Annotated in this window: 55 protein-coding genes and 1 tRNA gene (1 of these 56 only partly in view); 25 read left to right on the forward strand and 31 right to left on the reverse strand. The window is 42.5% G+C overall.

Features of this window, described 5'->3' with window-relative positions:
• The first annotated feature begins 70 nt into the window (after nt 1–70).
• Nucleotides 71–559 carry a DUF2062 domain-containing protein gene (locus ACOQOE_RS10560; protein WP_231867974.1) on the forward strand — a complete coding sequence of 163 codons (489 nt, stop codon included), beginning with the start codon at nt 71–73 and terminating at the stop codon, nt 557–559.
• Between the two features lie 44 nt (nt 560–603).
• On the opposite strand, the gene ACOQOE_RS10565 is transcribed toward ACOQOE_RS10560, so the two are convergent.
• On the reverse strand, nt 604–1,302 hold the full coding sequence (locus tag ACOQOE_RS10565; protein ID WP_420553950.1) for an ABC transporter ATP-binding protein: 699 nt from the start codon (nt 1,300–1,302) through the stop codon (nt 604–606).
• Nucleotides 1,295–2,539, reverse strand: coding sequence for a lipoprotein-releasing ABC transporter permease subunit (locus tag ACOQOE_RS10570; protein ID WP_067867421.1), 1,245 nt, complete (start codon nt 2,537–2,539; stop codon nt 1,295–1,297). The genes ACOQOE_RS10565 and ACOQOE_RS10570 overlap by 8 nt, the downstream gene beginning before the upstream one ends.
• A gap of 213 nt (nt 2,540–2,752) precedes the next feature.
• Here ACOQOE_RS10570 and ACOQOE_RS10575 point away from each other — a divergent pair, with 213 nt between their 5' ends.
• Genes ACOQOE_RS10575 through ACOQOE_RS10585 form a run of 3 tightly spaced genes read left to right on the forward strand, consistent with a single transcriptional unit; the run spans nt 2,753 to nt 4,502 of the window.
• Entirely contained in the window at nt 2,753–3,337 is a 585-nt protein-coding gene (locus ACOQOE_RS10575; protein WP_067867416.1) for a PilZ domain-containing protein, read from the forward strand.
• A complete protein-coding gene (locus ACOQOE_RS10580) occupies nt 3,338–4,198 on the forward strand; it encodes a hypothetical protein (protein ID WP_067867413.1) in 861 nt (286 codons plus the stop codon).
• Between the two features lies 1 nt (nt 4,199).
• Complete coding sequence (locus ACOQOE_RS10585) at nt 4,200–4,502, forward strand: hypothetical protein (RefSeq protein WP_067867410.1); 303 nt, start codon at nt 4,200–4,202, stop codon at nt 4,500–4,502.
• Nucleotides 4,503–4,687: 185 nt separating this feature from the next.
• On the opposite strand, the gene ACOQOE_RS10590 is transcribed toward ACOQOE_RS10585, so the two are convergent.
• Nucleotides 4,688–5,191, reverse strand: a complete 504-nt coding sequence (locus ACOQOE_RS10590; RefSeq protein ID WP_067867407.1) for a DUF4124 domain-containing protein — start codon at nt 5,189–5,191, stop codon at nt 4,688–4,690.
• Between the two features lie 158 nt (nt 5,192–5,349).
• Here ACOQOE_RS10590 and ACOQOE_RS10595 point away from each other — a divergent pair, with 158 nt between their 5' ends.
• On the forward strand, nt 5,350–7,221 hold the full coding sequence (locus ACOQOE_RS10595; RefSeq protein WP_420553951.1) for a substrate-binding domain-containing protein: 1,872 nt from the start codon (nt 5,350–5,352) through the stop codon (nt 7,219–7,221).
• A 26-nt stretch (nt 7,222–7,247) separates the two neighbouring features.
• On the opposite strand, the gene ACOQOE_RS10600 is transcribed toward ACOQOE_RS10595, so the two are convergent.
• From ACOQOE_RS10600 to ACOQOE_RS10690, 19 genes are all read right to left on the reverse strand, one after another.
• The gene (locus ACOQOE_RS10600) at nt 7,248–7,583 is read right to left on the reverse strand and encodes a hypothetical protein (RefSeq protein ID WP_420553952.1); all 336 of its coding nucleotides are present in this window, start codon (nt 7,581–7,583) and stop codon (nt 7,248–7,250) included.
• A 97-nt stretch (nt 7,584–7,680) separates the two neighbouring features.
• Nucleotides 7,681–8,214 carry an N-acetylmuramoyl-L-alanine amidase gene (locus tag ACOQOE_RS10605; RefSeq protein WP_067867398.1) on the reverse strand — a complete coding sequence of 178 codons (534 nt, stop codon included), beginning with the start codon at nt 8,212–8,214 and terminating at the stop codon, nt 7,681–7,683.
• A 250-nt stretch (nt 8,215–8,464) separates the two neighbouring features.
• Nucleotides 8,465–8,905, reverse strand: a complete 441-nt coding sequence (locus ACOQOE_RS10610; RefSeq protein ID WP_231867973.1) for a hypothetical protein — start codon at nt 8,903–8,905, stop codon at nt 8,465–8,467.
• 83 nt (nt 8,906–8,988) lie between these two features.
• Entirely contained in the window at nt 8,989–9,411 is a 423-nt protein-coding gene (locus ACOQOE_RS10615; RefSeq protein ID WP_067867393.1) for a nuclear transport factor 2 family protein, read from the reverse strand.
• A gap of 32 nt (nt 9,412–9,443) precedes the next feature.
• Nucleotides 9,444–10,217: an SDR family NAD(P)-dependent oxidoreductase gene (locus ACOQOE_RS10620; RefSeq protein WP_420553953.1), complete on the reverse strand. Its 774-nt coding sequence runs from the start codon at nt 10,215–10,217 to the stop codon at nt 9,444–9,446.
• A 15-nt stretch (nt 10,218–10,232) separates the two neighbouring features.
• Nucleotides 10,233–10,772 (reverse strand): DUF3833 domain-containing protein, encoded by a 540-nt coding sequence (locus tag ACOQOE_RS10625; RefSeq protein WP_067867388.1) that lies wholly within the window; start codon nt 10,770–10,772, stop codon nt 10,233–10,235.
• Nucleotides 10,773–10,804: 32 nt separating this feature from the next.
• Nucleotides 10,805–11,299 carry a hypothetical protein gene (locus ACOQOE_RS10630; protein ID WP_067867385.1) on the reverse strand — a complete coding sequence of 165 codons (495 nt, stop codon included), beginning with the start codon at nt 11,297–11,299 and terminating at the stop codon, nt 10,805–10,807.
• Complete coding sequence (locus tag ACOQOE_RS10635; protein ID WP_067867382.1) at nt 11,284–11,820, reverse strand: DUF2878 domain-containing protein; 537 nt, start codon at nt 11,818–11,820, stop codon at nt 11,284–11,286. Before ACOQOE_RS10635 ends, ACOQOE_RS10630 begins: the two co-directional genes overlap by 16 nt.
• Nucleotides 11,821–12,054: 234 nt before the next feature.
• Nucleotides 12,055–14,052: a methyl-accepting chemotaxis protein gene (locus tag ACOQOE_RS10640; RefSeq protein ID WP_082792427.1), complete on the reverse strand. Its 1,998-nt coding sequence runs from the start codon at nt 14,050–14,052 to the stop codon at nt 12,055–12,057.
• A gap of 247 nt (nt 14,053–14,299) precedes the next feature.
• A complete protein-coding gene (locus ACOQOE_RS10645) occupies nt 14,300–15,616 on the reverse strand; it encodes a DUF1329 domain-containing protein (protein ID WP_420553954.1) in 1,317 nt (438 codons plus the stop codon).
• A 30-nt stretch (nt 15,617–15,646) separates the two neighbouring features.
• Nucleotides 15,647–17,257: a DUF1302 family protein gene (locus tag ACOQOE_RS10650; RefSeq protein ID WP_067867374.1), complete on the reverse strand. Its 1,611-nt coding sequence runs from the start codon at nt 17,255–17,257 to the stop codon at nt 15,647–15,649.
• Between the two features lie 80 nt (nt 17,258–17,337).
• Nucleotides 17,338–19,728 (reverse strand): efflux RND transporter permease subunit, encoded by a 2,391-nt coding sequence (locus tag ACOQOE_RS10655; protein WP_420553955.1) that lies wholly within the window; start codon nt 19,726–19,728, stop codon nt 17,338–17,340.
• An 11-nt stretch (nt 19,729–19,739) separates the two neighbouring features.
• Nucleotides 19,740–20,762, reverse strand: a complete 1,023-nt coding sequence (locus ACOQOE_RS10660; protein WP_082792426.1) for a WD40/YVTN/BNR-like repeat-containing protein — start codon at nt 20,760–20,762, stop codon at nt 19,740–19,742.
• A 314-nt stretch (nt 20,763–21,076) separates the two neighbouring features.
• A complete protein-coding gene (locus ACOQOE_RS10665; protein WP_067867368.1) occupies nt 21,077–22,138 on the reverse strand; it encodes an NADH:ubiquinone reductase (Na(+)-transporting) subunit F in 1,062 nt (353 codons plus the stop codon).
• 24 nt (nt 22,139–22,162) lie between these two features.
• Nucleotides 22,163–22,525, reverse strand: coding sequence for a phenol hydroxylase subunit P4 (locus ACOQOE_RS10670; RefSeq protein ID WP_067867365.1), 363 nt, complete (start codon nt 22,523–22,525; stop codon nt 22,163–22,165).
• Nucleotides 22,526–22,598: 73 nt separating this feature from the next.
• Nucleotides 22,599–24,098: an aromatic/alkene/methane monooxygenase hydroxylase/oxygenase subunit alpha gene (locus tag ACOQOE_RS10675; RefSeq protein WP_067867360.1), complete on the reverse strand. Its 1,500-nt coding sequence runs from the start codon at nt 24,096–24,098 to the stop codon at nt 22,599–22,601.
• A gap of 16 nt (nt 24,099–24,114) precedes the next feature.
• Nucleotides 24,115–24,384, reverse strand: coding sequence for an MmoB/DmpM family protein (locus ACOQOE_RS10680; protein ID WP_067867357.1), 270 nt, complete (start codon nt 24,382–24,384; stop codon nt 24,115–24,117).
• 14 nt (nt 24,385–24,398) lie between these two features.
• Entirely contained in the window at nt 24,399–25,385 is a 987-nt protein-coding gene (locus ACOQOE_RS10685; RefSeq protein ID WP_420553956.1) for an aromatic/alkene monooxygenase hydroxylase subunit beta, read from the reverse strand.
• Between the two features lie 31 nt (nt 25,386–25,416).
• Nucleotides 25,417–25,722: a phenol hydroxylase subunit gene (locus tag ACOQOE_RS10690; protein ID WP_067867350.1), complete on the reverse strand. Its 306-nt coding sequence runs from the start codon at nt 25,720–25,722 to the stop codon at nt 25,417–25,419.
• Between the two features lie 501 nt (nt 25,723–26,223).
• Here ACOQOE_RS10690 and ACOQOE_RS10695 point away from each other — a divergent pair.
• The 11 genes from ACOQOE_RS10695 to ACOQOE_RS10745 all read left to right on the forward strand — a co-directional run bounded on the left by ACOQOE_RS10695 (nt 26,224) and on the right by ACOQOE_RS10745 (nt 36,399).
• Nucleotides 26,224–27,915, forward strand: coding sequence for a sigma-54-dependent Fis family transcriptional regulator (locus ACOQOE_RS10695; RefSeq protein WP_067867347.1), 1,692 nt, complete (start codon nt 26,224–26,226; stop codon nt 27,913–27,915).
• 424 nt (nt 27,916–28,339) lie between these two features.
• On the forward strand, nt 28,340–28,660 hold the full coding sequence (locus ACOQOE_RS10700) for a 2Fe-2S iron-sulfur cluster-binding protein (protein WP_067867344.1): 321 nt from the start codon (nt 28,340–28,342) through the stop codon (nt 28,658–28,660).
• A gap of 23 nt (nt 28,661–28,683) precedes the next feature.
• Nucleotides 28,684–29,607: a catechol 2,3-dioxygenase gene (locus tag ACOQOE_RS10705; protein WP_339892667.1), complete on the forward strand. Its 924-nt coding sequence runs from the start codon at nt 28,684–28,686 to the stop codon at nt 29,605–29,607.
• 93 nt (nt 29,608–29,700) lie between these two features.
• Nucleotides 29,701–31,161, forward strand: a complete 1,461-nt coding sequence (locus tag ACOQOE_RS10710; RefSeq protein ID WP_067987047.1) for a 2-hydroxymuconic semialdehyde dehydrogenase — start codon at nt 29,701–29,703, stop codon at nt 31,159–31,161.
• Between the two features lie 15 nt (nt 31,162–31,176).
• Nucleotides 31,177–32,037, forward strand: coding sequence for an alpha/beta fold hydrolase (locus ACOQOE_RS10715; RefSeq protein WP_420553957.1), 861 nt, complete (start codon nt 31,177–31,179; stop codon nt 32,035–32,037).
• Nucleotide 32,038: 1 nt separating this feature from the next.
• Complete coding sequence (gene dmpE / locus ACOQOE_RS10720; RefSeq protein ID WP_420553958.1) at nt 32,039–32,824, forward strand: 2-oxopent-4-enoate hydratase; 786 nt, start codon at nt 32,039–32,041, stop codon at nt 32,822–32,824.
• A gap of 30 nt (nt 32,825–32,854) precedes the next feature.
• A complete protein-coding gene (locus tag ACOQOE_RS10725; protein ID WP_420553959.1) occupies nt 32,855–33,766 on the forward strand; it encodes an acetaldehyde dehydrogenase (acetylating) in 912 nt (303 codons plus the stop codon).
• A 4-nt stretch (nt 33,767–33,770) separates the two neighbouring features.
• Nucleotides 33,771–34,799, forward strand: coding sequence for a 4-hydroxy-2-oxovalerate aldolase (gene dmpG / locus ACOQOE_RS10730; protein WP_303419349.1), 1,029 nt, complete (start codon nt 33,771–33,773; stop codon nt 34,797–34,799).
• A complete protein-coding gene (gene dmpH, locus ACOQOE_RS10735) occupies nt 34,799–35,590 on the forward strand; it encodes a 2-oxo-3-hexenedioate decarboxylase (protein ID WP_067867321.1) in 792 nt (263 codons plus the stop codon). Before dmpG ends, dmpH begins: the two co-directional genes overlap by 1 nt.
• Nucleotides 35,591–35,614: 24 nt before the next feature.
• On the forward strand, nt 35,615–36,199 hold the full coding sequence (locus ACOQOE_RS10740) for an antibiotic biosynthesis monooxygenase (protein ID WP_303419345.1): 585 nt from the start codon (nt 35,615–35,617) through the stop codon (nt 36,197–36,199).
• A gap of 8 nt (nt 36,200–36,207) precedes the next feature.
• Complete coding sequence (locus tag ACOQOE_RS10745) at nt 36,208–36,399, forward strand: 2-hydroxymuconate tautomerase (RefSeq protein WP_067867315.1); 192 nt, start codon at nt 36,208–36,210, stop codon at nt 36,397–36,399.
• 106 nt (nt 36,400–36,505) lie between these two features.
• Here the strand turns inward: ACOQOE_RS10745 and ACOQOE_RS10750 are convergent, their stop codons facing one another.
• Nucleotides 36,506–37,405 (reverse strand): LysR family transcriptional regulator, encoded by a 900-nt coding sequence (locus tag ACOQOE_RS10750; protein ID WP_067867312.1) that lies wholly within the window; start codon nt 37,403–37,405, stop codon nt 36,506–36,508.
• 99 nt (nt 37,406–37,504) lie between these two features.
• On the opposite strand from ACOQOE_RS10750, the gene ACOQOE_RS10755 reads away from it, so the two are divergent.
• From ACOQOE_RS10755 to ACOQOE_RS10765, 3 genes are read left to right on the forward strand one after another with little or no spacing between them, the layout of a single operon-like run.
• Nucleotides 37,505–39,187, forward strand: coding sequence for a sigma-54-dependent Fis family transcriptional regulator (locus ACOQOE_RS10755; protein WP_067867310.1), 1,683 nt, complete (start codon nt 37,505–37,507; stop codon nt 39,185–39,187).
• A gap of 4 nt (nt 39,188–39,191) precedes the next feature.
• Nucleotides 39,192–39,590: a GlcG/HbpS family heme-binding protein gene (locus ACOQOE_RS10760; RefSeq protein ID WP_067867308.1), complete on the forward strand. Its 399-nt coding sequence runs from the start codon at nt 39,192–39,194 to the stop codon at nt 39,588–39,590.
• On the forward strand, nt 39,583–40,611 hold the full coding sequence (locus ACOQOE_RS10765; RefSeq protein WP_420553960.1) for an LLM class flavin-dependent oxidoreductase: 1,029 nt from the start codon (nt 39,583–39,585) through the stop codon (nt 40,609–40,611). Before ACOQOE_RS10760 ends, ACOQOE_RS10765 begins: the two co-directional genes overlap by 8 nt.
• Before the next feature lie 83 nt (nt 40,612–40,694).
• Here ACOQOE_RS10765 and ACOQOE_RS10770 read toward each other — a convergent pair whose 3' ends face one another.
• The gene (locus tag ACOQOE_RS10770) at nt 40,695–42,443 is read right to left on the reverse strand and encodes a pyrroloquinoline quinone-dependent dehydrogenase (RefSeq protein WP_067867303.1); all 1,749 of its coding nucleotides are present in this window, start codon (nt 42,441–42,443) and stop codon (nt 40,695–40,697) included.
• A 1,001-nt stretch (nt 42,444–43,444) separates the two neighbouring features.
• Nucleotides 43,445–43,521: transfer RNA gene (locus ACOQOE_RS10775), tRNA-Met, on the reverse strand.
• A 119-nt stretch (nt 43,522–43,640) separates the two neighbouring features.
• On the opposite strand from ACOQOE_RS10775, the gene ACOQOE_RS10780 reads away from it, so the two are divergent.
• The 3 genes from ACOQOE_RS10780 (at nt 43,641) to modF (ending at nt 46,948) form a co-directional block, all read left to right on the forward strand.
• Nucleotides 43,641–43,823 (forward strand): hypothetical protein, encoded by a 183-nt coding sequence (locus tag ACOQOE_RS10780; protein WP_420553961.1) that lies wholly within the window; start codon nt 43,641–43,643, stop codon nt 43,821–43,823.
• Between the two features lie 45 nt (nt 43,824–43,868).
• On the forward strand, nt 43,869–45,344 hold the full coding sequence (gene ilvC / locus ACOQOE_RS10785; protein ID WP_067867299.1) for a ketol-acid reductoisomerase: 1,476 nt from the start codon (nt 43,869–43,871) through the stop codon (nt 45,342–45,344).
• A 152-nt stretch (nt 45,345–45,496) separates the two neighbouring features.
• Nucleotides 45,497–46,948 (forward strand): molybdate ABC transporter ATP-binding protein ModF, encoded by a 1,452-nt coding sequence (gene modF / locus ACOQOE_RS10790; protein ID WP_420555474.1) that lies wholly within the window; start codon nt 45,497–45,499, stop codon nt 46,946–46,948.
• A gap of 360 nt (nt 46,949–47,308) precedes the next feature.
• On the opposite strand, the gene ACOQOE_RS10795 is transcribed toward modF, so the two are convergent.
• Entirely contained in the window at nt 47,309–48,244 is a 936-nt protein-coding gene (locus tag ACOQOE_RS10795; RefSeq protein WP_067867295.1) for a D-hexose-6-phosphate mutarotase, read from the reverse strand.
• A 190-nt stretch (nt 48,245–48,434) separates the two neighbouring features.
• Between ACOQOE_RS10795 and ACOQOE_RS10800 the strand changes: the two genes are divergently transcribed.
• Together ACOQOE_RS10800 and ACOQOE_RS10805 are read left to right on the forward strand one after the other, a co-directional pair.
• Complete coding sequence (locus ACOQOE_RS10800) at nt 48,435–49,016, forward strand: DNA-J related domain-containing protein (RefSeq protein WP_067867293.1); 582 nt, start codon at nt 48,435–48,437, stop codon at nt 49,014–49,016.
• 111 nt (nt 49,017–49,127) lie between these two features.
• The gene (locus tag ACOQOE_RS10805; RefSeq protein ID WP_082792424.1) at nt 49,128–50,648 is read left to right on the forward strand and encodes a peptidoglycan-binding domain-containing protein; all 1,521 of its coding nucleotides are present in this window, start codon (nt 49,128–49,130) and stop codon (nt 50,646–50,648) included.
• An 80-nt stretch (nt 50,649–50,728) separates the two neighbouring features.
• Here ACOQOE_RS10805 and ACOQOE_RS10810 read toward each other — a convergent pair whose 3' ends face one another.
• Together ACOQOE_RS10810 and ACOQOE_RS10815 are read right to left on the reverse strand one after the other, a co-directional pair.
• On the reverse strand, nt 50,729–51,982 hold the full coding sequence (locus tag ACOQOE_RS10810; RefSeq protein WP_420553962.1) for a DEAD/DEAH box helicase: 1,254 nt from the start codon (nt 51,980–51,982) through the stop codon (nt 50,729–50,731).
• Nucleotides 51,983–52,009: 27 nt separating this feature from the next.
• Complete coding sequence (locus tag ACOQOE_RS10815) at nt 52,010–53,104, reverse strand: site-2 protease family protein (RefSeq protein WP_420553963.1); 1,095 nt, start codon at nt 53,102–53,104, stop codon at nt 52,010–52,012.
• Between the two features lie 107 nt (nt 53,105–53,211).
• On the opposite strand from ACOQOE_RS10815, the gene ACOQOE_RS10820 reads away from it, so the two are divergent.
• Nucleotides 53,212–53,760, forward strand: a complete 549-nt coding sequence (locus ACOQOE_RS10820; RefSeq protein WP_420553964.1) for a sugar O-acetyltransferase — start codon at nt 53,212–53,214, stop codon at nt 53,758–53,760.
• Between the two features lie 76 nt (nt 53,761–53,836).
• Here the strand turns inward: ACOQOE_RS10820 and ACOQOE_RS10825 are convergent, their stop codons facing one another.
• The 3 genes in view from ACOQOE_RS10825 to ACOQOE_RS10835 are tightly spaced (at most 2 nt apart) and all read right to left on the reverse strand, a layout consistent with a single transcriptional unit that may run on beyond the window.
• Nucleotides 53,837–54,538: a hypothetical protein gene (locus ACOQOE_RS10825; protein WP_420553965.1), complete on the reverse strand. Its 702-nt coding sequence runs from the start codon at nt 54,536–54,538 to the stop codon at nt 53,837–53,839.
• Nucleotides 54,538–55,206, reverse strand: a complete 669-nt coding sequence (locus tag ACOQOE_RS10830) for a hypothetical protein (RefSeq protein WP_420553966.1) — start codon at nt 55,204–55,206, stop codon at nt 54,538–54,540. Before ACOQOE_RS10830 ends, ACOQOE_RS10825 begins: the two co-directional genes overlap by 1 nt.
• Before the next feature lie 2 nt (nt 55,207–55,208).
• Nucleotides 55,209–57,671 carry the 3' portion of a phage tail protein gene (locus ACOQOE_RS10835; RefSeq protein ID WP_420553967.1) on the reverse strand. Its footprint extends 483 nt past the window's final position, so the window shows 2,463 of its 2,946 coding nt (coding positions 484–2,946); the start codon falls outside the window, past its right edge; it ends in the stop codon at nt 55,209–55,211.

The following is a 57,671-nucleotide window of genomic DNA, read 5'->3' on the forward strand; positions in this document are numbered from 1 at the left end:
CCCATTACGCTCGTTTGCTAGCCCATAATAAGTAAGTTAGATAATGCCACGCAAACTTATAAGAAAATACATGCCAGATGAAGCAAAATTCAAACAGCACAAATATTTGAGCTGGCTTGGGCACCACCTTCATGAACCTAACCTTTGGCACCTGAATCGCAAATCAGTGGCTAGAGCTTTCTTTGTGGGTTTATTCTGCGCATTTCTTCCAATTCCACTTCAGATGCTTGTTGCTGCAGTTATCGCCATTACTGTACGTAGTAACCTGCCTATTTCGGTTAGTTTGGTTTGGCTAACCAACCCATTCACTATTCCACCTATATTCTATTTTAACTATTTGGTCGGTAGCTTTTTGATTGGAAACCCCAGTAGCTCAATCCATTTTGAAATGAGTATAGAGTTTTGGGAGAGTGGAATATCACACATATGGTGGCCGTTACTTTTAGGCTCTGTGCTATCGGGATTGTTTTTTGGTGTTATCGGATTCTTTACCGTCCATGGCTTATGGACTTGGCATGTAAACCACAACTGGAAAAAGCGGACTAAAAGGAATAAATAAACAAAAAGAGGAAAGTATTAAGCACACTATTATTCAAGCTATGATCATCTTTCCACCAGAGCCCCATCCACCAACTCAAGTACTCGCCCTGTTCTTTTTGCCAGTTCAGGGTCATGAGTTACCAAAGCAAAAGCTATATCATAATCTTGGTTCAAACTATCAATTAACGTTTGAATACTCGCCGCGGTATTTCTATCTAAGTTACCAGTAGGTTCGTCCATTAGCACAACCGCTGGCTTACCTATAAGTGACCTTGCAATTGCAACCCGTTGGCGTTCGCCACCACTCAATTGTGATGGTTTGTGTAAAAATCGATGGGATAAGCCTACGGAATTTAAAACAGCTTCTGCTTGTTCCACAACCTCTTTCATCGGCATGTTGCGCATCAATAGAGGCATCGCAACGTTCTCCAAGGCAGAAAATTCAGCCAATAGATGATGAAACTGATAAACAAAGCCTAAGGTTTCATTACGCACTTTAGCTCGTTCAGATTCATTACCAGAATGAAGATTCCTTCCTGCTACAAGCACCTCTCCTTGAGTAGGCTCATCAAGCCCACCCAATATATTTAATAACGTACTTTTCCCTGAGCCAGATGATCCAATAATCGCTAACTGCTCACCTCGATGTAGAGAGAAGTCTAACTCAGATAAAACAGCAACTTCGTTACCTGCATCTTTATAAATTTTTGATACAGCTTTAGCTTCAAGTACAATATTTGAAGAGCGATTACCTTTACTCATAGCGCAAAGCCTCTGCTGGATGTGTTTTGGCAGCTCGCCATGCAGGATAAATCGTCGCTAAAAAACTAATAACAAGAGCGGTTACAGTAATAACGCCAACATCAGGCCACTGTAAATCTGAAGGCAGATAACTAATAAAATAAACATCCGCATTTAAAAACTGAATATTAAAGGTCTGCTCAACCCAAGCAATGAGGTCTGAGATAGTCAGCGCCAAAGTAACACCAAGCAACGTACCTAATAGTGTCCCTAAAATACCGATAACTGTACCTTGAACCATGAAAATTCGCATGATTCGTCCCGGTGTAGCCCCTAAGGTTCTTAATATAGCGACATCGGCTTTCTTGTCGGTAACGACCATCACCAGTGTTGAAACGATGTTAAAAGCCGCCACTAAAACGATCAAAAATAGAAGCAGTCCAATCATACGTTTTTCAAGCTGAATCGCTTGAAATAGATTACCATGGGTTCGCGTCCAATCACTTGAGCTATAATAACCCGGTAGCCCAGCAGCAATCTCTTTGACCTTACCTGGAGCAGAAAAAAGGTTATCAAATTTAAGACGAATACCATCAACCCCTTCGCCTAAACGTTTAATTTTCGCGGCATCATCAAGATTAATATAAGCAAGGTTTGCATCAAGCTCTGCACCAACGGAAAAAATACCCACGACAGTAAAACGCTTTAAACGAGGAACAACACCCGCGACACTAACAGACGCTTCTGGAAGGACTAATGTTACTTTATCCCCTACTCTGGCCCCCAAATAACGAGCAAGAAGATCACCTAAAACAATCCCAAACCGTTGTTGATTCAATGCCTCTAAAGAACCCGAAGTAATGTGATCACCAAGAATAGAAACCTTTTGCTCGATTGATGGATCGATACCATTAACCAACGCTCCGCGTACAACACCACTATTAGTTAGCATACCTTGCGCTTGGATAAAGGGCGCAGCGGCAACAACATCAGGATGACGGGAAAGTTGTTCAACCAACACTGGCCAGTTTTCGAGCGGTTTGCCGTAAGCACTAATTGAACCATGCGGCACCATACCGAGAATTCTCTGTTTCAGCTCACGGTCAAAACCGTTCATAACAGAAAGAACAACGATCAGCGCAGCAACTCCGAGCATTAAACCAAGCATCGAAGCCAATGAGATGAAAGAGATAAAGTGATTGCTTCGCTTAGCTGCGGTATAGCGCAATCCAATAAATAGGGATAATGGTTTAAACATGGCGCGATTAAACCATAGAAAGGTCACTGTGTAAAAAGTTTACACTGTTAATTTATAATGACACGAAACATAGCTAACCTACTGTTTAATAGGTACAAACCAACTTAAAACCTCAATAAAATCATGCTAATAAAAAGTCCTTATAGTGGTGCTTTTCTATGCATTTGTACTTATACTCGTTAATAAACCACTTACACCGATGAGGGCTCATCAATGCAGGAACAAGACCGCCGCCAGTATTTCCGAATAGACCAACGTGTTTCACTGGAGCTAAAGGTCATTGCTGAATCAGAGATTGAACATCACCCTAGCCCTACCCAATTTGGTGTTTCTCCAAACTTTTTGCTTTTAAGTGAACTTCAAGAAATAGATTCACAAAGCCACCATTTGCTCCGAAAAATCTCGGAAAAAGATAGTAACGTAGCCTCTTTCCTACAGATCATACACGATAAAATAGAGCGTATTGCGCAAGCCATCGCTTCAAATGAAATGATCATCGCCAACTCAGAGGTTCAAGAAGTAAACCTCTCTGAAGGAGGTATTCAATTTAAAAGCAACGAGGCTTTCGACATAGGCACATTTGTATCGGTCAAATTGGTTTTCCCTGAATCCTGTTTAGGCTTACTTTTGTATGCTCAATGCTGCCGCAGTCAAGCCTTAGATGATGGCGGGTTTATGATAGGTATAGAATTTATAAAAATGCCTGAAAGCTGCCGGATGGTTTTGGCTCGTCAAATTTTTGAGAGCCAAGCAAGATTAAGACAACAAGGGTCGGAATCACCCGCTGAAGATAATTAAATGACCAAGCGTTGCGAAACAGAAATCTTAGTCAGGGATTTTGATCATCTCAATCAACGTTTAAAGCAGTTTCGCTCACTGCTACTTCACTATAATGACGAAAATAAAACACAGCATTGGATACTATCTAACCATCAACCGAAGACATCCCTGCTCAATGTTGCTAACACCCTCACTAATATTTGGCACCTACATGAAGGGGATGGACGAAAAACCGATAACCTATATGGTATAATTGGTGTTCCACTTGAGCTTATCCCGATTATTCATCAACTCAATCACGCCAAGACCAACTTCCAACATTCGGTGAAAATATTTAGAGAACAAGTAGGCGACCCTTTATCTCTGTTAAAAAAACGTTCCGAGCAACTAAATATTGAGCTTAAGAGTCAAGGCTTAGCACGTTTACACTTAAAACAGTGCTATCGCCTTTTTCCTGTATTAGATAGCACTCCCGCAAAGGTTTTATTTAGTTGGTATACCAGCGGCAGAAGTATCAAAAAAGTCTCAGTTGCTAGCGCTGAAAAAAAACTCCTTAAAATGGATACCTCTCAATTACACATACAACTGCAGCTCGAAGCTCTGGCTAAAATACCCCAAACAGAACATTTAGCTCAATTACAGCCACAAGTACCATTGATGCGTGCTAATATCTTATGGAAAGAGAATGAGCAATTATTACGCAAAGCAAGAAATGCTCCTCTGCCTATTTTCTTTCCCTTAGGTGATAAAGAAAATTTTCCGGAATATAATATACCTAGTTTAACCCCACCCGAAACGCGAAAACGTCAGCAACGTAGCGATCTGATTATTGACCCAGAGCCCTACTTGCCAAGCTTACGCATACACCGTTATAGATGATATGACTGAAAAAAACTCAAAGAAATATTTACATCACCTTGCTGTAGGAACCGGATTTGTAGGGCTTATTTTATGGTTTTACATTGGCAGAGAGCTTGGTTTTTTGGACTGGATTACTCAGCAAATGCCCGATAAATATGCAGGATCAGGACTTATGCTAGGTATTATGATCCTGATGACACCAGGCTTCTTTCTATGGTCCAGATTTAATCGTTGGGCAGAAAAAAAACTCAATGTGAGCGGCATATACTATGAAGATGAATATTATAAAAACGAGGATAAATTAAAGCAGAAAAAGAAGTAATGCCATAAAGGTCACTTGCTAAAGTCAAGATTAGCACCCGATCCCTATAAATCATCAACCCCAGAAAATGACACTCTTTTCACTCTAGCTATAATCAATGAAAAGTATTCACCAAAACCTACTTAAACAATAGCGAATTCATCTATTCAGCTGTTACTCCTGCAAGGCTGCGGGGAGTATGAAATCTACTCACTTGTCGTCTGATTTACAGCTTTAGACGCATTGTATGTCTTTAACTTTTGACTGATCGTTTTAGTAGAGGTCTGTTGCTCAGAGCCTTCTTTAATCTCCTTAATTCTCTTGGCCTTACCGCCATTATTATAACCTTCTAGCTGCTGAGCTCGGCTCTGTAAACTAGATTTGTCTGTCTTACCTTGGGTTGTCTTATCTACATCATCCGCAACAGGTGTTTTGGTTTCATCAACACTTTTATTCTCTACTTTATTTTCCGTTGGCTTAGCAGGGTCTGTTGACTGTGGCCGCGTAAAAGGCTGCATAGTATTAAGCTGAGTCCCATTCAATTTACCAAAATTGACCTCACCTCGGACAGTTTCTCTCTCATCCCCTTGAGGTGGCTTATTACTAAAGTGCTTAACACCGTTTTCATCAACCCAACTATACATCTCATCAGCAATAGAACAGAGGGATAAGCTCATCATAAAGCTACACAGTAAAATCCGTTTTTTCATTTTAACCTCTTCCGATTTATATCTAGCGACAAAGTTTTTACATATGCAAAAAGCCAATTAGCGCTAAATTATTTTTGTCATATTCCGGCAATGTTCCGTTATTAGAATCAGCCGCCTTACCCCCACCTAAAACCCTGTCCATCGATGAGAATAGTGCTGTGAAAACAACGGTTTTTGACCTAATTTGGAAACTCAAACGTGAACTTGAGCGCCAAGGCCATGAGAAAATAGATTTACATCGTTTCACCCATGATCAAGAGTATCGACGCTCCATTTTACTCAATGTTGATATTACAGAGCTTCCAATTAGCAAACCGCTACAACAAATTTACACTGATCTTTTAACCACTGATGAATTAGAGCTCATCAAAGAAGTTGAGTTTCCACAGGAGGAGCCTGTTACTCCATCTAGCAACACATCAGAAACTAGCATAGAAGTACTTAATCATAATAACAAACCTATCTACATTATTTCTGGCGTTATTATCATTCTCTTATTTAGCCTTAGTTTTATGCTGTTTGACAAAACAACTGAGGTGCAATCTTTTGCTCATAACTCCCAAGAAAAGTCCCAAGCACCAGTGATCAAAAAAACAGTTACGATAGAACCCGCTAAAGCTATAAGGGACGCAGCAGCTCCCCTGATAGTAGATCAGCAAGACGCCTCCTCAATCATTAAAAACTATAAAAATAAGATTCAACCATCGCAACCCACAATTAAGAGCCAAGAAAACAATATCGCTTTCCGTATTCAAGGCTCAAACACTATTGGCGAAGTATTGGCTCCAGAATTAATCAAAGCCTTTTATAAAAGCCAAGGGGCTACTGACTTTAAACTTGTTGAATCTCATATTGATGTTGAAAAGAATTTAGAGGTTTATAGCCAATCGGATCGCTCTCAACGCACAATACCTATCTATGCTCATGGTTCAAGCACCGGATTCAAAGCCCTTGCTAGTCGTAAAACCGACTTAGCCATGGCATCAAGGCGCATTAAAGATAAAGAGGTCAAACAATTAACGGCTCAGTACGGTGACCTTCGCTCTAAAAGCACTGAGCATATTATTGGCATGGATGGACTCGCTGTAATTATCAATCCCAATAACCCTATTAGTGATTTGAATACAGAGCAATTGGCCAAAATTTTCTCAGGCACTATTAAAAACTGGAAAGAGCTAGGTGGTAAAAACCAAGATGTAGCGATCTTTGCACGTGATAGTAACTCGGGAACATGGGATTCGTTTAAATCTATGGTCCTTAAAAAACATGGCGCAACCCTAAGTGCGGATGCCACACGCATAGAATCAAGCGTTGAGCTGTCTGATCACGTTAGCAAAACCCCTGGAGCGATTGGGTTTATTGGTCTTCCTTATGTATTGCGAGCTAAAGCACTCGCTATATCTGATGATCAACACGGCCAACCTATCTACCCAACATCCTTCACGATTTCTACAGAAGACTACCCTCTTGTTCGTCGCTTATATATTTACGAACCCAGCACAATTAATACTCAATCAGAGGCCCATCAATTTATAGAGTTTGCCTTATCAAAAGAGGGCCAAGAAGTCGTTAAACAGGCAGGGTTTATTTCACAAAATGTATATAACATTAAACCTATGCTGACCGATAACCTTCCACAAAAATACATTCAAACGGTTAAGAATGCACAGCGGCTATCACTTAACTTTCGTTTTAATAGTGGTACTTTTGTTTTAGATAATAAAGCGGTGCGCGATTTAGAACGTGTAGTCCAGTTTTTTGAAACAAGTCCAGGGCAGCAAGCAATGCTTATCGGCTTTTCTGACAGTATTGGCGATCCATTAGGTAACCAATCCCTCTCTTTGCAGCGAGCTAAAGCGGTAGAATCTGCACTTATATCGCGCGGGATCAATATTAAAAATACTATAGGGCTAGGTGAAATGGCACCAATAGCCTCCAATACAACAAAAGCGGGAAGAGAACGAAACCGTCGTGTAGAAATCTGGGTAAACAGCAATACAACTACCCCGTTTAATACAGCAACACGATAGTTTAAAGGCTAGCGCCCTTATAAGGTTCACTTATCATTAGCTAAGAAATAACTGTGCATCCAGTTGTACAAAATTTGCTCCGATAGTTCATTAGATGCCAGTTGTTCAAAATCATTGAAGGGATCTTTATCTCTATAGGCAAACTGGTAGTTTACTAAATTTGGGCTTTCATCATGCAATACAATAATAATACGCTTACCTGACCTTAGACAGTCGATAGTCATCGCATCAGCTGGAACCCCGCTCTTTCTCATACTCTGGCTAACCCCAACAATTGGATCAAGGTGGCTAAAGTTCTTTTGAATACGCGTATGGGCTTCCGTTACTAAATCACACAAAGTTTCTAATAATTGATTAGACAAATTAATCCCCTTCAATAAAATTATCTACACCTATCTTAACAAATAGGTGTAGCAATTATTAGAATGAAGCAGATCAGTTTTATCCGATGGATAGATATTAACTGATAAGTTCAGCCATCTCCTCTATCCCTCTCGCATAGGCATCGATCAGAGCGGAATAATGGGTCGATGCCACCTCAAGATCTTGATCATTGTCTATAAAGAAAGGTTCAGCAATTAAACAAGGCGCATAAGTCTTTTGCAAAAGATAACCTCCTCTATCTTCAGAGTTTTTTGGTTTAACGCCTCGATTGGGCAAATCAAGCGCGTAAACTAACTGCTGCTGTAGAATTTCAGCCATTTGTCTACCTAAGGCTGAACGATGGTAATAGAGCACTTCTGTCCCAGAAGCGCTTTTATTAAACGCATTGCAGTGAAGGCTAAGTATAAAATCAGGGTCTAGCTCATTTAAGTCATCAGGTAGTGATGTGTATGTGCGTCTATAAACCCGCTGAATATTCACCCCTACAACCGCCCGCTCGATCTCACTTGCCAGCGCCTCATTAAATGTAAATTCAGTGAGTTTACGGCGCTCATTAACGGCTCCAGGTGAATTTTTTTTATGTCCGATGACCAATGCGCACGTTTTCATATTCCCTACCCTGCTCTAAATTATTTTTTTGATAGTGATACGTCTATAACTTCATATATAAATACAGGTCAAAGGAAAAAGCACAACATAAATGCATATGTGAGAATGTGCCTAAACCACTAACAAGTAAAAGACACAAGGAAAGAAAACACTCTATGAAGAGACAGCACAATCCTTGATGCTGAACTGCTAACTATAAGCAGTGGTAAAATAATAGCTTAAAATAGATAATAAAAACTAGAGCGTAGATCTATTTTTCCAGTTGATAGTTTATATACGCTTTCATTGACAGTTTTCGAATTTGCCCCAGCTCATCGGGAGTAAGCGCCCTATAGTTTCGAGGATAGGGCCAACCATACCCCCAGCGAAATGTTGTAGGGAAAAAAGGAGTGCCTCCAACCCGCACACCCGCTAACATTAATAATGCGAGTTCTGGCTCACCTACTTCAGTAACACAATGATTGAGGGCTTTATCTGCTTGTACTCGCTCTTGATAGGTTCCCCCTTTCCAATACGCGTAATCATGCGCCGTACAGCATTTTAACCACAACTGGCGGTGTTGCATGGTTCCATCAGGAAAGGCGCTGCAACCATCACTCGTAAACGGAGCAAGTGAATCTGCATACAAAGATACACTGTTCACTAAACAGGCGGTGCCCAGTGATATACAGAAAAAGCTTAATCTATTCAAAATGAATCCATTTATGTAGCAAGTCCTATTTCCCTAACATCAACTAACCTATTCTACGCATTTACTAAGACATACTCATAAAGTTAATTTTTATGTGAAAAGCGGCCTCTTAATTGACGAATAAAGAAGCCTATCAGTGGGATTTTCTCCATTAACGCTGAACCATCCCAATAGTCAAAATGGTGTGTAACCTTTCCACGTTGATCTGATATTAACTTACTTGTACCAACAAAACTAAATGTCCCTGTCAGTTTCGATTCTCCATAGAAGGTCCATTCAATAAAAGCTTCACGTTCATATTCTGCTGAGCTGTGGACCTTAAAATGAACGTTATCAAGACGTGAATACATATCATCCATAATGGCAATAAACTCATCCTGAGTACTCGTGTCGTTAAAGGGGTCTTTAAATTTAATGTCCTCAGAGATACATGCTCGCAACCGAGGTAAATCAGCAGAACTAAGCGACTCAAGGACAGTAATATAGTTCGTTAACCAAGGACTCATTTTTATTTCCATTACTCGATGAAAGAAACAAGTTACTTCACTATTTTACCGGCTAAATAGAAATATAAACGGTAAGGAATAATACGTAAGAGTTTAAGTATAAAGGTAAAGCGTTTAGGAAAGGTAATTTCAAAATGATCGCTTAATAAACCATTGAGTATGCGTGTCGCTGCCTCATCTGGAGCCAACAAAGCCGGCATCGTAAATTCATTTTTATCAGTCAGCGGGGTTTTAACAAATCCAGGATTTATAACCTGAAGCTTTATATGCGTGTTTTTCAGATCTAACCGCAATGATTCACACAGATGAATTAAAGCCGCTTTGCTAGCACCGTAGGCAGCCGCTGTGGGTAGACCTCTATATCCCGCGACAGATGCCATCACTGCAATCTGCCCTTTATCTCGTTTGAGCATTCGCTGGAGAGCAGGCTCTAGGCAATTGATCGTGCCTTGCAGGTTTATATCGAATAAGTGTTTACACCGCTGAGCGCTAAATTCAGCGGCTGAAAAGGGATCGTGAGTTCCCGCATTAAGAACCACTAATTCTGGAAAGAAATCTGTTTGATCCCACTCTTTGATCAGCTGTTCAAGCTCTTCGACACATCGAGTATCTAATCTTATAGGAATAATTTCACCGGGTAAGTGTTGATACTCAGCGACTAATTTTTCAAGTTCAATTTCAGTTCGAGAGGAGGCATAAACTCTTATCCCTTGACCCGCTAATAGGATAGCAAGCGCACGCCCAATTCCTCTTCCAGCTCCTGTGATCCAAACATTTTTCCAAGGTAAAGGCTCATAATGATTCATAATGTTCCCCTATCATTAAAGTTTACAGCCATTCGTTAAATTACGATGGGGTAATGATGAGACCTTGCGTATGTAGAGAGTAACTTGCCCAACCTCTAAACCGAACTTGTACATTTTTGCACGGTTGATTAGGTTCTTATCATCAACAAGATACATCCAATCATTAAGATTAATCTTCCACGTCTTACCTTTCACCGGTACAGATAAAGTATATTTCCAATTTAAAGCATTGCCTGCGACCTGACCTTCCGCACGACCAATAACATCGCCCGCGGTACCTGTATAGTTATTCCCTTGTTTGCTTAACTGCCAGCATCGATGTTCCTCTTCACCATCCGTGAAGAAAAACAACTCATCTAATACACCGTTATCACCATCCCACTGTCCTAGTATATCGGCACGAAAACGGCGACTTACCTTGCCTTTATAATCCTGCACAATGCCGTACGCTTCCAAGTGCCCATCAAAAAACTCGCTCAGATCTAATACAGGTTGATTCTCTTCATACTGGTCAATATTTACAGCACAACTTGTAACAAAAGGAATGAAAATCATAATGGCCACCCTAAGAACATATTTATGCAAAATTACTCTCCCCTAAGCTGTTTCGCCAAATCGGGATATCTACTTTTATCTGAAAGCCAAATATTAATAATGATTTGGCTCATTTCTGGTTCGTCTAGTGAACCTAGAAATCCACCGTTATAAAAAAAGTGTCCATATCCATCTTTATCAATCAAAAAAGCAAGGCTGCTTCCCTTCTGAATGTCCGGCCACATAATGGCAAGATCTGATAATAAATTTTCACGATCGTCCGGCGATATTGTCTGCTTAATACTTTTCTCCGTCTCACGCAGTAACACTGCTTTTTCTATATCTCGATGGTATTCAAGAGACAGCAAAACAGAGCGATCCGTACCAGAAAACACACCTTTAGGGGTCTTCAATTGCGCACTGTAAATAGGAAACCACAACAGTTTTAACTCCGCTGAACCTACAACCCGCCAAGCGGAAGGTAGCTGGGTGGCATAGCTATCCTTAGAAAACAGGAAGATACACAAAACGATCAATACTCTGTGCATAATGCCCTCTCTATGTAAGAGGTTAAGATCAGCAGTAGTGGGAATAAAAAGGCCCAGATAACTGCAACCATTAAAACAGTTACAAAGTCGCCTAGCGGAAAGCTAACGGCACCTAAATTAGCCGCTGCAAAATAAGAAAAACCTCCAGAAAAGGCCCCCGCAATTACACTTAGTTTAAGTTTGTTAGAGAAAAAGCTTAGACTTTGTCTCAACGTGGCCGCAAATGATAACCAGAGTAGTGCCAACCATAATGGCGCAAAGATTCTAAGATCATTCGGGCTATTATTTTCAAACCAATAAACGCCCAATAAAGTCATCACGCTATCCAAGCTATAACCAAGCAAAGTAACGATGGCCAATATAAACGCTTCAGTTATGGGATCCGTATGAAGTAATAGGTGAAGTAATAGAAATAGACTAACGATAAGAACCGCTTCATTTTTATAAGTAATAGATAAAATCCATATCAGATTAAATCCGATCAAATTGACCCATACATTTTGAGTGATACCTGAAAACATTAGCCGTTCCCATGCCCATTTGAATTAATCAGCTATACGGAACTTGCATGGAATTGGTTCAGTTTTACTCTGATTTAATTAAGTATGAAAAAACGGCCTAAGCTTAAAATCGATATTTAAAAAAATATTTTGTTAATCGAGGAGCTAATATCCACTGATTTGAGGGATATTAAGAAGGAAGTTTAAAAAGGCGCCTCCGCGAAGGCACCCTAGTTTCTTAACTTAGCGCGAAGTTCAGTTGAGTTTGAATTGCTTAATGCCACCATTTAAACCATCAATAACGGCGATTATAACCTCTATACTCTCGTTAATTTCATCAAATGATTGGCTCGTTTTTATTGATTTACCGCTGACAGAATAGATATTCTCTTTTATAGATTGCGTAATAACAGCCTGTTGCTGAGTCGCCGCGGCAACTTGCATATTAACACTGTTAATCGTCCCTATCGCATCTGTAATTTTCTTTAAAATATCATCCGCTTTCTCCGCTTGAATAACCCCTTGCTCTGCGATTTTTAGCGTATAAGCCACCGATGACTCGGCCTCTTTAGAAGCACTTTGTAACTCTTTAATGACGTTTTGAATCGTCGTTGTCGCTTGCTGCGTATTACTCGCTAAGGTTCTTACCTCATCAGCAACAACGGCAAAACCTCGGCCCTTCTCTCCTGCACGTGCAGCCTCGATTGCAGCATTTAAAGCTAATAGATTTGTTTGTTCAGCAATATCATTAATAACACTTAATACCTCACCAATTCGCTTCGAATCATGCGACAGTTTATCCATTACAGTATTTGTATTATTAAGCTGCTCGACTTGGCTACGAATAGCTTGAATCATGGCATAGACTTCATGTTTACCGCTCTCTGAAAATGCATCTGCATCTTTTGCTGCATCAGCTGCATGAGCCGCACTTTCAGCAATTTCAGAGGTACTAATGGCAAGTTGGTCTATCGCCTCAACCACAAGCTCAGTATCTGTTGTTTGCTCGTTTATTACGGTTCGTGTGGTATCACTGATAACAACCAGTTTATCTGTTTGGCTACAGAGATTTTTAGCAGCATCATTAACCCCAATAACGGTATGTTTGATTTTATTCACAAAAACGTTAAAGCCGATGGAAAGCTTACGTAGCTCTTTGGCCCCTTTTTCACTAAGTTTTACATTTAAATTACCATCACCACGACCAATTTTATCTAAGTTATCAGCGATAGCATCAAGTGGTTTTACTACCGTTCGGTAGCCAAATAACATTGCAATAACACCTACTAACAAGCCAATAATTACAACGGCTAAGATAAACTCCTTTGCTTGCTCGACAAGAGACACTACAGAATGAGTGTTCTCTAATATTTTCTGCTCACCTTGATCCTTTATTTTGGATAAGTTGCTGAGTAGAGCCTGCGCTTTATTAAATGAGGAGTCCTGTACTTTTTTAAACGCTAAGTGGTCATTAACCACTTGCTCATATTGTTGTAATAATTTGCCGAGAGATGCTTCTATATTCACCGCATGTTCGGTTAGTGCTAGATTTTTCAGCATCACAAGTAAGCGCTGATAAGTTGGCTCTAATAATCTATATTGTTCTGCCATTACTTTACGCTGTTTTTCTACCTCCACCCCATTGAAAAACTGCTGTAACACATAGTTGCGTGAGAGAATTAAGGTTTTAACTTCAGAAAGCAGTAAATCTAAATCACGGTAGCGCTCGGCCTTTAGACGATTATTATAATGTTCATCAATTAAGATCATGGTGTCTTCTTGAGAAACCATTACGTTTTCTAGAACTATATCAGTCAGCTTTGCTAGATCAGTCCTCTCTTTTTCAACACGGATATACAGGGACAGCGCACGCTCATTTAAGCTTTTATAATCATCCATTTGCTGAGCGGATAACTTCAATAGCGATTGATCCACTAAGCCACTCTCTAAAACTTGAGAAAAACCCTTTTGACCCGCTTTATGTAACTCTTTTATCTCTGCAAACCCTTTTTTATGATCAATCTGCTTAAGTAATATTTGCTGTGTTTTTAACACTTCAGCTTGCAGACTGAAGGCTGTATCACTACCTCCATTTGATGCTTGAAGCGCCGGCCCCGATACAAACTGCAAAGCAGATGCGAGCTTACTGATATTAAAGACAGAGGAAAAACCTAACATGGCTAAAAGGCACATCATCACCATATAACCTAAGGTAATCCGTAAGCTAATGGACATTTGTTTAAATCTATTCATTTTTTATTGTTCTACGTCAGATTTGAATAACAGATACCGACAGCGTTATGAATATCATGAGATAGGTCATTAACAATCACTCAAAGTATTTAAGTGATGATTCACTGTCCTATAGTTGGGAGTATTTGCAATAAGCTTAAAATAAAAGCCATCCTTGGCTTAAAAAAATAAGCATCCAGCTTCGAGCAGTATGTTGTGAAAGAAAGGTTGTTAAGGTAAAGAAGGGGACCATAACAACCTCAAAAACTTAACGGCCTGATGCGCGTAAGTTTTGTACTGTCATTTTACTTGGTGGCGTCAGCTCAGGATCAACAATCCCTTTAAACTGACCTGTCGTACAATGATTAGCCTGTATATCAACCATGGAGAAGCTATCATCAATAGCAACACCAGTACCTTTGTTTATAGGTAAGTGATGATCAGGATGGGCTTGCCCAATAGTCCAACTTTTCCACATATCGCCTTTGCGGTCGTAGGTAATATTACGTGGGATAATGAAGGTCTGTGCATCCATGTAATGCTCACGCTTACTAATTGGATGGTTCGGATCAACAGGTGAAGACTCTACAACATAGGTTTTACGCAGCTGCCAAGTAATTTCGGGGAAACATCCCCCTTTACCACCGAACTTAATCACCTGATAACCGTCATCATCTTTATGGGTTTCAGTGTCAAGCACCATCTCGTTATGGTTATACATCGGCGACAAAATATATTTGGTGCCTTTGTAAGTCCAGTTCATATCACTAATTCGACCGTTATAACCCTCAAAATCTTCGATCATGACATCAGAACCAAGGAAGGCATCGGTTGTTTGACCTGAAGACAAGCGACGTACACGACGTTGAAAACCTAAATATAAATAAGCATTATCACGCTTAAGATCATCATCAAATCGCTGGATCAGTAATTGAGTGTCTTTCACATCAAACGGCTCTAACACTTGCACGTAGGTACCACGAAAAAGATTGGATGGGTTGGGCGTAATTTCAGGGAATGGCTCCTGTTGCGTTCGGTGAGTGAAATTCAAAAAGTGGAAGTTCATTTTTACTGTACGTTCTACTTTACCACTGTTCATATCGCGGTATTTCCAATAGAACGGGTAAATCGCGGAAGAATCTCCCCAGTTGTAACCAAACTTGTAGTTCCAAGCTAGCTTCTCACCTGCTCGGGGGTCATCCATTGATGGCTCTTGAGGGAAAGGCCGACCCGCAACAGAACCTGATATTTCACCCGGTTTTGAACCTAACTTTACATCCCCTGAGTATTTACGAGTGGCGTCTATGTAGGACTTATGGAGATCAAATGAGGTCGTTTCCCCCACTTTCATTTCATAATCACCATTTTTGATGAACATATACATGGCAGGATCAAGGTATTCCTTAACTGAATCCACATTACCTGCATTAATGGTCATTCCTGGTGTTATCGCATCCACTTTAGGAAGTGATTTCGCATAAGGATGAAACGCTTTCTGAATCACATCTTCAGAAACTTGTGCCGCTTGAGCGCTTACGCTTAATGCTGTCGTAACCGCTAACGTTATTAATGTTTTTTTCAACATCGCTATCTACCTTTTATTATTCTGTCGTAATTAGAAGCTGTAACGAACCGTAAACTGGATTTCGTCTTCCTGATTAGCTACACCGATCGGGCCATTTAAGAAACGAGCTAAAGGCTCCGTTTGACCACCACCTGCTTCACCCCCTGTTGCACTCCAAGGGAACGTTTCATCACCCCCAGTTTTCACATTCAAGGCAAGGTTAAACATCCAGTGGTTGTCCGGTGTAAACGAGATACTTGGTGCAATAGCGGTCGCTTTTGCAGCAAAATCATGGGCTACAATAATCTGAGGGCTAAGGCGGTTATTCATGTAGAAGCCTTTAAATAAGCCTGTAGCGATCCAGTTATCTTCGTCGTTTGGCATATCCACTTCATGATCGAGAATATGCTCACCAAATAATTGGGCTGAGATCAGGAAGGCACTACGTGTCCCTAAAGAAGGTATGATCTTGTTTTTATCAAACCCAATAACATACCGCAGCATATCGGTTTCTTTATAACCGTTTGTGTCTCTTGGCTGCTCTTCCCCTTCGGTATAGGCCACTTCTAAACGCCATGTGGCATCCATATTCATGGAGTAATAATCAATCGCACCACCTAGCAATGTAACGCGCGGGAAGTGTATATCGAACAAGCCGAAGTTATTGCCTGGCGCACCTAGCGCATGAATAGAAGGCAGTTGCTGACGGTAATGCAAAGCATTAAGTGAGAACGTTGCATCGCCATATACCCCTTCCCATTTCACACCAAACTGAGTGTTTTTAAGGTTCCAGTCATACTCTTCAACATCGTTGATAACGTAAGGACCACCGCCTTGAATGGACGAGGCAAAGAAACAGCCGGCATCAACCATTTTGTAGGACTGACCACAGGTCCCTAAGTTATGAGGACGGAACTTATCAATGTTCCAGATAAGCTGTAGGTTCTGATCATCAAAAATGGTGTTGGCACCCATACGCCATTCAGCCGTTAACATCCACTGAGGAATACGGATGTCTTCAAGCTCGTCATAAATATTGTGACGCGAGTAGTCCACTGGATTGACCACATCTAAAACACGGAACAGGTCGGTTTTACCCCATACAACCTGTTGCTTGCCAAAGGTCACATTGAAAATATCACCATTAGCAAGCTGCTTATCCGCAGTAATATAAAGCTCACGAATAAAATCTAGTTCATCGTTAAAGTCTGAGAACTTAGCGTCATTCTCATCTTGATCCATGTAACCATCGAGGTTGTTACATAAGGCAGGGTCATTTTCGCAAGGGAAAGCAACACCAGGATTTAATACTGCCGATGAAGAGGCCGTATTATTATCATGCCAGTTTTCACCTAAGTAGTTTTCACCTGCATTCTTGCCAAACTCTCCATCATTTAAGTCGTATACCCCATCATAGGTAGCACGCAGCACACCGTTGATGCTGACATTGCTCCAACCATCTGACTCGACAGGTTTATAAAACTCCGCTTGTGCCGTATTTCGAAATTTAGACAGCCCTTTTTTATCGCGAAAATAGGTAGCATTCTCAACATAACCGGACCATTGCGTTTCTCCCGCAGACACGGTTGGGCCATAGCTCATTGCTATCGCTGTAGCCACCCCAATGGCTACTTTGTTAAGTGTTTTTATTTTTTTTGTCATCACTAAACCCCTTCAGGTTTTTTATTTTAGGTTTTCAATCCAGCGAGTATTTTCTCCAACGCTGACCAATGAAACGGCCTTCACGAATGAAGTACACCATCCTCATCTTGGTAAGCCTTGCAGATAAATTTAGGTTTAAAGACCAGCACCCAACTCGGCACCAGTAACATGGCCGCAGCGCCATTAAGTACAACCATAACCATCAGCAGTAACGCTGCATCCGATTGGAAGCGTAGGTCAGATAACAGCACCCACATCACGATGCCCGCCATTAAGGTAATGGCCGTAAAGCTGATTGCTAGCCCTGTGGTTCGGATCGCCTCTCTCACCGCTACATTTAAATCTTGCAGCTTCACCATCTCGGAGCGAATGCGATCCATCATGTAGATTGAGTAATCGATACCTACACCGACACCCACCGCAATGATCGGCACAGTATTGATATTGATACCCATTTGAGTCACACCCATGTAGGCATAGGTCAAAGTGGTAGCGAATAGCATCGCCATAAACATCATCGTGCCAGCGGCTAATGATTGGTAAAAGAACATCACCATCACAAAGATCAGGATAAAGACTAAAGGTAAAACCCATAGGTTGGTTTCATAGGCCGCTTCATTCATCGCCGCAGTTACACCAATGGTGCCGCCAGCGAGGCGAATGGTTAGCCCTTCAACTTTGCCTTCATTCGCGCTAATCCACTCTTTAGCCGTATGGATCGCACGGCGGATCGTTTCCCCTTGGTGATCTTTGTAATAAAACACCAAGTTAGCAATACGTTCATCGGTATCGACAAACTCATTCAATGCGCCAGGGATTGGGCTCGACATCATATAGGTAAACATAAGTCCACCTACGTACCGTGAATCCGCGGGAATCTGAGCCCAACGGGGATCATCATTGTGCAGTAAACGGTTAACCTGTTTTACTAAATCAGGAATCCCTTTCGCCCCACCAACCTCAGGATCAAGCATCATGTGATTTTCAAGCTCACTTAACGCTTTCAGCACTTCTGGACGTTTAATACCGCCCTTCTCTGAGGTCTCGGCCACAATGTAAAGCTCCTCTGAGCCTGGGAAACTGTCATTGATGGCTTTTGAGGACACGTTGTAATCATGATCTTGATAGAGAATCGGCGATCCCGGCTCAGACTCACCAATCACAACCTTAGAGGAGAAATACCAGCCTCCTACAAGGAAGAAAGCCGCTATCCATAAAGCATTCTTTGCTGAGCGCTTATCGCTAATAATCTCCGCACAGGCAAAGCCAACATTACGAAATATGTTGTGTTTAACTTCAGTGTTTTTAGGCTTTGGAAGAATTGAGAGTAAAAGAGGTACCGCCAGCAATACGGTAATAATAATGCATAGCGCCCAGAGGGACGCGTAATGGGCCAATTTAGTATTCAGCGGAATAGAACCAATCGCAATAAGCAACAACCCTATCGCATCAGAGACAACACCTAAGCTCCCAGGACGAAATAGATTCTCAAATGTACTACGTGCTGCCACATGATGATCTGAATGGTCATTCAACTCTTGATAGTAGCGCTCGACAATCTGAATACCATGCGACATAGCACGGGCAGAAATAAGGAATGGGATCACCAGTCCTAATGGATCGAGGTTATACCCAAACAGCGAAATAATACCGATCCCCCAAATAGAGGAGACGATCACCGCGGCTAAAGGAATCAGTACCCCGTAGGCTTTACGGAAGTAAAAGATCAATAGCGACACCATAATCAGCGCGGTAAACAGGAAGATCTCTATGATCTGATCTAAGTACTGATACGCCCAACCCACAAGCATAGGCTGGCCAGTCACATGGATCTTAAAGCCCTCGGCGTTTTCCGCATCACGTAAGCTTTGGATCTCATTAAAGGTTTTAACGTAATCCAACTGGCCTTCATTGAGCTGCGCTTTAACCAGCGCCATTTTCATATCTGGCGAGACTAAGGGGCCATACACCCTAGGATCAGCCAACACATCAGAACGCAGTACCGACAGGGCTTCCACATTCATTTCACCACCCTGAGGATCATAATAGGACTCAGAGTTCACATTCCCTTCCGGCGTCATCCACACTTTACGGGAGTTACGGTGAGTTACACTGGCAACAAGGTTATGGTTAACACCAGGTAAGCTATCTACAGCTTGAGTTACACGATGGATCTTTTCGAGAGCAGCATTACTGAAGATATCTCCTTCTTCCACTTCCACCCCAACAATCACAACATTGGCGCCCCCAAAGGACTCCTTAATCTCGTTGTGAAGTTCTATGTAAGTGTGTTCCTGCGGCAGCAGGTCAGCAAAATCCGAGTACATTTTTACACTCGGAATCTGGTACGCGAAAAAGAGCGTCACCAGCAAAATACAACTTAGAATTAACTTAGGATAAGAAAAGACAATCTCATCCAAGTTATGTAAAAAATGGGTGGCTTTATGAGCCTTAGTGGACTGCTTATCCATGATAAAGGCCTCTACTTACCAGATGTAGGTTGGATAGCTAAAGAAAACAGAGACCCAGAGCCTCCGGCTAAGAGGAAATTCCCCGACTTAAGTTGTGTGACATCACGCAAATACACCGGACGACCATGGGTATCTATTTCGGCCCAATCCTGACCGGTAAAACTCAATAGCGTTGAGTGATCGCCAAAAGCAAAGAGCTTTTCCCCTACAGAATAAAAACCATAAATAGGTGATTCAGTCGGCGTTAGTTGTTTTTCCCAGCTAATCCCTCCATCCTCGGTATAAAGAATCTGGCCACTTAAGCCACCGACCCAACCCTCTGAGGCTGAGGTAAAATGAGCCGCATGGGTATAGAAGTCATTGGGAATCATCTCCGGTGTATTCCAGCTCATGCCAGCATCATCACTACGACTAACTAAACCAAACTCACCACTGATAAAGACCGTGTTTTGATCGACAAACTGAATACCCGTCAACATGGCATCTTCGTTTAAAGTCGTCTCATGCCATGATTCACCTTTATCGGTAGAATTAAGGACAGTAGAAAAGCTACCTACGACCCAAATACTGTTATCAGGTGCGCAAGTTAGATCAAGAAGGTCTTCCGCGGTGGGGAGTTTTTTCGATTGCCATGTAGCACCACTGTCACGGCTAAACCAAGCTTTCTTGTCGATACTTAGCGCAACAAAGCTTTCATCTGGACAGACAGCCACATCAACGAGCGCTGGTGCATCATCAAGTTGATGACGGGTCCAAGATAGTTGATCTAGAGGACTGGTTAGAACAAGACCATCCGAACCAACGACTACTAGCGTTGTAGCATTGGCAGCAATGCCCTGAAGCTGATCTGTACGGCGAACTTGCTTTTGTTTCTCGGCTTCAACCCCTTCAAGATTAAGTGGTGCTTCACAGCCCACTAAAGATAGAGAAATGACCAGCGCTAGCCCTGTTGTTTCAAGCTTCGCTAAGGTCGGCCCTGACGATTTATAAAAGTTAAGATTATCGACGTATCTTTTTTTAATTATTGACGTCATTTTATTCACATCACCAAAAACTGTATTTATAGGTGCATATACACCTCGACGACTAGAATACAGCAACCACCGTGCCAGCTTATTGATGAGGAAATAAAATACTTAAAATTCAGTAGGTTAGGCATAACCTATAAGATTATCTCAACATAATCTTCGACTTAACAAATCTCCTCATTCACCAAATAATCAAATGATGTCAAAAGGGGTAATCAAATAATTAATGGCTGACTCTAAATCAATGGCAAAGATCTAACTAAACTTAAGAAATAAAAAAACCAGCATTCGCTGGTTTAAGAAGAGAGGAGAAACAACGTTTAGATTCGCTTAAATAAAGCAGACCTAGATTGATCTTCAGACTCATCTGCAGCCGTTAGAAAACGTTCCATATGGATATCTCGCTCAAATAAACGCCCTTGCATCAACGTTGTAATCGCGGCATTGATCATAGGAGGTGGACCACAAAGGTAAGCTTTATGACCATCAAAACGGCTATTGAAATGCGCATCTGCAGCATCATGAACAAAGCCCGTAAAGCCTTGCCAATCATCATCAGGCTCTGGCGCATTCAGCGCTGGAATATAATGAAAATTACTATGCTCTTTTGCTAAGTTTTCGAAAATAGCTCTGTTATAAAGCTCCGCAACATTGCGTGCGCCTTGGAAGAGATAAATCTCACGGCTATCGCCACGCTCTAGTAATTCAAAAATCATCGATTGTGGGCTCGACAAGCCTGATCCACCAGCAATAAAGATCACATCCTGACTATCAGACAAACGCGTAAAGAACTGACCATAAGGACCTGAGAGCTCTAAAGTGTCACCCACCTTCAACTGTTCATGTAGATAAGTAGTACCCGCGCCTCCTTCAACTAAGCGCACATGCAACTCAAGCACTTTATTATCAGAAGGTTTGTTAGCAATAGAAAATGCACGAGATCCTTCCACACCTGGAATGCTCAGGTTTATATATTGCCCTGCTTGAAATTCGATCTCATCATCAAGGGTAAAATGTATACCTTTAATCGTCGGTGATAGATCTTTAATTGCCGAAACGGTGCCGATAAAGTCCTTAACAGGAAAACCCTCAAAATCTTCATCAACATCTATATCAGCTTCAATCACTAAATCTGATTCAGGTGTTGCACAACAAACTAAGATTTTCCCCTCTTCTCGCTCTATATCCATCAACGCGAAGGGCGATGCATTACCAAGATCCACATCACCTTCGGTTACTTGACACTTACAGGTTGCACAAGTGCCATGACCGCAGGCAAAAGGCAGCCAAACCCCCTGCCTTAGCGCTGCATCTAATATAGTCTGGCCCTCTTCCACCTCAATCACATCACCTGTCGGCTCAACAACTACTTCATAAGTCATAGTATTCCACCTTATAAACTGGCTTTAGATACCCGCTTCCTGAACGCCTTTTAGTTCGGGCGTTTGGAAACGTAATAATGATTTATGACCAATCCCTTGATCTATTAATGATGCATTGAGTTGAGGAATAAATGGCTGACCATCTAATAACCATTCTGCTTTATCCCAATTAATTTTAGAAAACTCAGGATGAAGGCTAAATGCTTCAGGTATTACATCGTCTAACAGGGTTCTAAATAGCATTTCAGGGGGCAAAGGGTATGCAAATGCTGCGCAAAACATCAAATGATGATCCCAACCTACATAAACAACTTGGTTGCCGTTAAAATTTTCAAATTTATCTAATACTTCGCCTTTGTATTCAGGTGTTATGGCATGTATAGGCATTATTATTCTCCCGATCAATACGATAGCCCCTCTTGTCAGGGACTATCGATCGTTTAATTATTTTGTTGCCTAATCAGGCAACACCTTTCCACTGCTTCCAGCGCTTCTCATCCGGTGAGCCTTTCATATCCATGTTGTCTTCACCTAAATTCATCCGATAGAAATCGCTTAACACATTCTCGACATCCGGACCGCCACAGTTACCTTGGAATATTTGATGAACCGGTAACCATGACTGGACATATTTTTCAGGTTCATCATCAAAAATTTCTTTACAGCCATCGGAGCAGAAATGATAACGGTCGCCGTTATAAACTGAATCGCGATAGCACACTTGGGTAGGATCATCCATCTCAGTAAAGCCCATAGGGATCTGGCACGTCGTACAAAGCTGAGGCAGCGCTTTGGTATAGAAACGTTCCCCCTTAGCTTCCATCTCTTTAGCTAGCTCCCAGCGAGGACGGTAGTACTTATCAAACGTATCTGGGTACTTTTCAGATAACCAATCCAACTCTTCATCTGATGGAATCCACGTATGGAAGCCTGCAGCATGACCGTGGGTATAGAAGATCCACCATGCCTGATGAGACACATGCTCTTTTTCTTTCTCAATGGTTTCCGCATATTTAGGCATTTTGATGCCATAGCGTGCGAGATCTTTAAATAACGCGCCACCCGCCTCTTCGAAGTAGACTTCCCACGCCTCTTTCCAAGACATCACTTTATTTGGCAACATGTAATCCATCATCATCGCCACTAGTGTTAATAGACGCGTACCACGCCAGAACCATTTATCAATCCATTTCTGGACAATCGGTACGTTATCTTCATGCTGTTCCAATAAGAATTTGATAACTTCAAGACCTAAGGTCATGTGACGTGCTTCATCTGACTGAGCAGAAAAACCAAAGGTAACAGTGGCCATATCACCGTTATGAGCCGCACCTGACATGAAAGGTACGAACAACAGATTGGTTAATACGTACTCAAATGAGAAACCTATCGCGACCATAAACTCAAATGGTCCAGCTGCACGAGCATCATTAAAGAAAGATTTCGGTACAGACAAGTACCAAACACGGTCATGCATATGGCTATAATCTTGGAAGCCATCAAAATACTTGTTGTAATGGCTCATCGCGTGAATCTGTGTCTGTACATGACGCAATTCATCAATCGCTTGCATCTGACAAGCAACACGCGCACCTACACCACCAAACTGACGACCTACATGAGCAAAGCCTTGGTAGGCTTGATATTCAAGCGGAGAAACGCCGGTTAAAAACAACTTAAGTGCATTTACATAACGCGGGTCTGATACGTTTAAATGACCGTGATTTTGTGAAAATGCATCAAATATTGCATAAAGTTTTTTCTCTTTTTCCGCTTGATACTTCCAATAGGAATCCATTGTTAAGCGAAATGGGTCTTCCCATTTCGACCAATCTGTAATTTTGATACCTTCAAATTCTTCAAATGGGAAAGCATCCTTTTTATCCACATAAGAGTATTCCCAATCAAGATCACGGGTTAGCAGGCGATATTTATCTTTTATATTTAGTTTCTTAGCCATGATTCAAACCTTCTTTTTATTCATTCCAATGAAGACTTAAGCTGTCATCATCTTCTTCAACGTTGCCACCTAGCGTAATGAGATTTAGATGCAACTCCTGAATATCCCAATCACGCCCCATCTTCTCCTCTACGGTTTCCTTTAAAACCGTCAATCGACCTTCCATTTCAATTCGAATCATCGCCGGCATATGAATAACCGTTGCTTCAGGGTTATCTTCTTCAATGGCTTCTACGATATAACGAGACTCATCATTATCCTGTAATGCGATATAAACTTTTGACATGCTTAACACCCTTATTATTTGAACAAACCTGCTTTCTGTAAGCGTTTATCAAGTACAGACTCGGCTAATGCCAACGCGTCGTCGTTTAGCATGTCTGCAGCCAATGGTGCCAATGCTTTAGTTATGACTTGCTTCCAATGAAGAACCCACTTTTCTAGCAGCGCTCTATTCTCATTCGATTCAGTTGCCGCAATCTTTAGTGTTGCGTCTATCCAGCGATTCGTATCTTTTGACCAAGCTTGCATAAAGTCAGTCAACATGCCGATATCTTGAGCACCATTCTCTTGAAGCCATTGATCAAACTGGACATAAATTAGCTCATGCATTAAGCAATCCAGCACAACATCTTGGGCAACTAAAACTTCAAACCAATCTTCAGTCACCGACAACTCTTCAACCAGTGCTCTCACACCCTGCCAAATAGGATCATTCAACCAAGCGACTTTAGCTTCAGTTAATGAATCCCCTGTATTTCCATCAATGATTAAACCAATACGTGAGAGATATTGAGCAATACCTAAGCGGTCCATTCCGTTATACAGACACGCCTGAGTAATTGCGGTGCCAAAACCGTATGCACAAGCGTACATATTATTGAGATTCGCACCATGTTCTACATGGCGAAGCGGGACGAGGTATTTAATGATATTTTCTTTCATGCCTTCAGGCAGCAACGCAACTAAATTACGTTTTTCAAAAAAGGCATAGTTGTTTTCAGCCGCTTCCTGCATTTTTGCGCGCTGTTGAACATACGCACCATAATAAAATTGGCGTGGGTCTTTAAATGCATACCAATCTTTCATTTTTATAGCGGTACGACTTGGGTCATTCAGCTCCTTATCCGGTTGCCAAAGCGGACGATAATGGAAGTACTTTTCCGATTGCACATCATAGGTTGCCTCCTGATAACGTGTAGCGGGCTTATCACCGAATCGACGCTCTATATGCGCAAACGTATTTCGGACGGGTTCAAGGGTTGCTGTTTTTATTTCAATAGTCATGCGGTTGTGCCCCAGCAAAACGAGTTTATTGTTATTTGGTTGTGCGATTGTGATTACGGGCCATTAGCGTTTCTTCGCCATAGCGCCATTTATCCATTTCAGCATCAATGGCTTGGGTCTGTTCTGTTGTCATATGAACTACATTGTTGTGTGAACAAAAGTGTTCGAACGCCCCTTGAGGCATCACTAATTCAACAAACAGACTCGGGTCACCGATGGCAAAATCAAACTCCACAAATCGAGCACCTTCAGCGCTGCGAACACGAACATACTTCACTAACTCTTCAAACGAAGCGTTGTTCTGTTGACTGTTCACATCTAGATCTGCTTTTTTCATTTTGTTTCAATCACCTTTTGGGCCATAGTCGAACAGCTATCAGCAAAGGCTGTGCCAGAACCGGAAGCAAAAACAAAAACAAAGGCAAATTAAAAAACATAACCAATTGATATATATAGCTTTTTATAAACAAAGCCGAAGCCCGAACAAATAAAAATAGACTGACTTTACGACGAATTATTTATACGACTCCCTCTATCTAAAGGGTGACGAAATGGTTAGGCTAGTATGAAATAGTGATGAAATGATGAGACATATAAACAACCTCTCAGGGCTGAAAGAGGTAAACGCTGCTTTGCGGATTGTGCATGTTTCTTGCTTAACACCCGCTAAGTAAAACGCTTTATAAATAAAGGTTCTTATTACTTCATACCACTTAGCGATGCGATCTGGGTATCTAATGTATTAGGGGACAAACTAAAAGAATTAGTATTCATTATTTAAAGTCACCCTAAATATAGCTAGCAGCATATAAAAAAAATAAATATAGCGAGTCCTTGAATGAGCGAACAACCGGCATTGCAGTTTCCTACGCCTGAAGATCTTATTTCTCAAATACAGTTTGACCACGAAAATGGAAAAATCTGGTTAGATGAGCAGAGAATGCTCCTTATTCATTCTGCTGTTATGGGCTCTTTACGCACAGAATTAGTCGCCTCCCTAGGCATAGAACGCGCCAGAGGTTTTTTGATGCGTTTTGGCTATAACAGCGGAATGAAAGATGCTGAACTAGCACATAAGGTTCGCCCAGAAATCACTAAATCCGAAGCGTTCCTTGTCGGCCCTCAGCTTCATGGTATAAAAGGTATGGTACGCGTCGAACCTGTCGCACTCGAATTTGACCTTCCCGACAAACAGTTCTATGCCGAATTTAATTGGTATGATTCTTACGAAGCCGATCTGCATATACATGAGTTTGGTGTATCTGAAGATCCAATCTGCTGGACCTTGCTCGGTTACGCTAGTGGTTTCTCCACATACTATATGGGCCACAAAATCATCTTTAAAGAAACTCAGTGTGCTGGTACTGGCGCCGATCACTGTAAAATCGTTGGTAAACCGGCCTCTGAATGGGAAGATCAAGAGGAGCTAGAACGTTGCCTACTACCCGACCCTATCGCCGATGAGCTTTTTGCCCTACGTTATGAGGTCAGCACATTAAAAGAAAACTTCCAAGCTCACCGATTCCCTTCAGATGAAATATTATTCAACTCAGTAGGACAGTCAGAGGCATTTAAACATGTCTGCCACCTGATTCAACGCGCCTCAGATAGTACTGTCACAGTCCTCCTTCAAGGCGAGACGGGCGTGGGTAAGGAGGTAGTCGCACGCGCACTGCATCAAAGTAGTCAACGCTCTAACAACCCCTTTATTGCAATCAATTGTGCGTGCATTCCGCCAGATCTTATTGAAGCTGAACTTTTTGGTGTTAGGAAAGGCGCTTATACCGGTGCAACCGAGTCTCGAGAAGGTAAATTTGAAAGAGCAAATACTGGCACAATTTTTCTTGATGAAGTGGCTGAATTAAGCCCTAGAGCACAAGCCACCCTATTGCGCGTACTCCAAGAAGGAGAGCTGGAACGTGTAGGCGATAATCAATTACGTAAAATTGATGTTCGTATTGTTGCAGCGACAAATGAGAATCTAATTGATGCTGTGAAAGCAGGTAAGTTTCGTGAAGATTTATACTACCGTCTGAATGTTTACCCTGTCTTAATCCCCCCACTAAGAGAGCGATCCGAGGATATCTCCCTTTTAGTCGATCACTTTCTTGAAAAGTATCACGCTAAATACAACAAACAGACACTCGGTGTATCAGAGAAAGCATTACAAGCACTGATGCACTACAAATGGCCTGGCAATATTCGTGAACTAGAAAACATGATTGAGCGCGGTATTATTCTTACCGATAATAATCGTAGTATCGATATGAGTTCATTTTTCCCCTCTCTTTCAGAGCCAACTCACCCTCTGAATATTATTAGCAAAACAGGGGAATTGAGTAGCTTAGAAAGTGACGATGCATCTAAAGATACAGTGATCGATCAACTCCTTAATCATAATTTTGATCTAGCTCACTTTGAACAACAGGTACTTGAGCGTGCTATGGAAAAAGCCGATGGAAATATCACCCAAGCTGCTCGCATTCTAGGTATAACCCGCCCGCAAATGGCCTATCGACTCAAAAAATAATAGCAAAATCAGCTTTAGACAAACGTCTCTCCGTCCAGAACCCATCATCCCTAATATAGGCCTATATAACGGGTTCGACTGAGCCCCTATCCGACGCTTGTGTGATTATGAACTATAGCGTTAGCGCTAACCTCTAAAAAGTAATAAACCGGCATATCTGCAGTAATTTCCGCGGTCATTAAATCTACAGTTCCATTTAATCAACTCGTCACACACCGAGTCATCATTTAATCATTTGATAATCTTAGCCCTTACCCAAGTATACCTTTTTGATCAGAGCCTTTATAAAAAATTAACAAATTTTTCCTTATTTTTCATAATTTTAAAATAAAAGAATCAAAAAAATATCCACAATGGCATATCGATTGCTTGGTAGTGTCTGCACGTATGAAACTGTAATGCAGTAGTAGTTAGAGACTGATACATGAGTCAAACAATAACTAAACATAAGATTCAGGTAATTAACCAAGGGCAAGAGTTTCTATGCCCTAGCGAGATCAGCTTATTGATTGGTATGGAAACAATTAATTCACACTGTATCAATGTGGGCTGCCGTGGCGGAGGCTGCGGGGTCTGCAAAATAAGAGTTGTGAATGGCTCTTTCTCAAGTAAAAAAATGAGCAAAGCGCATATAACGGATAAAGAGTTACAGGATGGATTTGTCCTTGCCTGTCGTATTTTTCCAACCAGCGATCTTGAGATAGAGGTTATTCACTCACCCGATCCGAAACAAATAATCGTTTAAAAATAATAATTGAGGATAGTTTCATGAAAAAAGGTGTTATGCGTCCAGGGCATGTTCAAATACGCGTACTCGATATGGAAGAGGCACTTACCCATTACCGAGATCTGGTAGGTCTTATAGAGATGGATCGCGATGATCAGGGGCGCGTCTATTTAAAAGCCTGGTCTGAAATAGATAAATTTTCAGTTGTCCTACGTGAAGCAGATGAGCCCGGTTTAGACTTCTTTGCCTTTAAATGTATCGACGAAGCCACCGTCGATAGCCTACGATCAGAGCTTATTAAGTATGGCTGTAATGTTGAAGATATTCCGGCAGGAGACCTAAAAGACTGTGGTCGTCGCGTGCAGTTTGATACCCCGACAGGTCACACATTTGAGCTATACGCAACCAAAGAGCAAACCGGTAAATGGGGTATTAATCCTGTAAACCCAGAAGCCTGGCCTGAAGGTCTAAAAGGCATGAAGGCGGTACGTTTTGATCATGCCCTCCTTTATGGACCCAATATAGACGGAAGCACAGAGATCTTCACTGATATTCTGGGCTTTGATCTTGCTGAACAAGTACTAACCGCCGATGGAACAAGAATAGCCAGCTTCTTAACCTGCAGCTCTAAAGCCCATGACGTCGCATTTATTGAATGCCCAGAACTGGGTAAATTCCACCATGCCTCCTTCCTGCTAGAAACTTGGGATGATGTTTTACGTGCAGCGGATCTCATCTCAATGCGAGATGTATCTATCGATATTGGACCGACACGGCATGGCCTAACGCACGGCAAAACCATCTATTTCTTTGATCCTAGCGGAAATCGCACTGAAGTATTTTGTGGTGGTGATTACCACTATCCAGATCACCCCACGATTACATGGCAAGAGGAACAATTAGGTAAAGCGATTTTCTACCATGATCGTGTCCTCAATGAGCGATTCCTAACTGTTTTAACGTAAGCATAAGGTGCAGCTTTTAATGTCTCAATTAGAAGCTGCCATTACTCAATCAGTATCAACCACTGAATCCTTTTACTTAGCTTGAGAAAAAGAATGAAAGAATTTAAGAATTTTATAAATGGTCAATTTGTTACTTCAAGCAGCGGTAAAACGTTCGAGAACCGCTGTCCTGTAGACAACAGTGTTATTGGTACTGTCCATGAGGCAGGCCTACAAGAAGTTGACATGGCCGTTAGCGCAGCCAAATCTGCGATGAAAGGACCTTGGGGGGAAATGACCCAAGCTCAACGTACCGCCTTACTTAACAAAGTTGCCGACCGTATTAACGAACGCTTTGATGAGTTCCTCGAAGCTGAATGTTTAGATACAGGTAAGCCTCATAAAATTGCTTCCCACATTGATATTCCCCGGGGTGCTGCGAATTTCAAAGCCTTTTCTGAAACCGTTGCAAACCATCCGACTGAAGCTTTCCACATGGATACACCGGATGGCTTAGGTGCACTGAACTACGGACATCGCACGCCTAAAGGTGTTATTGCCGTTGTCAGCCCTTGGAACCTTCCGTTGTTATTAATGACATGGAAAGTAGGCCCGGCCTTAGCTTGCGGCAATACCGTAGTGGTCAAACCTTCTGAAGAAACACCAGCAACCGCCACACTGCTTGGTGAAGTGATGAATGAATGCGGTGTACCTGAAGGGGTTTACAACGTGGTTCATGGTTTTGGTCCAGACTCTGCTGGTGCTTTTTTAACCGAACATAAAGATGTAGATGCGATTACATTTACTGGAGAAACCCGCACCGGTGAAATAATCATGCGTGCTGCCTCTGTCGGTTTACGTAATATTTCTATGGAGTGTGGTGGTAAAAACCCTGGGATTGTTTTCGCAGATTGTGATCTTGATAAAGCAGTTGAAGGTACCCTACGTTCAGCTTTTGTGAACTGCGGTCAAGTTTGCCTAGGTACCGAACGAGTTTATGTTGAACGTCCTCTGTTTGATGAATTTGTTCAACGCTTAAAAGATGGCGTAGAGAAATTAAAAATGGGCCGTCCTGAAGATCCAAGTGTAGATTTTGGCCCACTGGTTAGCCAAGAACACAAAGATAAAGTCCTCTCCTACTACAAATTAGCCGTAGAAGAAGGTGCAACCGTCGTTACGGGTGGTGGTGTCCCAGAGATGGGCGATGCGCTAAATGCTGGAGCTTGGGTAGAACCTACTATTTGGACAGACCTTCCTGATGACGCTCGCCTCATTAAAGAAGAGGTATTTGGGCCCTGCTGTCATATTCGCCCTTTTGATTCAGAAGATGAGGTTGTCCATTTAGCAAACAATACCAACTACGGTTTATCTGCAGCGGTATGGACTGAAAACTCAGCTAAAGCATCCCGTATAGCCGAGCAACTAGAAGTTGGATTGGTATGGATTAATAGCTGGTTCCTACGCGATCTTCGCACCGCATTTGGTGGTGCAAAAGAATCAGGTATTGGTCGTGAAGGGGGTGTTCATGGCCTTGAGTTCTACACCGAAACTAAAAACATCTGCATTAAATTCTAAGACACGAGCTGAGCCATGAATACAACCGCTACAAACAATAACCCTGAAATCGGTTTACTCACCGATATTAAAGGCGTTATGACTAATGTACATGACCAGGGGACAGGTTTCCCAGTTGTACTACTTCATGGCTCAGGTCCAGGGGTAACAGCGTGGGCCAATTGGCGCCTTAGCATTCAAGTTCTAGCAAAAGAGCGTCGTGTTATCGCCCCCGACCTAATGGGTTTTGGTTACACACAAGGATCGCCCAACAACCACTACACCATGGACCTATGGGTTCTGCACCTAATCGATACACTAGATTACTTAGATATTGATCAAACCGATTTAATAGGCAACTCATTTGGGGGGGCGCTTGCACTGGCTATAGCCATTAAATACCCCAACCGCATACGTCGCCTAGTCTTGATGGGAAGTGTCGGTGTTCCCTTCACTTTAACCCAAGGACTGGATCAGGTTTGGGGTTATCAGCCCTCACTAGAATCAATGAAAAAAATGTTAGATATCTTTGCCTTTGACCGAAACCTTGTTACCGATGAGCTCGCAGAGCTTCGTTATCAAGCAAGCATACGTGAAGGTGTACAGAGATCATATTCTGCAATGTTTCCAGCCCCTAGGCAGCGTTGGATCGATGCCATGACGAGTGAAGAACAACAGATTCGTGCACTCAGGCATGAAACTCTCATTATCCATGGCCGGGATGATCAAGTCATTCCGCTTGAAAATAGCTTCACATTAAACCGCTTGATCAGTCGATCTCAACTTCATGTTTTTGGTGAATGTGGTCATTGGACTCAAATTGAACACAACGCGCGGTTTAATCAGTTAATTGCCACCTTTTTAAAAGAAGGTGATCAACTTGCATACGAGAAATAAAATGAATCCAAAACAGATAGAGAAATGTGGTGATGAGCTCTATGAGGCGCTCACCGAACGCAAAACATTAAAGCCTTTTACTGAACGTTTTGACGATATAACCATTGAAGATGCTTATCACATCTCTTTACGTATGGTGGATCGACGCGTACAAGCCGGCGCTAAAATTATCGGTAAAAAGATTGGCGTTACCTCAAAAGCTGTTCAAAACATGCTGAATGTTCATCAACCAGATTTTGGTTATCTCACCGATGATATGGCCTTTAGCCAAGGTGAAGAGATGCCTATATCTGAGCGACTTATTCAACCAAAAGCCGAAGGTGAAATTGCTTTCGTTCTTAAAAAAGATCTTATCGGCCCAGGTATCACTAATGCTGATGTATTAGCGGCAACTGATTACGTTATGCCCTGTTTTGAGATCGTCGATTCGCGCATTGAGGATTGGAAAATAAAAATCCAAGACACCGTTGCTGATAACGCATCTTGTGGCCTCTTTGTCTTAGGTGATCGAGCAGTAAAACCTAGCGAAGTCGACTTATCGACCTGCGGTATGGTGGTTGAGAAAAACGGACAAATCATCTCTACCGGAGCCGGTGCGGCAGCACTAGGAAGCCCTGTTAATTGTGTCACTTGGTTGGCCAATACCTTGGGCGAGTTCGGTATCTCACTTAAAGCAGGTGAAGTCATACTCTCAGGCTCACTTGTACCCCTAGAACCTGTTCAAGCAGGCGATTACATGACGGTCAGTATTGGCGGTATTGGGTCTGCATCTGTTCGTTTTACCTAACTCGACCACACTGACTTTGAGGATATTAATATGAGTAAGAAATTAAAAGCAGTCATTATTGGTCCAGGTAATATAGGTACCGATCTGTTGATGAAAATGCAACGTTCTGAGTGGGTTGAACCTGTATGGATGGTAGGTATAGATCCTGAATCAGAAGGTCTTAAGCGCGCAAAAGAGATGGGAATGAAAATCTCTAGTACAGGCATCGACGGTATGTTGGATCAAGTGGTAAAGGACGATATTCGCGTCGCCTTTGATGCAACTTCTGCTTACGTACACGCAGAAAATAGCCGTAAATTAAATGAGCTTGGCGTGATTATGGTGGATTTAACGCCTGCAGCTATTGGCCCATTCTGCGTCCCGCCGGTAAATTTAAAGAAGCACGCTTCTCAATTAGAGATGAACGTCAATATGGTGACTTGTGGTGGGCAAGCAACCATCCCTATGGTGGCAGCGGTCTCACAAGTGCAAGCGGTTGAATACGGTGAAATTGTTGCGACTGTTTCCTCTCGCTCTATTGGCCCAGGAACCCGTCAGAATATTGATGAATTTACCCGCACTACTGCCGGTGCAGTTGAAGCTGTAGGGGGTGCGGATAAAGGTAAAGCAATCATCATAGTCAATCCAGCTGAGCCCCCTTTGATGATGCGCGATACAGTGCACTGTCTAACTAAAGAGAAACCCGACCAAGCGGCAATCACTACATCTGTCCATAACATGGTCAAAGAGGTTCAAAAGTATGTGCCGGGTTATAAATTAGTAAACGGCCCTATCTTTGATGGTAATAAAGTATCCGTTTTTATGGAAGTTGAAGGGCTAGGTGATTTCTTACCTAAATATGCAGGCAACTTAGACATTATGACAGCAGCGGGACTTCGTACTGCCGAGATGTTTGCAGAAGAGGCATACAACGGAACAATCACGCTACCGGAACGAGGCTAAAACAATGGACTTAACAGGTAAAAACGTAACACTTCACGATATGAGTCTGCGTGATGGAATGCATGCTAAACGTCATCAACTTTCATTAGAGCAGATGGTTGCTATTTCAACCGGCTTAGATGATGCCGGAATCCCTCTAATAGAAGTCACTCATGGTGATGGTTTAGGCGGCTCATCTTTGAACTATGGTTTTCCAGCTCATACCGACGAAGAGTACCTAAACGCTGTCATACCAAAAATGAAAAACGCAAAAGTGTCTGCATTATTATTGCCAGGCATTGGTACCGTCGACCATCTTAAAATGGCCCGTGACTGTGGTGTAAACACTATACGTGTAGCGACTCACTGTACAGAAGCGGATGTATCTGAGCAGCATATAGGCATGGCCGCTAAGATGGATATGGATACAGTGGGCTTTCTTATGATGGCGCATATGGTGTCTGCAGAGAAAATACTAGAACAAGCAAAATTGATGGAAAGCTACGGTGCTAACTGTATCTATTGCACCGATTCAGCGGGTTACATGCTTCCTGATGAAGTATCCGAAAAAATCGGCCTACTACGCTCTGAATTAAACCCAAATACAGAACTCGGCTTCCACGGTCATCACAATATGGGGATGGCCATTGCTAACTCATTAGCTGCAGTTGATGCAGGTGCAAACCGCATAGATGGATCTGTAGCCGGTTTAGGCGCCGGCGCTGGCAATACACCACTCGAAGTGTTTGTCGCTGTGCTTGATCGTATGCACGCTAATCATGGTGTAGATCTCTATAAGATTATGGATGTTGCGGAAGATTTAGTCGTCCCTCTAATGGATCAACCTATACGTGTTGACCGTGATGCATTAACCCTAGGTTATGCGGGCGTTTATAGCTCATTCCTGCTCTTTGCTCAGCGTGCAGAAGCCAAATATGGTATCCAAGCACGGGATATTTTAGTAGAACTTGGTCGTCGCGGTACTGTGGGTGGTCAAGAAGATATGATTGAAGATTTAGCTCTAACAATGGCTAAAGAAAAAGGATTAATCTAATGGGTAATCTAACAAAAGCACAAATTGAACAACTAGCCGAGCATTGTGAAAACGCCGAGTTAAAAGCATACGAAATCACTAAAATCACAGATGATTTTCCTGATATGACCTACGAAGATGCCTTCGATATTCAATGGGAGATGCGTCGCCGTAAAGAGGCCCGCGGCACTAAAATTGTTGGCATGAAAATGGGGTTAACCTCATGGGCTAAAATGGCTCAAATGGGCGTTGAACACCCTTGCTATGGTTTCCTTGCCGATTATTTTTCTGTTCCTGATGGCGGTGAGATCAAAATTGATGAACTGATTCATCCCAAAATAGAAGCCGAGCTAGCCTTTGTTACTAAAGCCCCCCTAAAGGGCCCAGGTGTACATATTGCGGATGTTCTACGCGCAACTGATTTTGTTATGCCGGCAGTGGAAGTCATTGATTCACGCTACAAGGATTTTAAATTTGATCTTAAAAGCGTTATTGCTGACAACTCCTCATCAAGCCGTTTTGTCGCCGGTGGCACTATGGCAAAAGCAGAAGACTTAGATCTGAAAAATATTGGTGTGGTAATGGAGATCAACGGTGAAGTGGTTCAAGTAGGTGCCGGTGCGGCCGTACTAGGACACCCAGCATCCTCCGTTGCAATGCTGGCTAATATGTTAGGTGAACGAGGGGAAGAAATCCCTGCCGGAACCTTTATTATGATCGGAGCAATTACCGCGGCCGTCCAAGTTAATAAAGGCGATAGCTTTACAGTGCGCTATCAAGACTTAGGTACTGTTAGTGGTAAGTTCGTATAGTTAATACTTAAAAGGGGTAACTAGATGAATTCAGCAGAAAATACTAAACCTACGGTTTGCCAACCGGGAGATGAAGGTCCCATTACGGTCAGCATCTCACGTAAAGTAAAGTTAGGTTCTGAGGCCGAGTATGAAAACTGGGTTTCAGGTGTGATCAATGCTGCATCTAGTTACCCCGGTCATCTGGGAACAAATGTTTTACGACCGAGCCAAGCAACTAACCATGAATACGTCATTATCTATCGCTTTGATAATTATGCTAATTGTCAGCATTGGGAACAATCTGAAACAAGAAGCGAATGGTTAGCTAAACTTGAAAGTTTAGTTGAAGGGGAAGCGGTAACAAAACGAGGAACAGGACTTGAGTTTTGGTTTGATCTACCTGAACTACCTATCCAAAAGCACCCTTCTCCTCACAAAATGGCGCTGATATTAATCATTGTCGTTTATGTTCTTGTTGTCGCAATCAACTTAGCGTTTGCTCCCATTTTAGAGCCAATGTCTTTTTGGTTTAAAACATTAACAATTGTCGTAGCCCAAGTTTTGTTGATGACCTATGTCGTTATGCCCAGAGTAACGCGTCTATTAAAATCATGGCTTTATAGCTGAGGGAAGATATGCCAATTATACAGATCAACATTATGGAAGGACGTTCTGATGAACAGAAAGAGCGCCTTATAGCCGAAGTAACTGATGCTTGTGTTAGAGCCTTAGATGCACCTAAACCTAGCGTCCGTATTATGATTAATGAGATGCCTAAACAGCATTTCGGTATCGCGGGAGAGTCCGCAAAAAAATTAGGTAAGTAAAGCTAGGCTAAGATTAACATTCACTACTTCATCGTCCTTGTAAACGAGCATTGATCTACACCTTTGCCCTGCGCCTGCAGGGCTTTTTTTGTCAAAAGGTCGAAGACTAAGTCGCGGCCATAACCTTTCGCTCCTCTTCCGTTTTCGCCAAAATAAAGTCAATAAACAATCTAACTTTGGTTGGCAGATATTGGCGATGGGGATAAACCATTTTCACCTCTCGCCCAGCCGGCTCATATTCAGGTAAAAGGGTAATCAAGCGCCCCGTTGTTAATGCCTCGCCAACAATATAATCGGGTAAGCAAGCCACACCAATACCCGCTTCAACAGCCTCAGCGGCACCTTGTAGCTCATCAAAGATCAACCGAGCCTCGCCGGTAAACTCAGAGGTATTTCCATATCTATCGGTAAAATTCCAAATAGGAGAGCGACGCGACAAAATTAACGGATACTCTTTTAACTCGTTGATCGAGGTCGGATGACCTAAACGCTCAATTAGACGAGGGCTTGCACATAATGAAAAACGGGAGGTAAACAAAAAACGGGATATCCAATCTGCGATATGTATCTCTCCAATACGGAAAGCTATATCAATCCCCTCCTCTTTTAGCGCTATATTACTGTTCGACAGTAATAGATCGATATTGATCTTGGGGTAACACTCCATAAACTCAAAAAACCATGCATTTAACAACTCATTAGCTAAACTCACTGGTGCAGTGATTTTTAGGTTTCCTTGGGGAGATGTCAGCTCCCCCTCTAAGCCTTGAGTTGCATCACTAAGCTCCTCATATAATGGCTGACAGCGTCGGTAAAATAATGCGCCGGCTTCTGTCATAGAGAGCTTACGTGAGCTCCTATACAAAAGCTGATAGCCCAGCTGCTCTTCGAGCTGCTGTATACGGCGACTCAATGTAGAGCTCGGCATATTCAGCTCTTTAGCCGCAGCTATATAGCTACCACGATCAACCACTTTGACGAAAAGATAAAGATTATGAAAATCCATTCACATTATCCCATTTGTAGGATTTAAGTTCTCAATTATACCAGTAAATTTTATATACGAGATATTATAGAATCAAACGAAAAGCCAATTGGGGATCGTATGGATCATTTAAAATTGCCAGTAAATCCACAGCTTTGCCAACAAGTTCGTTTTGATGAACGAGATGGACAGATCTGGTTGGACGAACAACGAGTTCTACTCATGCAATTGATCGCGCTTGCAGAGTTTCGTAAAGAGCAGATAGAAACCCTAGGGCTGGAGCGCGCTAAAGGCTTTTTTATGCGCTTGGGCTATAGTATTGGCAAAAAAGACGCACAACTTGCCCTTAGACTCAGCCAATCCAAAGAACCTTTAGATCTTATTAGGACTGGTTTTAGCCTTCACTCCCTTAAAGGCTTTGTCCGTGTTGATGAACAACAACTTGAAGTCGATCAAGCCAGTGGACATTTTTATGCTGAATACATCATGCATGATTCTTATGAAGCTGAAATGTTCTGCACAGAGTTAGGACAACTTGAAGAACCTGTTTGCTGGAGCCTTATTGGACAGGCCAGTGCCTTCACATCCGCTCTACTTGGTCGAGAGATACTTTTTAAAGAGATCACTTGCCGAGGCTGTGGTGACAACACCTGCTTGCTCGTAGGTAAACCCGCTGAAGAATGGGACGATGTAGCCACCTATCGTAAATATTTTAGTCGTTCGCCTATTATTGAAGAACTGTATGAACTTCAATCTCAGATCTCCGTTTTACGTCATAAAGTTGATAAAAAATCGACCTTAGGTAACTTCCGCGGACAATCCCCCGGCTTTCAGCATGTCTGTAAATTAGCTAACAGAGCAGCCGACGCCAATGTTACTGTACTTCTACTCGGTGAAACCGGTGTAGGTAAAGAGCTGGTTGCACGGGCAATACACGATGCAAGTAACCGAGAAAATAAAAAATTTGTTGCGGTCAACTGCGCAGCCATCCCCCCTGACCTTATAGAATCAGAACTCTTTGGTGTCGAAAAAGGAGCATTCACAGGGGCAAGCAATTCCAGAGAAGGAAAATTTGAACGGGCCCATCAAGGGACTATTTTCTTAGATGAAGTGATTGAGCTATCCCCTCGCGCACAAGCGGCACTCTTAAGAGTTTTACAAGAAGGTGAACTCGAACGCGTTGGCGATAGTCAAACCCGAAAAGTTGATGTCCGTGTAGTCGCCGCAACCAACGAATCATTAGAGGAAGCGGTTAAAACAGGGCGCTTTAGAGCCGATCTCTACTATCGTTTGAATGTTTACCCGATACATATACCGCCATTAAGAGAGCGTAGCGAAGACCTTATTTTATTGATTGAACACTTTCTTGAGAAATATCACGCCTACTACAGCAAAAGAACCGCAGGCCTTTCAGGAATGGCCATGCAGGCAATGATGAATTATGACTGGCCGGGCAATGTTCGTGAATTAGAAAACCTGATTGAACGTGCACTTATTCTTACTGATAGTGGCGAAGAGATCAGCGCAACGGTTTTATTCCCAACCCTTAGTTTTAAAGCAAGCCAAATATTATCAGAGGATGGACATTTAATAGATTCATCCGAAAATGATGCAAAACAACACTCCACACTATGGATTCAAGAAGCACTTAATGATTGCGGTTCACTAGAAGATATTGAACAGAAATTTTTAGATTATGCCTTAGACAACGCCCAAGGCAATGTATCAGAAGCCGCACGTATTTTAGGTATTTCTAGACCCACTCTCGCTTACCGCATGAAGAAAATGGAAGAAAAAGGATAAGAACATGAACCAATTATTAGCCACTACATTAATCACAAAAGCAGAACAAAAAGCAGAGGAACTTGGTGTTAAAGTTTGTATCGCTATTACCGATCAAGGTGGACACCTTAATGCTTTTCGCCGTATGGATAATGCGTTTTTAGGATCAATTGATGTAGCGGCTGGCAAAGCAAAAACCTCAAGCCTCTTCCCTATCCCATCCGGTGTTTTCGGCAAACTGATTAGAGAGGAAAATCTCTTAGGTATGGAAAATTCTAACGATGGCCTTATCGGTTTTGGCGGAGGGCATCCCATTTTTGTTGATGACGCTCAGATCGGTGCGATCGGTATCTCAGGTGCCACTGAAGCGCAAGATACAGCCATTGCAGAATTTGCAGTAAAGGAAACAGAACTGAATGGCTAATATCAAATTAAGCATTGTCGATCAGTCCCCTGTTCATGATGGGAAAAACCAAGCTGATGCATTAAATGACAGTATAAAATTAGCCAAGTTAGCGGATGAACTAAATTATCACCGCTATTGGATTGCTGAACACCACTCAACCCCTGCTTATGCCAGCTCAGCCCCAGAAATTGTTATTGGCCAAATTGCCGCCAACACCAAACAAATCAAAGTGGGTAGTGGCGGCGTTATGCTCTCCCACTACAGCCCTTACAAAGTTGCGGAAGTTTTTAAAACTCTAGAAGCCTTTCATCCTGGTCGAATCGATTTAGGTGTTGGCCGAGCACCGGGGGGATCAGAAGCGTCAAGTATAGCTTTAGCTTATCCACACAACCCATTAGCATCTGACCATTATCCTCGCCAACTAGAAGCCTTAACCGCTTTTATTGACGATTATCAGTTTGCAAACCAACACCCATTTTCAGACCTCACAACGACACCTATGGGTGGAAGCTCCCCAGCGCTTTGGACCTTAGGTTCAAGCGATGGCAGTATAGATTTAGCGGCATCCATGGGATTAGGCTTTGTATTAGCCCTCTTTATTGGCACCCACGAGCGGTCCGCTGATATTATAAATCGCTACCGTAAACTATATCGACCACGTACAGAAAATGCCCCTCAATCGGGACCCGCCATTATCGCCAGTGCCGCCATTGCAGCAGAGACAAAAGAGGAAGCTGAGCTTTTAGCTTCCTCACATACCTACTGGAAAGTCTTAGCCTTTCGCCATGGCATTCGTGAAGAGGTTAAACCTCCTGAGGTCTGCCTAGACCTAATGAAAAAACTCTCACCTTCTGATCAAGCTTACTTCCATGAAACACGGGATAGCATCATCACCGGCACACCTAGTGAATGTAGGGCTAAATTAGAAGAGCAAGCGAACTACTATGATGTAGACGAGATGATGGTTGTGGCTGTAACCCACAGTTTTGAAAAACGCTGTGATAGCTACCGTAAATTAGCGCGGGCATTCAGTTTATAACCCGCACTGAATGAATGGACTAAAAACATTCAATAAAAAAACCGACTTAGACATTCACTAAGTCGGCTTTACACTCACGTCACTTACTTATCAGGTAGGCTGAAAACTAAAAGACTATCACCGGTTGGATAACCTGCAATTTTATTTCCCCCAGCCGCAACGGCAATATATTGCTTCCCTTTGATTGAATAACTAATCGGAGGCGCATTGACTCCGTACGATTGTTTAAATGACCATAATTTTTTACCGCTATTTTCATCTAAGGCAAAAAATTCACCATCTCCTTCACCACTAAAAATCAAACCACCCGCTGTCGATAGAACACCACCTAACATAGGTAACCGCGTTTTATGTTGCCATTGGATTTTACCGTCTGTCAGCGCAATCGCTGTTAACGTACCAAATGCTGGTTCATCACTAAACTCAAAATAGGTATAGGTTTGCCAAGGTAGCTCTTTATTTACATTTAGCGGTTTCCGATAATAAGTCGCCGGCTTATGAATACCGGCAATATACACTTGCTGCTTGGCCTGATTAACAGATACCGGTGACCAATTACTCCCCCCCGCAATACTTGGAGCAATAGTCACCCCTGCTGCTGAGGGATCAGCAAATAAGTTTATTTGCGGTACAAAGGCTTCCGATTTATACAGTAGCTCCCCGGTTTCTCGGTTTAACGCATAAAACCAGCCCGTTTTCCCTGCTTGCCCCACGGCTTTAACTCGCTCACCATTAATGACTGTCTCAAAAAGCACAGGAGGACTTGAAACATCATAGCCCCAACGATCATGTGGTACCTGCTGAAAAGCCCATTTAAGTTCACCACTTTTACTGTCAATAGCAGCGATACTCGACGTATGTAAATTATCCCCTGGGCGGGTAGAGCCATCCATATTAGGGGCTGGGTTACCTGTCCCTATGTAAAGCCAACCACTTTCTTCATCTATCGCAGGCGTACTCCAAATAGAGCCACCGCCTAATTTCCAGCTTTGGCGAAAGCGAGCCTCTTGTGCTTGCTCATTTTTTATATCTCTATTGAGCAATACACCATCGACTGTCATTTCTCGCCATTGCCCTACCCAACCTTCACCATTAATGCTGTACCAACGCCACAACTCCTTTCCTGTTTGACTATCAAATGCAGCAAGAAAACCTCTCAATCCAGTCCGACCATCACCTAAGCCAACAACCTTTAAACCTGAATCAGTATCTAAATGAAGCCCATACCCTGCCCCAGTGCTACCAATAAAAACTTTATCGTCATACACTTGAGGTGCCATATTAAAGCTATGACTGGTTTCACCAATCACTTTCGCATTGCTGCCTAGGTTAACGCCTTGTAAAAGCCCTTTCATACTCTCAGGTGTCGATAACGCAATATCTTCCACCTCCACTTTCCACAAAACAGCGCCCGTCTCCTGATCCAATGCAATTAAATATCCATCAATCGTCGCTTGAAAAACGGCACCGTGATTCACTGCTACCCCCCTATTCGCAGGGCCGCAGCAACTTTTCTTATGTTTTAGTGTATGTTTGTAACGCCAAATTTCCTTTCCATTTTCAGCATCTAAAGCCACAACGTGATTAAAAGGCGTACTTATATAGAGCCGATTTCCTATGTTAATCGGAGTGGTTTGAAAACTTGCTTTAATGCCAGTGCTATACGACCAAGCCAATTTGAGCTGGTTAACATTGTCAGCATTAATTTGAGATAATGGGCTAAAACGCTGATTTGATAGCCCGTTACCATATGTCGACCAATTAGAACCACCTCCATACGCGTAACCTCCTGCGCCTAACATACAGACCAAATAGAGCATGAGCCTATTCATATTTACCCCCTTAATAATTGTTTACTATCAATACCCCCTTAATTAACTCCCTCCTTAATTATATTAAAAGAGCTACCCGTTATACTTATCATTAGTCAGGTTAAATAAGCGTCCTAGCACCCTAGCACACAAATCAAGCTAATTAAGAGAATATACTTTGCTACACAGTCTATACCAAAGCCCACATCACACAGCGGGTATTTAACCCGATAAACATCGCTTAAATTGCCTATTAGGCTGAATGAATCCGGTAAATCTCTGCGGACACACTGGTATATATACATATACTAGGCCGAACTAGAGCGCCTTGCGCTATTTGCTATGCAAATTGGGGAAACTGGCAGAAGGCTTTTAGGGTTTTGAGATTTGGCTCGCTCGCTCTTTCCTCACCTCTTTCATCTGAGAAATAAGCACAATAAGCGAATTTTGGCACAACACAATAAGCGAACAACAGCACATAGAAGCACCTCGATAAAAGCAATATGTATGTTTCTTTTTGCTGCTAATACCACAAGAAAAATTGAATGCTGTGCTGGCGATACTGGCCGAGGATAATCCGTCATCGACTGGGGCACCAGCCAAGCCAAACGGGAAAAGAACAGAGTAACCTGCTGGCCGATGATCCATGGCAGGGGTTGCTGGGAGAGAATGAATGATCGCAGATGCCAACAATGGCCAAAGCGATGAAGTAAATGTTCTACAGCTCTCGATTCATGGCGTGCTGATCGGCTATCTCAGGGTTTAAGAATGGTCGCAATGTCTTGAGCATTGCAGACTCATTTAAAAACGATCCTGAGCGCCCGATATTTAGCCTGATTACTCATCCCGCGTTTCCGAATGCGACAAAGATAATGGCTGACCCATGGGCACGGAACCAACGGCCTTCGCCCGGGGTTACATGAGCTGAGTCCGACGAGCATCTCTTGTCTTAGTATTAATTTAAGCAAGCTTCAGACGCAAAAAAACCGACTTAGAATTAACTAAATCGGTTTTCTCTAATTTGGTAGCGGGGGCTGGATTTGAACCAACGACCTTCGGGTTATGAGCCCGACGAGCTACCAAGCTGCTCCACCCCGCATCAATGTGGGGCGAATAGTATAGACCGCCTTAGACTTTAGCAAGCCCTATTTCACGCAAATGCAAAATAAATGAAATAGAGATAAAAGGTTGATTACTATCTGATCAGAACTTCATGAAATGGATATTTTTCGCACAATCGATCCAATATCTGCGGGTTCTACTGGCACCTGCTCAAAATATAGCTATTATTTAGCCCAACCTGTTTTGATGCAGTTTATCATTGCAATAAATGCAACAGAACAACCCATATATATCATTTTACGCGACGCTTTAATTCCATTAGAGTATCGCCATAATTAACCAGCTTTCGGGTTTCACCCGACATAATTAATACGGAATTTGGAAATGTCTAACAACTATTTCAATACACTACCTTTACGTGAGCAGCTTGCACAGCTAGCTAAATGTCGTTTTATGTCTATGGACGAGTTCAGCGATGGTGTTGAAGCGCTTAAAGGCAAAAAAATAGTCGTAATCGGCTGTGGTGCACAGGGTCTTAACCAAGGTCTTAACTTACGTGATAGTGGTCTAGATGTTTCTTACACCCTTCGTGCAGCTGCAATTGCTGAAAAGCGCCAGTCTTGGAAAAACGCGACAGAAAACGGTTTTGTTGTGGGCACATACGAAGAACTTATCCCAACAGCTGATGTTGTATTAAACCTTACACCTGATAAGCAGCACACGCCTGTTGTAAACGAAGTCATGCCACTTATGAAAAAAGGCGCTTGCCTATCTTACTCTCACGGTTTCAACATCGTGGAAGAAGGCATGAAAATCCGTGAAGACTTAACCGTAATCATGGTTGCACCTAAGTGCCCTGGCTCTGAAGTTCGCGCTGAATACGTGCGTGGCTTTGGTGTTCCAACACTTATTGCTGTTCACGAAGACAACGATCCTAAAGGCGAAGGTCTTGCACTTGCAAAAGCATACGCTGTAGGTACAGGCGGCCACAAAGCAGGCGTTCTAATGTCTTCTTTCATCGCGGAAGTTAAGTCTGACCTTATGGGTGAACAGACTATTCTTTGCGGTATGCTTCAGACCGGTTCCCTACTTTGCTTCGACAAAATGGTTGAAGAAGGTATTGATTCTGGTTACGCATCTAAGCTTATTCAGTATGGTTGGGAAACGATCACTGAAGCACTTAAATACGGTGGCGTGACTAACATGCTAGATCGTCTTTCTAACCCAGCTAAGATCAAAGCATTCGATCTTGCTGAAGAGTTGAAAGAGATCATGCGCCCACTTTACAACAAGCACCAAGATGACATCATCGACGGTACTTTCTCACGCGTTATGATGGAAGACTGGGCGAATGATGATAAAAATCTTCTAGGCTGGCGCGCAGAAACGGCTGAGACTGCTTTCGAGAAAACTCCTGCAGGCGATGTTGAAATTTCTGAACAGGAATTCTTCGACAACGGTATCCTTATGGTTGCGATGGTTAAAGCCGGCGTTGAGCTTGCATTCGAAACAATGACGGCTGCAGGCATCATTGCTGAATCTGCTTACTACGAATCACTACATGAAACACCGCTTATCGCTAATACAATTGCGCGTAAGAAACTTTATGAGATGAACGCAACAATCTCTGATACAGCAGAATACGGTTGCTACCTATACAACCACGCATGCCTACCGCTATTGGCTGATTTCATGAAAGGCATTAAAACTGACGTTATCGGTAAAGGTCTAGATACAACAGACACCGGTGTAGATAACGCTCGCCTGATTGAAGTAAATGCTGCCCTACGCAGCCATCCAGTAGAAGCCATTGGTGCAGTTCTACGTGGCCATATGGCTGACATGAAGAAGATCGTATAATTATTTGATAATTATGCATTTTTATTCATAGAATAAATAAAAGTCAGGGCCTTTGGTCTTGGCTTTTTTTTTCGCACTAACGTAAGTTGTTCCACATTTTTTTGACGAGGAACGGTAGAGTATTGACCCAAATACTTCCGTCACATATTGAAATGAAAAGCATCAAAATAGAAAATTATACGGCAGCCTTTGGTGAGTCCTTCACCTTAAACAATATTAACTGGACACTTGAGCCAAACCAACACTGGGTTATCACTGGCGCTAACGGTTCAGGTAAATCTGCCCTATCAGCTATTTTGGCCGGTGCGGGCCATAAAGTCAGCGGCTCTATTTCAGGCCTACCTCAGCATATTGAAATTGTATCTTTTGAAGCCCAAGCCGAGCTAATTGAGCGTGAGTTGAAAAAAGACGATGCTGACATCATGGATGTAATATCCGAAGGCACCCCCGTCAGAGAGATCCTTGAAGAAGGCAAAGCACTTTACCCTGAATTTGATAGCGCCTTACTTGATCAGCTAGTTGCCATGTTCAAATTAGAACCGATGTTGGATCGTAGCTTTAGAAAGCTATCAACGGGCGAGACGCGTAAGATAATGCTGATTCGAGCATTAGCAAACAACCCTGACCTCATTATTCTTGATGAACCTTTTGATGGGCTCGATGCGGCCTCTATGCAACTGTTGCAAAGCTTGTTAAAAAGCAAGATCGATTCCATAGCAATGGTGCTCGTGCTCAACCGTTTTGACGAAATTCCCGACTTTATTACCCATATTGCCTACACCGATCAAGGCAAGCTTCAACACAGCGTTGATATCAATAACAAACAGGCTTACGACGACCTTTACCAACTGCTTCACTTAAAAACAACTGAGCTCTCAGTGCCTGCGACAGATCTTTCTGACCGCCCGCCTTCACTCAACCCCAAAGATCCTCTTGTGCGCCTAAAAAACATTAAAGTCGCTTACGGCGATGCCACTATTATCGACGGTCTCAATTGGACCATTGAAGCGGGTCAGCATTGGCAATTAAGCGGACCTAACGGTAGTGGCAAAACCTGTTTGCTCAACTTAATCACAGGCGATCACCCTCAGTGCTATACCAATGATATTTTTGTATTTGGTATGCAGCGTGGACACGGTGAAACGATTTGGCAGATCAAACAATATATTGGCTACGTATCCACCGCCCTACAGTGGGAATACCGTGTCAGCATAAGCCTACGTAACGTCATTCTATCCGGTTTCCATGACAGCATTGGGGTCTATACAAAAAGTACAGACAAGCAAAAAGCGGTTGCAGACCAGTGGCTAGCGCTGCTCGGCATGAAAGATCGAGCTAACGAACCCTATAATCAGCTTTCGTTCGGTGATCAACGCTTATTGTTGATCGCACGTGCAATGGTTAAACACCCTACGCTGTTGATTTTAGATGAGCCCTGCTTAGGCTTAGATGATATCAACCGCCAGCTTGTTTTAGCGTTGATTGAAAAAATATGCACTAGTGGCGACACCACCGTACTTTATGTCAACCACCATGCAGAAGATCAAATTAGCGGTATAACCCAGTTTAAACAACTTGAAAAGCTCGATGCACAATCATCTTAACGCGCTAAGACCACGGATGGTTCTTAACACGCAACTCAAATAAACAACGCAAATGAACAATTATTGAACTTTTATTCCTTTATCTGATCATAGTCACTATCAGATTGTGGAGAATAAGCGATGTGTAGTTCACCTAAAACAAATCATAGAACCGTTAGTCGGTCAGGTAATTCAAGCTTACACCTTAGCAGTGCACAATATGCCTCTTACGCCAAAGTAGCGAATGCGGCATTTGAACGAAGAAAACAATTAAAGGTGGAAAAAAACGCCAGTACCCAGAAACAACCCTAGTCAACATCGGGTAAAAAACAGCAGACAAGCGGATTACTTCAAATACTGACTTCGACTCAAAAATGCTATTTAAGTGATCGAGACCCGACAATTCAGCCCCATTGAAAAAGATTGATCAGGCGCTAAGGTTTGTAGATTATCTAAAAGATGCGCATTTTCCAAACAAAGCATCTTATGGAAAGCTTGATCAGCAAAATTGCTTAACCTTTTAGCTTTCTCAGCCCACGGGTTCCAAACAACAAGGTCTGGTGCATTATGGCTTGTCACTTCAATTTGGCGTACAAAACCGGGATCATTAATCAGCACAACACCGCTCAAATTCTTATAGATGCGATCGACTTCAGATGAGACGCGTAAAGGATTATTAGAACAACTAAGCCGCCAATCCTTCAATGTATCTATATATTCCACACCCTCTAGCCCTAAGACCTCAACCCTCTCAATACCGGCAATATTAAAATAACTATGCAGTGCAGAGGTAAAGGAAAATGCCTTATCTCCCGTATTTATTACTTCAAAGTTCATAGAAAGAGAGCGACCGACAGTCACCTCTAACTTTAATAAGGCTGGAAACGGCCAAAGATCAGATGGCTGTACATCTAATTCCAGTTTAATCAGGGTAGTTTCACTATCAATTAACTTAACATCAGCTAAGCACCACTCTTGATCACGAACCAAGCCATGAGCGGGAACAACATCCAATGATATTTGATCTTTTACCTGATCCGGATTCTTAGCTAAATCGCCAAACCAAGGCCAACAAATAGGAATTCCCCCACGAAGCGGCTTACCCACTTGATAGTCGCATTGATCGCTTAACCAAAGCAAAGGACGCTCACCCGCTTGTTTGTATTCAGCAAGCTGCGCTCCTTGAAGAAAAATAGTGGCCGACGCAGCTTTATTCTTCACACTAACCGCAATAAGCTGCTTATAGATCTCAATTGTTACACCTTTCAGAGCACCGTATTCCGCATACAACGCCTGAACTTTGTCCGCCAAATTCATATAATTTTCCGTATTAAACTTATACCCACGATTCTACTCTTGAGATTAAATAAGATTAAGCCCTAAAAACAGGTAAATAGATGCCAAGTGCATAATAAACCTTAAAAGAGATAAATAACCTACACTTAAACTGGAAAGAGGCATCTATTAACTTTATGCTGAATCACACATTCAAATCTATCCAGGCACTATGCAACATAACCCTTTATTATTACCTATCGCAAAAATCCTTAGGGATTCTCCTCAAGCGATCAGCGAATATGAACTCTTTCAACAGTTAGCCTTTGATGATAACGACTTAAAGCTACCCACAGACCCTTCCGCTGATTTAACCTTATTCCGTCGCCACTTTTTAGTAATGAATGCTCTTTATCAACTGCAGCCTGTCTTTTGGGAAGAGGGATTATCCCTATCTATCTCCGCATTAAAAATAGAACTCAGCCCCAGACAAAACACAGCCGATAAAACGCTAACCTCTCCAGTCTCTGACGAAGGTATACGCTCTTACTATCTTGACTGGAATGAATTTTTAAAAAGCGATCAAGAAAGTGTTGATACTCTTCTGGATAGTTTCTGGCAACGTTATTACAAAATTGATGAAGCAGAACACGCTCTTGCCACTTTAGGGTTAAAGGGTGACACCGATACAAACAGCATTCGTCGAAGATACCAACAACTAGCTTCCCAACATCATCCCGATAAAGGAGGCGACCCAGAACAGTTCATTAAAATAAGAGAGGCATACGAAGTGCTTGTATGCATAAGACAATAGTCTCTTTATACTTAATTCCATGAGTTGCTGATAGAGCTGTACAGCTTCCCTTAAGTTTCACGCTCTAAAATACCCTAGGTCGACACTTGTAAACCCCATCCAGGAGGAACCATGGTTATCACAAGTAAAGGTATAATCAAACTCAGCTTCATCTCAAGCGCTATTTTGTTAGCGGCTTGTAGTGGAAACAATCCACAAGTCCAATCATCCCCTTATTCAGCAGCAGAATTAGAACAAAGAAACAAAGAACTCGTTGAACGAGAAAAAGCCGTTGCAAAACGTGAAGCTGAAACTCAGCAAACATCCGATGGTAACGAACTACTTCCCCCTAATGCTAAGCCCGGCGAATGCTATGCCCGTGTTTGGGTAGAGCCAACCTATCAAAACTACACAGAAACCTTACTTGTTAAAGATGCGAGTGAGAAAGTCGACATCATCCCTGCATCCTATGAAAAAGTAACGGAACAAGTACTTATTCAACCTGCTAGCTATAAGATGATTGCCGTTCCTGCTCAATACGAAACAGTGACTGAGCAAAAGCTGGTAAAAGAAGCCAGCACTCAGTGGTTGATCGATCTAAAAAAAGGCAGCGCTCCTGCCAGTCAAAAACTACTTGATGCAGCCAGCGAACATGGTATCGATCTAGCAGCAGCACAGCCTGGAATGTGTTTCCATGAACATTACCTTCCTGCAAAATTTGAACAAGTAAATGAACCTGTTCTTATTCAAGAAGAATATGAAGTGGTAACCACCCAACCCGCTGAATTCCGTTGGGTTGAGAAAACAGTACTGGTGAAAGAAGCCAGTACACGTATTGAAGAGATCCCAGCTCAGTACTCTACTGTGACAGAACAAGTGATCGACGTACCTGCCCACACTATTTGGAAAAAAGGCACGGGTCCAATCCAAAAAATCGATGCGGCAACCGGCGAGATCATGTGCCTAGTTGAAGTACCTGACACCTTCAAAACGGTAACTAAACGCGTTCTATCTTCACCTGCGACAACTCGCACGATTGAAATCCCAGCTGTTTATGAAACCGTTCGCGTACAAGAGCTAGTTTCTGAAGCAAAAGAGGTGCGTACAACGGTACCGGCTAAATACAAAGATGTACCTGTCACGAAGAAAGTCAGTGATGTTGCTTTTGTATGGCACGAAGTACACAACCATGAACACCCAAGAGAAACACGCACAGGTAATAAGATCTGTTTAACTGAGCAACCAGCTCAGTACAAAACAATCAAACGTACTGTAGTAGCAACGCCTGCGACAACGCAGAAAGTTGAAATCCCTGCTAAATACGAAACTGTAACAGTGACCAAACTAGCGTCAGCAGCTAGCGAAAACCGTACAGAAATTCCAGCAGAGTACGAAACCGTTTCATTAAGCAAAATAGATAAAGATGGCTATATGGAATGGCGCTCGATTCTTTGTGAAACCAATATGACGCGTACTACCATCATGGATATTCAACGCGCTTTGGCTAGCAAAGGCTATAATCCCGGTAAGATTGATGGTGTTGTAGGACGCGAGACGATGAGTGCGGTTAATGATTTCCAACGCGACAATCAGTTGCCTACGGATAAATACATTAATATAGAAACAGTAAAAGCGCTTAATGTTTCCATTTAATAAACGTTAAAAACCTTTAGCTGGAACCAAAGCCCCTACAAAAGATTAGCTGTCATTTTGTAGGGGCTTTCTTGTAATAATCAACGTTTACCTAATGCTCGCTTTTTTGCCCTGCGTTTTTGTGCACTTTTTGAGTTCTTTCGATTCACCTCAATCACCCGAGTAAAATCTGGCTCGAACCCCTCTAACCACTGCTGTGGTAAACGCTCATCAAGAAGAGCTTCAACCTCTTCTAAAAGATAGTTTTCCTCCTCAATAAGCAGAGTAATCGCTTTTCCCTGATGCCCTGCTCGTCCTGTGCGGCCTATACGATGTATATAATCTTCTGGTTTATACGGCATCTCAAAATTAATCACCGCCTCCAACTGCTGAATATCCAGACCGCGTGCTGCCACATCCGTAGCAACCAGCACATTAACTAAGCCCTTTTTAAAATCAGACAAGGCCTGTTCACGAGATGTTTGTGAACGATCCGCATGTATAGCCTCAGCACAAAGACCCGTTAAGCTTAATGCCGCAGCAATCTTGTCTGCACCCTGCTTTGTCCGGCTAAAAATCAAGACCTGCAGCCATCCCTGCTTAGCAATAAGGTGGCCAACCAAAGCCAACTTACGTTCAGGATCACAATTATAAACAACCTGCTGCACATCAAGAGATCGACTATTACGCTGATCCACTTCGATCAATTCAGGCTTATGTAATAAGTTTTTACTAAATTTATAGATGTTATCGCTCAAAGTGGCGCTGAATAACAATGTCTGTCTGAGTGTTGCCTCAGGTCTAGATTTAGGCAATTTACTCATTACCGCTTTAATCTCATCCTTAAAACCCATATCCAGCATTCTGTCAGCTTCATCTATCACTAGCACTTCGATGGTCGATAACTTAACCACCCGCTTTTTAATGAGATCAAGTAAACGTCCAGGGGTCGCAACAAGAAGATCAATCCCCTTATTTATTTGATTCACTTGAGGGGCTATTCCGACCCCACCGTAAGCAACCGCCGATCTAAATCCGCTACCTTTGGCATACTTTTTAAAACTATCATTAACCTGTTGAGCCAGTTCACGTGTGGGCGCTAAGACAAGGATTTTTAATACTTTTTTAAGGTTATCAGTATCGTTTAGATGCTCATCCTCGCTGAGAATTCTATTTAGCAAAGGCAAAGCAAAAGCGGCGGTTTTACCTGTGCCCGTTCGTGCCCCAGCTAAAAGATCACGCCCCGACATAATCACAGGAATCGCCGCCGCTTGAATAGGCGTCGCCTCACTATAACCCGCACTCTCGATTGCATTTACGATAAGAGGATTCAGACTCAATTCTGTAAAGTTCAATTATTTACCGTCCCGCTATCCCGTTGCTCAACTACCAAGGATCTTCATCGGTAGTGCCAACGCCTCATTACCACTCTGCGCCAACACCCAAATAACCGCGCATAAGCCCCCAACCGTACTAAAATACCAAACAGCCGATACAGTCTGACCATAACGATCTAAAGGTAGCAGATCGCTTATATGTCGACGCTTCCATTCAAACACAATCTCAATACTGCCGATCGCTAATAAGAAACCTAACAATGTCATATTAAAATAGTAACTGAGTACAACCCCAGCAATAGCACCTAAAGCACAACAAACTAAACCTATAACAGAGTTCACTGAAAAAGCGATACTCTTCAAAATATGCCCGCCATCTAAAGGTAAAACAGGTAAGAGGTTAAATAAGTTTAATAGCGCATTAAAGGCAGCCAAACCCGCAAAAAGCTCTATATCAGTCAACCAATAAACAAGCAAACATGCACAGGAGAGTAATAGCCCAAAGAACGGCCCCATAATCGATATATAAACGTCCTGCCAACGGGTATTAATACGATCATCTGACAGGGCTAAGCCCCCTACAAACGGAATCAAATAGATCCCTTTTGTTTTCAAACCAAAACGCTTCATCGCACGAATATGCCCATACTCATGAAACACTAAACAAAGTATCAGGGCAATCGCGAACTGTATCGAAAACAGCCAGGTATATGCTGCCAAACTACCTGCGGCAAAAAGAACTTTCAGAACCTTTGCACTTTTAAAGAGCTTTAACCCTAAGGAACCTATACCTAACCAACTCACTTTATTAGGCTGCTTCGGACGAGGCTCTATCACTTGAGCTTCTATATCCTTTTCACTCCGCTCACCTTGGCTGAGAAGCTCGTCCCTCAAACCATCACTTAGCTGTAATGAATAACTTAATGCAAATGGCTGCCATGTTAATTCAAGCTGAAGCACGCAATTGAGCTCTTGCTCCCCCGCTTTTAACTGGAAACTATGTAGAGAGGATGAGGAAGGGTCTGCGCTAGCATCATGCTGAGACACCAACTGATTATCCCAGTACAATGCCTGCCAACCGGCCATAGATCCTTCTAAACGAAGCTCACGGCCTAAACAATCGATCTTGAGTAACTGCAAAGAAATGCTCGCTGCAACCTAATGAATAAGCGCGCATTATGTAGCATCTAGAACAAGCAAGAAAGCTCTTAAGCCTAAGTCTTAACCTAAAACGCTGAGCACATACGATGATAAGTGAAAAACAAAAAATGCTCTCGGGATTACCTTTCAACGCACTTGATCCTGAACTTGTAAAAGAACGCAAACGCGCCAAAGCTCTATGCTTCGAATATAACCAGTTACACCCAGATCAAAAAGGCATGCGCCAACAGAAATTAAGTAAATTATTAGGCCAAGGATTCAAACCTACGATTGAACCTAACTTCCAATGCGATTATGGCTATAACATCCAGCTTGGAGAGAATGTATATATCAACCATAACGGTACTATCCTTGATGCAGCTCCCGTTACTATTGGCAACAATGTGATGATAGGCCCCAATGTTGTTATTAGCACTACAACTCATCCATTGCAGGCCTCAGAGAGAAAGAAAGGTACAACTGAAGCAGCAGCAATCACAATTGCTCAAGATGTTTGGATAGGCATGGGAGCAACAATATTACCCGGTGTGACTATAGATGAAGGCGCTGTCATCGCAGCAGGATCAGTTGTAACAAAAGATGTAGCTAAACAAACACTGGTCGCCGGTGTACCCGCTAAAGTGCTTAAGATGTAGCGCCGCGCGATAAATAAAACCAAGCTGCGCGATAAATACTAGATTTTATATTTTCAACGTAGTAAAAAAAATTTCATTATATGTATTCATTCTCTAATAGGACACATTCAGCATCTGATATGTGTCTCGAATACAGTGTCATGTACGCTATATCAAACTCGCCGCCGGCAATTGCTGTTGTACGCTGTAATTTACCAATGTGCATGTTGTCAATGCTAGATATATCACCGAACCACGCGCCAGTGTCAGAGCCAGCTGTAACGGTTTTAGTTGTATTAACGCCGCCAATTCTAAATGACGTACTAGACCCCGTTGTTCTGATAATTACATGCGTCCAAGCGGACGTACTGATTGCATTAGATGTGTACACATTAACGCTATTACTGACAATTCGAGATTTAGAAGTGCTTGGATCGAAATTAATCGATAGAAATTTATTGTTTGAAGATATGTCCGAACCAGTCAGTATTTGCAATACACTAGAAAACGAAGCGGTTCTCACCGCAAAACTAGCAGTACCGGCGCCCGCGCCTAGCGCAGACGCTAACGATGTTGGGAGTGTTAAAAACGCACCAGCGCCCGTTGTTATGCCAGCATCAGTGCCCGCAGGGCCGTCGCCAGCTTCAACAAACGAAGAGCCACTGTTTGTCGCATCATAATTCTCAGTCTCGTCATCGTAATCTCCGCTAAAAACATATCGTGCAATAAAATCACTCGGTATCCCTCCGATTGAAGGGCTGTCTTTTAGCGATGCAGCCCTCAACATTGTTGCTAACATTATGCGTGGCCTCCAACATGTGCGGCATAGAGTGTCGAACCAACTTTCCAGAACACAATTACGTCATTAGCGCTATAAGCTGGCGCACTGTCCACCCAAGTTAACGCTGGCCACGTGGGTGCATGAGTGCCACCGCCTGCTAAATGCAGTATTAGTGATTCTCCGCTGCTTATAGAGATAGTAAATGTCGTATCAGTTGATAACGTAAATAGCTGAATCTCACCGTTGCTGCGCGCTAGCGCTGAATTGCCCGTTGCATCATAAACAGTCGCAGTGCCGCTTGGGGCGCTTAATCCCACATAAGTTGATAACTCAGTCAGCGTCATTATATACGACTTATTACGTTGCTGGACTGTAACACTCGTGCCAGCTGATTCATCTGTCGTAATGTCAATGTCGATCACTAACTTTGATGCATTAGATGAAACAACAACTTGCTCTCCATTCAACTCACTCGACGCATCGACAAAGCCGCTTATATTTACAGCGGCACCAACAGGAATTATAGGCAAGCTGTTTGCGGAATCGTTGATACTATTATCTGATGCAGCGGCAGAAATCGTGCTAGCAGTATATGCAGTTCCTGCCGGTCCTTCGATAGCGACAATTTCAGTGCCAGAGATGCTGGAACCCAGTCGTGCAGATAGATCTGAAAACTTCTTGCTCACAGTTAAGACCCCGTAATTAAATATTGACCATCGGCAGTGATGAAAGGCTCACTATCTGCCGTTACTAATAAATCGCCATCAAGCAAAATAACTGCATTGACTGACTGTAATGAATCTTCTCCGCCTCGAACGGTCCAAACTCTCACATTAATTGAGCGGCTTCCGATAGGTGCTGCAGCGACATTCAGACTATAAGCACCCACCAACCCCACATCAGTGCTTAGCCAATTTGCAGTGATCAGATCTCCATTGGCATCATATGCATCTGACTCCACTCTGTATGTTGTGCCATTCTCTGGTCCATAATCTGTATCATCGTAGTAAGCGATTACCTGATCCGACTGTGTTATTCGGTCACGGTGTCTCCACGTTAACTGAACGGTTGACGATGTGGGCTGAACCATTGCCGCAGGATAGACGCCATCAATTTTGAAGTTAGCCGCTGGATACGGTCGATTAAATCGCCCACGCATTAACAAATCATGGTAGTTATACGGACCTAAATAATAGCCATTCCCGTTTTTAGGTGCGCCATAACCTTCAACCGTTTCACCTGGTAAAAACTCAGTATCTGAATTAGCTGAAAAGGTTCCAACGAAGTAAAGTACAGTTCCTGCAGTGATTGGGCGTGGAATAGTATCTATTACACCCCGTTTAACAGTAATACTTGTATCGCCATCACTGACGGTTGCGCTTAATGAAACAACCTCTCTAACCGTGTCAGCGCCATCACCAACCAAAATTATTTGATCTTCACGAACTGAGTCCATGGCGTCTAGAGGTAATACAGGGATAATAACTTCAGAGGGGTCGTCGACATCCGTATCAACAACCGCTATTGGAGTAAAATCGGCTGAAATAGAAAATTCACTATCGGGATTTTGGACAGCGCCGTCAGGGTAAACATACAAGTCATAGTTAATATGAGCACCGCTTTCTGGGCGAGCACCGGCAAACCCAAAAAAACTAGATGTATCATTTAGCTGAGCAATCGCTGTTTCGCCTACCTGCTTAACAATCAACAAATACGGCAATTCAAACGCAGTATCATGACTAAAGGACAACGGATCTCCTACTGGATCAACCCATTTTGTTTTAGCAGGCAGTGCATATGCAGAATACTCGTGGCCAAAAACATCTTCCCCAAACTCAATCGTTATCTCACCAGAAAGTGCCCCGGATTCTTTACGATTAGTTACTCGGCAAATCATCTCGCTGACACCGCTATCTAGATCAGTCAAACGGAACAAATCACCCGGCTTTAAATTAAAAAATTTACGGTTTGTTACGATTCTTCCTTTATGAAACGGTCTACTAAATCGTGCTAAATCACGCAGCCCAATTTGCAACGCAACGTTATCGTTTGTAACACCGGAGTACTCCATCGTTTGGCTAACAATATGGCCAACCATGTTGATCGCCGCGGTATCTTGGAGTGTCAGAGTCGAATATGAATTAGTTTCACGATTCCAATATTTAACAATGATCTGATTAACCAGCTCGTAATCGCTAGGGTTAGTTATTTGCTCTAGAGTTGAGTTTGTTTTATCGAGTAAGGGCAATGTTCCAACATCATAATCCCCCCTAATTAACTTAATTTCCTGCAGCCCTGTTTCTGGATCTTCATATCGCACAGCATCTATGTGACGCATGACCTCATCGATCATCTCTGAGTAGGGTATTTCGTCACTAAAAAGAAAAGATAGGCCCAAGCCTTCATCAAACAGCGTATCTGCAATACCACTGTAGGACGTACCAATCTCAGGCTCAGGAAAACCAGCACCCCAAACGGTGTCGGTCATAATTTCGCGTATGATATGAGCAGGGTTCATGTCGCCAGCTGTCGCCGCCGCACTTGCAACTATGTCATCAAACAATCCCGTTCCTGCGTGACTAGACGAGTCGTGATCGTTTTCAAAATGAATGCTAGTTATCTGATTAAGAACACCGACGGGTATTGTGACTTCACCAAAAACTTCTTGAGTTGAATAATTAACAACTTTACCTAAAAAGAGCTCGGCTTCATTAACATAATCAACTGTTACATAGTACCATGTGTCTATATCTACAGAGCCTAAACCGACAGGATAACCAGCAGAACCTGAAATATCAGTAAAGCTAAATGTAGGTCTTCGTAATACGTCTACAGACTCATCTCTTCTAGTGTTAAATGAAAATACTGTATTAAAACTAGAGTCACGAAAAACTAGACCAGGGCTATCGTTAGGACCAAAAGACAACGCTTTAAATTTAAATGATATGTGCTGCAGCGGTCTATTGGATGTGTTTAATACTATCGTTTTATATGCGGATATGTGCACACTCGTCAAATCTGGCCCGGTACCCACAAAAATAGCAGGCCCGAAATCATCATCGACTATGCCAAAATCGCTCATAGAGCCCTGGCCTATAGCGCTAGGGAAATCATAATAACTGTATTCAGATAGTGACTCGCCGGTAAATGA

It is taken from the genome of Neptuniibacter marinus, assembly GCF_965223595.1.
GTDB lineage: Bacteria > Pseudomonadota > Gammaproteobacteria > Pseudomonadales > Balneatricaceae > Neptuniibacter > Neptuniibacter marinus.

Excerpts from the sequence above, each read along its gene's own strand:
- ACOQOE_RS10560 (WP_231867974.1), top strand. The coding sequence starts at position 71 with ATGCCAGATGAAGCAAAATTCAAACAGCACAAATATTTGAGCTGGCTT.
- ACOQOE_RS10565 (WP_420553950.1), bottom strand. The coding sequence starts at position 1,302 with ATGAGTAAAGGTAATCGCTCTTCAAATATTGTACTTGAAGCTAAAGCT.
- ACOQOE_RS10570 (WP_067867421.1), bottom strand. The coding sequence starts at position 2,539 with ATGTTTAAACCATTATCCCTATTTATTGGATTGCGCTATACCGCAGCT.
- ACOQOE_RS10575 (WP_067867416.1), top strand. The coding sequence starts at position 2,753 with ATGCAGGAACAAGACCGCCGCCAGTATTTCCGAATAGACCAACGTGTT.
- ACOQOE_RS10580 (WP_067867413.1), top strand. The coding sequence starts at position 3,338 with ATGACCAAGCGTTGCGAAACAGAAATCTTAGTCAGGGATTTTGATCAT.
- ACOQOE_RS10585 (WP_067867410.1), top strand. The coding sequence starts at position 4,200 with ATGACTGAAAAAAACTCAAAGAAATATTTACATCACCTTGCTGTAGGA.
- ACOQOE_RS10590 (WP_067867407.1), bottom strand. The coding sequence starts at position 5,191 with ATGAAAAAACGGATTTTACTGTGTAGCTTTATGATGAGCTTATCCCTC.
- ACOQOE_RS10605 (WP_067867398.1), bottom strand. The coding sequence starts at position 8,214 with ATGAAAACGTGCGCATTGGTCATCGGACATAAAAAAAATTCACCTGGA.
- ACOQOE_RS10615 (WP_067867393.1), bottom strand. The coding sequence starts at position 9,411 with ATGAGTCCTTGGTTAACGAACTATATTACTGTCCTTGAGTCGCTTAGT.
- ACOQOE_RS10620 (WP_420553953.1), bottom strand. The coding sequence starts at position 10,217 with ATGAATCATTATGAGCCTTTACCTTGGAAAAATGTTTGGATCACAGGA.
- ACOQOE_RS10625 (WP_067867388.1), bottom strand. The coding sequence starts at position 10,772 with ATGATTTTCATTCCTTTTGTTACAAGTTGTGCTGTAAATATTGACCAG.
- ACOQOE_RS10630 (WP_067867385.1), bottom strand. The coding sequence starts at position 11,299 with ATGCACAGAGTATTGATCGTTTTGTGTATCTTCCTGTTTTCTAAGGAT.
- ACOQOE_RS10635 (WP_067867382.1), bottom strand. The coding sequence starts at position 11,820 with ATGTTTTCAGGTATCACTCAAAATGTATGGGTCAATTTGATCGGATTT.
- ACOQOE_RS10640 (WP_082792427.1), bottom strand. The coding sequence starts at position 14,052 with ATGAATAGATTTAAACAAATGTCCATTAGCTTACGGATTACCTTAGGT.
- ACOQOE_RS10645 (WP_420553954.1), bottom strand. The coding sequence starts at position 15,616 with ATGTTGAAAAAAACATTAATAACGTTAGCGGTTACGACAGCATTAAGC.
- ACOQOE_RS10650 (WP_067867374.1), bottom strand. The coding sequence starts at position 17,257 with ATGACAAAAAAAATAAAAACACTTAACAAAGTAGCCATTGGGGTGGCT.
- ACOQOE_RS10655 (WP_420553955.1), bottom strand. The coding sequence starts at position 19,728 with ATGGATAAGCAGTCCACTAAGGCTCATAAAGCCACCCATTTTTTACAT.
- ACOQOE_RS10660 (WP_082792426.1), bottom strand. The coding sequence starts at position 20,762 with ATGACGTCAATAATTAAAAAAAGATACGTCGATAATCTTAACTTTTAT.
- ACOQOE_RS10665 (WP_067867368.1), bottom strand. The coding sequence starts at position 22,138 with ATGACTTATGAAGTAGTTGTTGAGCCGACAGGTGATGTGATTGAGGTG.
- ACOQOE_RS10670 (WP_067867365.1), bottom strand. The coding sequence starts at position 22,525 with ATGCCTATACATGCCATAACACCTGAATACAAAGGCGAAGTATTAGAT.
- ACOQOE_RS10675 (WP_067867360.1), bottom strand. The coding sequence starts at position 24,098 with ATGGCTAAGAAACTAAATATAAAAGATAAATATCGCCTGCTAACCCGT.
- ACOQOE_RS10680 (WP_067867357.1), bottom strand. The coding sequence starts at position 24,384 with ATGTCAAAAGTTTATATCGCATTACAGGATAATGATGAGTCTCGTTAT.
- ACOQOE_RS10685 (WP_420553956.1), bottom strand. The coding sequence starts at position 25,385 with ATGACTATTGAAATAAAAACAGCAACCCTTGAACCCGTCCGAAATACG.
- ACOQOE_RS10690 (WP_067867350.1), bottom strand. The coding sequence starts at position 25,722 with ATGAAAAAAGCAGATCTAGATGTGAACAGTCAACAGAACAACGCTTCG.
- ACOQOE_RS10695 (WP_067867347.1), top strand. The coding sequence starts at position 26,224 with ATGAGCGAACAACCGGCATTGCAGTTTCCTACGCCTGAAGATCTTATT.
- ACOQOE_RS10700 (WP_067867344.1), top strand. The coding sequence starts at position 28,340 with ATGAGTCAAACAATAACTAAACATAAGATTCAGGTAATTAACCAAGGG.
- ACOQOE_RS10705 (WP_339892667.1), top strand. The coding sequence starts at position 28,684 with ATGAAAAAAGGTGTTATGCGTCCAGGGCATGTTCAAATACGCGTACTC.
- ACOQOE_RS10710 (WP_067987047.1), top strand. The coding sequence starts at position 29,701 with ATGAAAGAATTTAAGAATTTTATAAATGGTCAATTTGTTACTTCAAGC.
- ACOQOE_RS10715 (WP_420553957.1), top strand. The coding sequence starts at position 31,177 with ATGAATACAACCGCTACAAACAATAACCCTGAAATCGGTTTACTCACC.
- dmpE (WP_420553958.1), top strand. The coding sequence starts at position 32,039 with ATGAATCCAAAACAGATAGAGAAATGTGGTGATGAGCTCTATGAGGCG.
- ACOQOE_RS10725 (WP_420553959.1), top strand. The coding sequence starts at position 32,855 with ATGAGTAAGAAATTAAAAGCAGTCATTATTGGTCCAGGTAATATAGGT.
- dmpG (WP_303419349.1), top strand. The coding sequence starts at position 33,771 with ATGGACTTAACAGGTAAAAACGTAACACTTCACGATATGAGTCTGCGT.
- dmpH (WP_067867321.1), top strand. The coding sequence starts at position 34,799 with ATGGGTAATCTAACAAAAGCACAAATTGAACAACTAGCCGAGCATTGT.
- ACOQOE_RS10740 (WP_303419345.1), top strand. The coding sequence starts at position 35,615 with ATGAATTCAGCAGAAAATACTAAACCTACGGTTTGCCAACCGGGAGAT.
- ACOQOE_RS10745 (WP_067867315.1), top strand. The coding sequence starts at position 36,208 with ATGCCAATTATACAGATCAACATTATGGAAGGACGTTCTGATGAACAG.
- ACOQOE_RS10750 (WP_067867312.1), bottom strand. The coding sequence starts at position 37,405 with ATGGATTTTCATAATCTTTATCTTTTCGTCAAAGTGGTTGATCGTGGT.
- ACOQOE_RS10755 (WP_067867310.1), top strand. The coding sequence starts at position 37,505 with ATGGATCATTTAAAATTGCCAGTAAATCCACAGCTTTGCCAACAAGTT.
- ACOQOE_RS10760 (WP_067867308.1), top strand. The coding sequence starts at position 39,192 with ATGAACCAATTATTAGCCACTACATTAATCACAAAAGCAGAACAAAAA.
- ACOQOE_RS10765 (WP_420553960.1), top strand. The coding sequence starts at position 39,583 with ATGGCTAATATCAAATTAAGCATTGTCGATCAGTCCCCTGTTCATGAT.
- ACOQOE_RS10770 (WP_067867303.1), bottom strand. The coding sequence starts at position 42,443 with ATGAATAGGCTCATGCTCTATTTGGTCTGTATGTTAGGCGCAGGAGGT.
- ACOQOE_RS10780 (WP_420553961.1), top strand. The coding sequence starts at position 43,641 with ATGGATATTTTTCGCACAATCGATCCAATATCTGCGGGTTCTACTGGC.
- ilvC (WP_067867299.1), top strand. The coding sequence starts at position 43,869 with ATGTCTAACAACTATTTCAATACACTACCTTTACGTGAGCAGCTTGCA.
- modF (WP_420555474.1), top strand. The coding sequence starts at position 45,497 with ATGAAAAGCATCAAAATAGAAAATTATACGGCAGCCTTTGGTGAGTCC.
- ACOQOE_RS10795 (WP_067867295.1), bottom strand. The coding sequence starts at position 48,244 with ATGAATTTGGCGGACAAAGTTCAGGCGTTGTATGCGGAATACGGTGCT.
- ACOQOE_RS10800 (WP_067867293.1), top strand. The coding sequence starts at position 48,435 with ATGCAACATAACCCTTTATTATTACCTATCGCAAAAATCCTTAGGGAT.
- ACOQOE_RS10805 (WP_082792424.1), top strand. The coding sequence starts at position 49,128 with ATGGTTATCACAAGTAAAGGTATAATCAAACTCAGCTTCATCTCAAGC.
- ACOQOE_RS10820 (WP_420553964.1), top strand. The coding sequence starts at position 53,212 with ATGATAAGTGAAAAACAAAAAATGCTCTCGGGATTACCTTTCAACGCA.
- ACOQOE_RS10825 (WP_420553965.1), bottom strand. The coding sequence starts at position 54,538 with ATGTTAGCAACAATGTTGAGGGCTGCATCGCTAAAAGACAGCCCTTCA.